This window comes from Flavobacterium sp. W22_SRS_FP1, from assembly GCF_052113685.1.
GTDB lineage: Bacteria > Bacteroidota > Bacteroidia > Flavobacteriales > Flavobacteriaceae > Flavobacterium.
Map to the genome: position 1 here is coordinate 1 of NZ_JBGQOE010000016.1, position 57,671 is coordinate 57,671.

The 57,671-nt window shown below is 34.3% G+C and carries 50 protein-coding genes, 1 tRNA gene and 1 pseudogene (1 of these 52 running past the window's edge); 28 read left to right on the forward strand and 24 right to left on the reverse strand.

Annotated features, from left to right (window positions below; translation table 11 throughout):
- Nucleotides 1-725 precede the first annotated feature (725 nt).
- From ACEN2H_RS10245 to ACEN2H_RS10255, 3 genes are all read right to left on the reverse strand, one after another.
- Entirely contained in the window at nt 726-1,403 is a 678-nt protein-coding gene (locus ACEN2H_RS10245; protein ID WP_441732247.1) for a DUF4294 domain-containing protein, read from the reverse strand.
- 376 nt (nt 1,404-1,779) lie between these two features.
- Nucleotides 1,780-3,087, reverse strand: coding sequence for a RagB/SusD family nutrient uptake outer membrane protein (locus ACEN2H_RS10250; RefSeq protein WP_441732248.1), 1,308 nt, complete (start codon nt 3,085-3,087; stop codon nt 1,780-1,782).
- A gap of 20 nt (nt 3,088-3,107) precedes the next feature.
- A complete protein-coding gene (locus ACEN2H_RS10255; RefSeq protein ID WP_441732249.1) occupies nt 3,108-6,083 on the reverse strand; it encodes a SusC/RagA family TonB-linked outer membrane protein in 2,976 nt (991 codons plus the stop codon).
- A 273-nt stretch (nt 6,084-6,356) separates the two neighbouring features.
- On the opposite strand from ACEN2H_RS10255, the gene ACEN2H_RS10260 reads away from it, so the two are divergent.
- Nucleotides 6,357-7,445 (forward strand): M42 family metallopeptidase, encoded by a 1,089-nt coding sequence (locus ACEN2H_RS10260; RefSeq protein WP_441732250.1) that lies wholly within the window; start codon nt 6,357-6,359, stop codon nt 7,443-7,445.
- Between the two features lie 283 nt (nt 7,446-7,728).
- Here the strand turns inward: ACEN2H_RS10260 and ACEN2H_RS10265 are convergent, their stop codons facing one another.
- The 5 genes from ACEN2H_RS10265 to ACEN2H_RS10285 all read right to left on the reverse strand — a co-directional run bounded on the left by ACEN2H_RS10265 (nt 7,729) and on the right by ACEN2H_RS10285 (nt 14,143).
- On the reverse strand, nt 7,729-8,682 hold the full coding sequence (locus ACEN2H_RS10265; RefSeq protein WP_441732251.1) for a phosphoribosylaminoimidazolesuccinocarboxamide synthase: 954 nt from the start codon (nt 8,680-8,682) through the stop codon (nt 7,729-7,731).
- Between the two features lie 81 nt (nt 8,683-8,763).
- Nucleotides 8,764-11,121, reverse strand: coding sequence for a prolyl oligopeptidase family serine peptidase (locus ACEN2H_RS10270; RefSeq protein ID WP_441732252.1), 2,358 nt, complete (start codon nt 11,119-11,121; stop codon nt 8,764-8,766).
- 70 nt (nt 11,122-11,191) lie between these two features.
- Entirely contained in the window at nt 11,192-12,055 is an 864-nt protein-coding gene (locus ACEN2H_RS10275; RefSeq protein WP_441732253.1) for a Cof-type HAD-IIB family hydrolase, read from the reverse strand.
- A 130-nt stretch (nt 12,056-12,185) separates the two neighbouring features.
- A complete protein-coding gene (locus ACEN2H_RS10280) occupies nt 12,186-13,001 on the reverse strand; it encodes an SDR family oxidoreductase (RefSeq protein ID WP_441732254.1) in 816 nt (271 codons plus the stop codon).
- Nucleotides 13,002-13,192: 191 nt separating this feature from the next.
- Entirely contained in the window at nt 13,193-14,143 is a 951-nt protein-coding gene (locus ACEN2H_RS10285; protein ID WP_441732255.1) for a PhoH family protein, read from the reverse strand.
- Nucleotides 14,144-14,339: 196 nt separating this feature from the next.
- Here ACEN2H_RS10285 and ACEN2H_RS10290 point away from each other — a divergent pair, with 196 nt between their 5' ends.
- From ACEN2H_RS10290 to dnaN, 5 genes are all read left to right on the forward strand, one after another.
- Nucleotides 14,340-15,170: an SAM hydrolase/SAM-dependent halogenase family protein gene (locus ACEN2H_RS10290; RefSeq protein WP_441732256.1), complete on the forward strand. Its 831-nt coding sequence runs from the start codon at nt 14,340-14,342 to the stop codon at nt 15,168-15,170.
- A gap of 83 nt (nt 15,171-15,253) precedes the next feature.
- On the forward strand, nt 15,254-15,550 hold the full coding sequence (locus ACEN2H_RS10295; RefSeq protein WP_441732257.1) for a putative quinol monooxygenase: 297 nt from the start codon (nt 15,254-15,256) through the stop codon (nt 15,548-15,550).
- A 65-nt stretch (nt 15,551-15,615) separates the two neighbouring features.
- The gene (gene gldF, locus ACEN2H_RS10300) at nt 15,616-16,341 is read left to right on the forward strand and encodes a gliding motility-associated ABC transporter permease subunit GldF (RefSeq protein ID WP_441732258.1); all 726 of its coding nucleotides are present in this window, start codon (nt 15,616-15,618) and stop codon (nt 16,339-16,341) included.
- Nucleotides 16,341-18,026 (forward strand): gliding motility-associated ABC transporter substrate-binding protein GldG, encoded by a 1,686-nt coding sequence (gene gldG, locus ACEN2H_RS10305; RefSeq protein WP_441732259.1) that lies wholly within the window; start codon nt 16,341-16,343, stop codon nt 18,024-18,026. The genes gldF and gldG overlap by 1 nt, the downstream gene beginning before the upstream one ends.
- 110 nt (nt 18,027-18,136) lie before the next feature.
- Nucleotides 18,137-19,255: a DNA polymerase III subunit beta gene (gene dnaN / locus ACEN2H_RS10310; RefSeq protein WP_441732260.1), complete on the forward strand. Its 1,119-nt coding sequence runs from the start codon at nt 18,137-18,139 to the stop codon at nt 19,253-19,255.
- A gap of 175 nt (nt 19,256-19,430) precedes the next feature.
- On the opposite strand, the gene ACEN2H_RS10315 is transcribed toward dnaN, so the two are convergent.
- Nucleotides 19,431-21,203: a MutS-related protein gene (locus ACEN2H_RS10315; RefSeq protein WP_441732261.1), complete on the reverse strand. Its 1,773-nt coding sequence runs from the start codon at nt 21,201-21,203 to the stop codon at nt 19,431-19,433.
- Nucleotides 21,204-21,295: 92 nt separating this feature from the next.
- Nucleotides 21,296-22,129, reverse strand: a complete 834-nt coding sequence (locus ACEN2H_RS10320; protein WP_441732262.1) for a universal stress protein — start codon at nt 22,127-22,129, stop codon at nt 21,296-21,298.
- A gap of 376 nt (nt 22,130-22,505) precedes the next feature.
- Between ACEN2H_RS10320 and mnmE the strand changes: the two genes are divergently transcribed.
- The 5 genes from mnmE (at nt 22,506) to ACEN2H_RS10345 (ending at nt 29,226) form a co-directional block, all read left to right on the forward strand.
- Nucleotides 22,506-23,906, forward strand: coding sequence for a tRNA uridine-5-carboxymethylaminomethyl(34) synthesis GTPase MnmE (gene mnmE, locus ACEN2H_RS10325; protein WP_441732263.1), 1,401 nt, complete (start codon nt 22,506-22,508; stop codon nt 23,904-23,906).
- Nucleotides 23,907-24,266: 360 nt separating this feature from the next.
- A complete protein-coding gene (locus tag ACEN2H_RS10330; RefSeq protein WP_441732264.1) occupies nt 24,267-25,304 on the forward strand; it encodes a hypothetical protein in 1,038 nt (345 codons plus the stop codon).
- Nucleotides 25,305-25,306: 2 nt separating this feature from the next.
- Nucleotides 25,307-26,722, forward strand: coding sequence for an MBOAT family O-acyltransferase (locus tag ACEN2H_RS10335; protein WP_441732265.1), 1,416 nt, complete (start codon nt 25,307-25,309; stop codon nt 26,720-26,722).
- A gap of 336 nt (nt 26,723-27,058) precedes the next feature.
- Nucleotides 27,059-28,195, forward strand: a complete 1,137-nt coding sequence (locus tag ACEN2H_RS10340) for a saccharopine dehydrogenase family protein (protein WP_441732266.1) — start codon at nt 27,059-27,061, stop codon at nt 28,193-28,195.
- Between the two features lie 320 nt (nt 28,196-28,515).
- Entirely contained in the window at nt 28,516-29,226 is a 711-nt protein-coding gene (locus ACEN2H_RS10345; protein ID WP_441732267.1) for a GYF domain-containing protein, read from the forward strand.
- A gap of 19 nt (nt 29,227-29,245) precedes the next feature.
- Here ACEN2H_RS10345 and ACEN2H_RS10350 read toward each other — a convergent pair whose 3' ends face one another.
- The 7 genes from ACEN2H_RS10350 to ACEN2H_RS10380 form a co-directional block, all read right to left on the reverse strand.
- Nucleotides 29,246-29,839 (reverse strand): 2OG-Fe(II) oxygenase, encoded by a 594-nt coding sequence (locus ACEN2H_RS10350; protein ID WP_441732268.1) that lies wholly within the window; start codon nt 29,837-29,839, stop codon nt 29,246-29,248.
- Nucleotides 29,840-29,995: 156 nt separating this feature from the next.
- The gene (locus ACEN2H_RS10355; RefSeq protein WP_441732269.1) at nt 29,996-31,459 is read right to left on the reverse strand and encodes a magnesium chelatase; all 1,464 of its coding nucleotides are present in this window, start codon (nt 31,457-31,459) and stop codon (nt 29,996-29,998) included.
- Nucleotides 31,460-31,581: 122 nt separating this feature from the next.
- Entirely contained in the window at nt 31,582-32,700 is a 1,119-nt protein-coding gene (locus tag ACEN2H_RS10360) for a vWA domain-containing protein (RefSeq protein ID WP_441732270.1), read from the reverse strand.
- A gap of 208 nt (nt 32,701-32,908) precedes the next feature.
- Nucleotides 32,909-33,289: a YchJ family protein gene (locus tag ACEN2H_RS10365; RefSeq protein ID WP_441732271.1), complete on the reverse strand. Its 381-nt coding sequence runs from the start codon at nt 33,287-33,289 to the stop codon at nt 32,909-32,911.
- A 12-nt stretch (nt 33,290-33,301) separates the two neighbouring features.
- Nucleotides 33,302-33,532 carry a hypothetical protein gene (locus ACEN2H_RS10370; protein WP_441732272.1) on the reverse strand — a complete coding sequence of 77 codons (231 nt, stop codon included), beginning with the start codon at nt 33,530-33,532 and terminating at the stop codon, nt 33,302-33,304.
- Nucleotides 33,533-33,543: 11 nt separating this feature from the next.
- Nucleotides 33,544-33,696, reverse strand: a complete 153-nt coding sequence (locus ACEN2H_RS10375) for a hypothetical protein (protein ID WP_441732273.1) — start codon at nt 33,694-33,696, stop codon at nt 33,544-33,546.
- 209 nt (nt 33,697-33,905) lie between these two features.
- Entirely contained in the window at nt 33,906-34,451 is a 546-nt protein-coding gene (locus ACEN2H_RS10380; protein WP_441732274.1) for a hypothetical protein, read from the reverse strand.
- 89 nt (nt 34,452-34,540) lie between these two features.
- Here ACEN2H_RS10380 and ACEN2H_RS10385 point away from each other — a divergent pair, with 89 nt between their 5' ends.
- From ACEN2H_RS10385 to ACEN2H_RS10410, 6 genes and pseudogenes are all read left to right on the forward strand, one after another.
- Nucleotides 34,541-34,789, forward strand: coding sequence for a hypothetical protein (locus ACEN2H_RS10385; RefSeq protein WP_441732275.1), 249 nt, complete (start codon nt 34,541-34,543; stop codon nt 34,787-34,789).
- 173 nt (nt 34,790-34,962) lie between these two features.
- Complete coding sequence (locus ACEN2H_RS10390) at nt 34,963-35,403, forward strand: KTSC domain-containing protein (protein ID WP_441732276.1); 441 nt, start codon at nt 34,963-34,965, stop codon at nt 35,401-35,403.
- 175 nt (nt 35,404-35,578) lie between these two features.
- On the forward strand, nt 35,579-35,800 hold the full coding sequence (locus ACEN2H_RS10395; protein WP_441732277.1) for a hypothetical protein: 222 nt from the start codon (nt 35,579-35,581) through the stop codon (nt 35,798-35,800).
- Nucleotides 35,801-36,169: 369 nt separating this feature from the next.
- A complete protein-coding gene (locus ACEN2H_RS10400; RefSeq protein WP_441732278.1) occupies nt 36,170-36,946 on the forward strand; it encodes a DUF4369 domain-containing protein in 777 nt (258 codons plus the stop codon).
- 18 nt (nt 36,947-36,964) lie between these two features.
- A pseudogene (locus ACEN2H_RS10405) lies at nt 36,965-37,351 on the forward strand (TlpA family protein disulfide reductase); the annotation flags it as partial.
- Nucleotides 37,352-37,526: 175 nt separating this feature from the next.
- Nucleotides 37,527-37,608, forward strand: a tRNA-Tyr gene (locus tag ACEN2H_RS10410).
- Nucleotides 37,609-37,776: 168 nt separating this feature from the next.
- Here ACEN2H_RS10410 and ACEN2H_RS10415 read toward each other — a convergent pair.
- Both ACEN2H_RS10415 and ACEN2H_RS10420 read right to left on the reverse strand, forming a co-directional pair.
- A complete protein-coding gene (locus ACEN2H_RS10415; RefSeq protein ID WP_441732279.1) occupies nt 37,777-38,466 on the reverse strand; it encodes an SIMPL domain-containing protein in 690 nt (229 codons plus the stop codon).
- Between the two features lie 52 nt (nt 38,467-38,518).
- Nucleotides 38,519-39,157 carry a rhomboid family intramembrane serine protease gene (locus ACEN2H_RS10420; RefSeq protein WP_441732280.1) on the reverse strand — a complete coding sequence of 213 codons (639 nt, stop codon included), beginning with the start codon at nt 39,155-39,157 and terminating at the stop codon, nt 38,519-38,521.
- 115 nt (nt 39,158-39,272) lie between these two features.
- On the opposite strand from ACEN2H_RS10420, the gene ACEN2H_RS10425 reads away from it, so the two are divergent.
- Both ACEN2H_RS10425 and ACEN2H_RS10430 read left to right on the forward strand, forming a co-directional pair.
- Nucleotides 39,273-40,145 carry a lysophospholipid acyltransferase family protein gene (locus tag ACEN2H_RS10425; RefSeq protein WP_441732281.1) on the forward strand — a complete coding sequence of 291 codons (873 nt, stop codon included), beginning with the start codon at nt 39,273-39,275 and terminating at the stop codon, nt 40,143-40,145.
- 76 nt (nt 40,146-40,221) lie between these two features.
- On the forward strand, nt 40,222-41,787 hold the full coding sequence (locus ACEN2H_RS10430) for a protein adenylyltransferase SelO (RefSeq protein ID WP_441732282.1): 1,566 nt from the start codon (nt 40,222-40,224) through the stop codon (nt 41,785-41,787).
- Nucleotides 41,788-41,828: 41 nt separating this feature from the next.
- Here the strand turns inward: ACEN2H_RS10430 and ACEN2H_RS10435 are convergent, their stop codons facing one another.
- Nucleotides 41,829-43,316, reverse strand: a complete 1,488-nt coding sequence (locus ACEN2H_RS10435) for an aminotransferase class V-fold PLP-dependent enzyme (protein ID WP_441732283.1) — start codon at nt 43,314-43,316, stop codon at nt 41,829-41,831.
- Nucleotides 43,317-43,527: 211 nt separating this feature from the next.
- Between ACEN2H_RS10435 and ACEN2H_RS10440 the strand changes: the two genes are divergently transcribed.
- Nucleotides 43,528-44,559 carry an alkaline phosphatase D family protein gene (locus ACEN2H_RS10440; protein WP_441732284.1) on the forward strand — a complete coding sequence of 344 codons (1,032 nt, stop codon included), beginning with the start codon at nt 43,528-43,530 and terminating at the stop codon, nt 44,557-44,559.
- 71 nt (nt 44,560-44,630) lie between these two features.
- On the opposite strand, the gene ACEN2H_RS10445 is transcribed toward ACEN2H_RS10440, so the two are convergent.
- The 3 genes from ACEN2H_RS10445 to ACEN2H_RS10455 form a co-directional block, all read right to left on the reverse strand.
- Nucleotides 44,631-45,212, reverse strand: a complete 582-nt coding sequence (locus ACEN2H_RS10445; RefSeq protein ID WP_441732285.1) for a porin family protein — start codon at nt 45,210-45,212, stop codon at nt 44,631-44,633.
- A gap of 38 nt (nt 45,213-45,250) precedes the next feature.
- Nucleotides 45,251-46,060, reverse strand: coding sequence for a membrane metalloprotease (locus ACEN2H_RS10450; RefSeq protein ID WP_441732286.1), 810 nt, complete (start codon nt 46,058-46,060; stop codon nt 45,251-45,253).
- A 90-nt stretch (nt 46,061-46,150) separates the two neighbouring features.
- A complete protein-coding gene (locus ACEN2H_RS10455) occupies nt 46,151-47,194 on the reverse strand; it encodes a hypothetical protein (protein ID WP_441732287.1) in 1,044 nt (347 codons plus the stop codon).
- A 332-nt stretch (nt 47,195-47,526) separates the two neighbouring features.
- On the opposite strand from ACEN2H_RS10455, the gene ACEN2H_RS10460 reads away from it, so the two are divergent.
- The 5 genes from ACEN2H_RS10460 to ACEN2H_RS10480 all read left to right on the forward strand — a co-directional run bounded on the left by ACEN2H_RS10460 (nt 47,527) and on the right by ACEN2H_RS10480 (nt 54,512).
- Nucleotides 47,527-48,042: an RNA polymerase sigma factor gene (locus ACEN2H_RS10460; protein ID WP_441732288.1), complete on the forward strand. Its 516-nt coding sequence runs from the start codon at nt 47,527-47,529 to the stop codon at nt 48,040-48,042.
- 62 nt (nt 48,043-48,104) lie between these two features.
- Nucleotides 48,105-49,019, forward strand: a complete 915-nt coding sequence (locus ACEN2H_RS10465) for a FecR family protein (protein ID WP_441732289.1) — start codon at nt 48,105-48,107, stop codon at nt 49,017-49,019.
- Nucleotides 49,006-51,534 (forward strand): TonB-dependent receptor, encoded by a 2,529-nt coding sequence (locus ACEN2H_RS10470; protein ID WP_441732290.1) that lies wholly within the window; start codon nt 49,006-49,008, stop codon nt 51,532-51,534. Before ACEN2H_RS10465 ends, ACEN2H_RS10470 begins: the two co-directional genes overlap by 14 nt.
- Nucleotides 51,535-51,742: 208 nt before the next feature.
- A complete protein-coding gene (locus tag ACEN2H_RS10475; protein WP_441732291.1) occupies nt 51,743-52,540 on the forward strand; it encodes a DUF1853 family protein in 798 nt (265 codons plus the stop codon).
- Between the two features lie 127 nt (nt 52,541-52,667).
- Nucleotides 52,668-54,512: a cystathionine beta-synthase gene (locus ACEN2H_RS10480; RefSeq protein WP_441732292.1), complete on the forward strand. Its 1,845-nt coding sequence runs from the start codon at nt 52,668-52,670 to the stop codon at nt 54,510-54,512.
- Between the two features lie 733 nt (nt 54,513-55,245).
- Here the strand turns inward: ACEN2H_RS10480 and ACEN2H_RS10485 are convergent.
- Nucleotides 55,246-56,169, reverse strand: a complete 924-nt coding sequence (locus ACEN2H_RS10485; protein ID WP_441732293.1) for a LysR family transcriptional regulator — start codon at nt 56,167-56,169, stop codon at nt 55,246-55,248.
- A 97-nt stretch (nt 56,170-56,266) separates the two neighbouring features.
- Between ACEN2H_RS10485 and ACEN2H_RS10490 the strand changes: the two genes are divergently transcribed.
- The 3 genes in view from ACEN2H_RS10490 to ACEN2H_RS10500 are tightly spaced (at most 4 nt apart) and all read left to right on the forward strand, a layout consistent with a single transcriptional unit that may run on beyond the window.
- Nucleotides 56,267-57,043: a prohibitin family protein gene (locus ACEN2H_RS10490; protein ID WP_441732294.1), complete on the forward strand. Its 777-nt coding sequence runs from the start codon at nt 56,267-56,269 to the stop codon at nt 57,041-57,043.
- Between the two features lie 4 nt (nt 57,044-57,047).
- Nucleotides 57,048-57,437: a hypothetical protein gene (locus tag ACEN2H_RS10495; RefSeq protein WP_441732295.1), complete on the forward strand. Its 390-nt coding sequence runs from the start codon at nt 57,048-57,050 to the stop codon at nt 57,435-57,437.
- On the forward strand, nt 57,400-57,671 hold the 5' portion of the coding sequence (locus ACEN2H_RS10500) for a hypothetical protein (protein WP_441732296.1). Its footprint extends 43 nt past the window's final position; the window shows 272 of its 315 coding nt (coding positions 1-272); its start codon is at nt 57,400-57,402; its stop codon lies off the right edge, out of view. The genes ACEN2H_RS10495 and ACEN2H_RS10500 overlap by 38 nt, the downstream gene beginning before the upstream one ends.

Consider the following 57,671-nt stretch of genomic DNA (forward strand, 5'->3'; position numbering starts at 1 on the left):
TCTTTTTAATCTCGCAAGTGTTTTTTAAAATCTTTTTTAGAAAGTTTTGCTTTCTCTTTTCTTTTAATATAAACCCGGTTTCCCGTGCATCACTTACTCAATATCTATATGAACTTGCTTCCTTTCGGGTCGGCAAAGATAATTACTTCTTTTATTTCTCACAAGACTTTTTAAATTAAATTACTCTAATTTTTAAGTTTTGTTTTCCATTAAATAGGTAAGAACGTCTGCGTTGTTGCGGGTGCAAAAGTACCACCTTTATTCACTAATTCAAGCTTTCTCAAAGCTTTTTTTTGGCCTTTTCTTAACTTTAATTTTAAGTTGCTGAAATTCTGTATTTTAAAAGTTGATTTTTTCCTCTCCACGGCCCTCTCCGAAGTAAAGGGAGTCTTAGCGGAAGTGCTTTGACAATATATCCCTATATTAAGATAACGGTTTTTCGAGAATTCACGAAGCCTCTATACCAAATAAAGCTTCGAGCCTTTGAACGGCTGGAAGCTTTATCAATATTGCGCTCCTTTTAAACTTACTCCTATATAATGAGGAGAGCGTTGTGGAAATTTTGAAAATAATTTTTTGAAAAGCGACTCCCTAGCCCTGATAGAAGTGAAAATCCTTATATGCCGAGCTTAGGCATATAAGATTGTAGCGGATAGCAGGTAATAGCTCCTAAAAAAAAATCTAGACAATATATCTAAGCTCGAATGCTTACATAGTATGAAGCATTATTGTTTGCTGTTCTGTGCTTTTGATTCCCAAAAATTGTTGAGCCCATCAATATCAACCGGTTTTGCAGGCATTTGGTTTTGCAATCTTCCGGACTGAAAGGCTCTGGACAATATGGTCTCGATTAAAAAGTCTTCATTTACTTCATAAGGAGCATATTCTGTCTTTAAATTAATATCAAACATACTTGCTGCAGTATTAGACCAAAAGGCTTTCCAACCGCTTTTTAATGTTCTTACCAATTCATAAGTCGTAGTACCAGTTTGTCGATGAATCAATTTTACTAAAATTCTTCCCTGACTACGCGACAATTTCTTGAGTTTAGCCTCGAATTCATTATTAAGGTAGTCCTCAACAATCTTAAAATACTTTTTCTTTTCCTTATTTGTTGAAAGACGTTCCATTCCTTTATTGAGAAGCGTTAGCCTTTCTGAAGCTAGTTTTGCGTAGGGATAAGTTCTATAAACCCTGTTTTGAAGAATCATAAATTGTTTCCTAGCTTCGGGATCTAACTTTTCTTTAGAAACAATAATTTCTTCCAATTGAATCGTGTCATTTAATACTTCGTCTGACTCCCCTAAAACATAACCCATTTTTATAGTGTCTCTAGAAATGACCTGTGCATGCACTGCAGTTGTTAAAAAAACAAACAAAACCAAAAATCTAATAAACTGCATATAAAGATATTTTTTGTAAAATTATACATTAATTTCTGATCAACAATGAAATACTTATTATTGGTCTTAGAGTCGATTTTCAATATTCACCGTAAGCAAATGTAAAATCATTTATTTTTCCTTTCTAAAAATAAACTTCAAGGCGATTAACTCCTAGTTTAAGTCCAACCTTAAAGTACTATTTGAATGTGAAAAAAGTAAGAACTACGATATGTTGAATATTTAATGTCGTATTTCACTTATTAGATTGCTACAAAAAAAATACTTTAATTAAATAATACATTTACTTACAAAAAAAAACCAGAGCAGTACATTGCTCTGGTTTACTATATTTAATAATCGTTAACTCATTATAAGAAGACTAAATAAAGGAATTCTATTTATTTTCATTTGCCGGAACAGGAACCGCGTCTGGTACAGCATCTCCTGCTCTATCATTAGGCAACTCACTAATTCTTTCAAATCTTCTCATATCAATCCATCGATGACCTTCACCAAATAAAGAATATCTTCGTTGAAAAAGAATTTCGTTTTCTAAAGCTGTCTCTGTTAGCGCTCCAAGATATCCCCCTAAACCCGCAGCATTTCTTACTACATCAATAGCAGATTTGGCTTGAAGTGGATTAGATAACATATTCGCTTCGGCATATAATAAAATTAATTCTTCATTTCTTATCATTGGTATTTTATCAACTAGAGACTTATAGATCCAAACATCGTAACTTCCAACTAATCCGCTAGCTTCTCTTGGAGTATCTCGTAGTACTACTTTATTAACTCTTGCGTCATTAGCTAAGGCGTCATTGATAAAACTAGAATGAGCAACTCTAACATTTGCTTCTTGATTTAGAGCAATATAAAGCGGGTTAGACAGATCTGCTCCCGATAAAGAGAAGGTATGATAAACACCCGTAGTCATCTCTCCAGAAAAATTCATAAAAGATTCTCCTAAAAGTGCAAGTACGTTTGAATAGTTCCCTCTATACGCTTCAACTCTGGCATTTAATCCTTTATTAAATTGTAAAAATGTTGAAGGCTTGTCAAAACCCGTAAAACCAGAAGTTAATTTAAATGGAAAACTAGTGCCGCCTAAAGCTAAATCTGAAGCAGCAGAAACCAAGAGATCATTTATTGCAGTTAACGCCTCATTATAAGTTACAAATAGTCCTAAATTTTCAGGATTTGCAACATCTAATCGAATACCATTGGTATATTGAGCATTCGCTACAGCTAATAATTCGTGAGCCTTAAGTGTATTTAAAACTCCTCTAACTGAAGCTATTTCTTCAGCAGAAAAATCTGCTGTTGTATTTGCAAGACCTTCTAAAGCTAAATTAATATCTTTAATAGTACTGTATCTTGAACTCCATGGGGTTGTTACATAGAATGTATTATTATCTAAATTTCCTGTTACCACGTCACCTTCAAAACGAGGATCAGAAGCTGTGAAATAATAGTATTCTCGTCCAAAAACACTTTGTACATCAATTTGAGTATTCAAACCGGTTCTCATGTCCGAAAGCACTCCCGATACCGCTTGTGGCAACTCTCCTCTAGATAAATCATCAGATATTGATGACGTACTTGCTCCATTTAAACTTTCACCACCTTCTAGTGTACAAGACGTAAGCGATAGAAAACCAATGATTAAAACTACTAGGTACAATTTAATTTTTATTTTCATATTTTTTGTTTTTTGTTTTTTTAAAATTGAGCTGATAAATGGAACATAAATCTTTTAGATGAAGGAAAAGGTGTTACTTCCACTCCAGTTGATAAACCTGTACCGCCAAAATTTGATACTTCTGGATCATAGCTGTTATAGTCAAAAATATTAACTAAATTGTTACCAGATAAACCAACTTTTAGGTTAGACACATTCCCATTAAACCATTTTTCTAAATTTTCTTGAGGTAATGAATAATATAATCCTATTTCTCTAAGTCTTAAATATGATGCATCCTCAACAAAAGGTCTTGCATTACCTGCAAAAAGTCCATTATTAATTCTATACTCACCATTTCTAATTAAGCCTTCCGGGTCTACATTAAGTCCATCAAAATCAGCACTTGTTCCACCAAAATCAGATAATAATTTTGTTAAATTTATATTGTCTCCACCTTTTTTCCAATGCCATAAGAAAGACAAAGTAAAATCCTTGTAGACAAATTGATTATTAAAATTCATTTGAAAATCTGGTTCCGCATTTCCTAAAACCGATACAGGAGTTCCAGGTCCTGTTGTACCAACGATTTGAGTTACGCTTTTACCTTCTTCAATTTGAAATTGTCCTAAACTATTACCAAAACCTCCTAAATTAAATGTAGGAACATTTAGCTCAGTCATTTCTGATTGATTTTTAAACCAACTAACACCAGAATTCCATTGGAAATCATCATTTTCAAAAGCTATTACATTAATTCCGATCTCAATTCCATTATTTTCTAATGTACCTGCATTTGTCCATTTATTAAAAAATCCAGTAGAAGGCTCTATTGCGGCATTTAATAATAAATCTTCCACTTGTTTTTTATAGTAAGTAAATTCTAATGATACACGATCTTTAAAAAAGCCTGCATCGAAACCAAACTCTAACTCACTTTGTCTTTCAGGAGTAATTTCAGCATTTCCTCTTATACCAGGAACACCAATACCCACATTACCATCGATACTTGTATTTCCATAAATAGTGAATAATGATCCAAATGCAGCGAAAGTACCAGCTTCACCATACGCTACTCTTGGTTTAAATTTATTTACAATCTTATCTTCTCCCCAAAAATCAAAACTATGTAAATTAAGAGCTAAAGACGCTTTTGGATAATAGAAAAATTGATTAACATCTCCATTATTAGTCGATTTATCTCCTCTCATTCCTACAGTAGCTATTACTTTATCTTGATAATTAAAAGATTCTTGTACATAAAATCCAAAATCTTCTTGTTTCAATCTAAACATACTTACTGCTTGGTTAGCAGCTTGATCAACATTTGTCTCAGAAGCAATTAAATCTGATGCGGAAACTCGCAGTACTTGTTGAGAAAACTGTTCATTAGTAATACCAGCTTGAGTTGAAAAGTCAATATTATTATTAGTTTTGTAGGTGTGTACTAAAAAGGCAGAGTAATTAGCATTTGTATTGGTTGCAGTAGATACCGCCGAAACTCCATTTACACCCCCTTGATCTGGTCGCATGAATTGCAATTCTTTCGGAAAAATTACAGTTGACGATAGTGTATAATGATCAGCCCCTGCTTTTGCAACAAATTGCAAATCAGAATGTTCTCCTCTATATAAGTTGATATCTAGAGTTCCACCTGTGATAAACCTTTTTACTGTTTCGTTATTAGTCATCAAATCTCTCGTTTGTAAAGGATTTGATGAATTGTTAGGATGGTCAGGATAGTTACCATTAGCATCAGGCATCAAATTATCCCAAGGACGTGTAGCCGTTAAGGCAACACCTATAGTAGTTCCTGTGTTATCGTTATTAAAAAATCCTCGATCAGCTGATGAATTTATATAGTTACTTACCAAAGAGATCTTTATATCTTCAGAAAACTTGTGATCAACATTTAATCTAAAAGAAGTCTTATCGTATCCTGTACGTTTAACAATACCTTTTTCTTGGTTTCTCGTTAAACCTGCATAAAATGTAGTTTTATCAGAACCTCCGGATATACTAACATTTGTATTAGATATAAATCCTTTTTCTCCATAAATTTCTTTTTCATAATCTCTTAACGCACCTGCTACTTCTGCAGCACGGTATAGTGCTCCTTCACTAAATTCACTTTCTGCTAAGGCTTCAGTCCAATTTCTTTGTCCTTGTAAATTAATGATTTCATTAAAACCAACTGATTGTGAAAAGTTTACTTTAGTTTTTCCAGATTTACCTTTTTTAGTTGTAATAATTATTACACCCGCCGCACCTCTTGAACCATATATCGACGAAGCTGAAGCGCCTTTTAAAATTTCGATATTTGCAATATCATCTGGGTTAATGTCGGCTATTCTATTTGTTGCATTGTCTTGAGACGAGGCACTACCTCCGCCGGCTGCTCCTGAAACAGCATTTAAACCTCCAGATGCAATACTACTATTATCAATATAAATTCCATCAATAATATACAATGGCTGAGAGTTACCATTAATAGAAGTAATCCCTCTTAATTTAACAGACATTCCTCCTCCCGGCGCGCCAGAATTTGAAGATACCAAGGCTCCAGTAAACTTTCCAGCTAAAGCACCGTCTAAAGTTTGAGGAGGTGTTACACCAGCTAAATCTTCCGCAGACAAAGACGCTACAGAGTTTGCTGCGTTTGTTCTTTTAACGCTAGAGGCAAAACCAGAAACGATAACTTGGTCTAATGCAGTTGCAGATTCCGACATTTTTACATTTAAAGTAGATGTAGCTCGATCAACTGACATTTCTCGAGATTCATAACCTAAGTATGAAAAAATGATTACTGCAGGAAAATTGTTAACCTCGATTGAATAATTTCCTTCAAAATCCGATGTCATTCCAGTGCTTGTACCTTTTATCAAAACACTTACGCCAGGAATAGCTAAGTTTGTCGTTTTATCTGTAATTTTTCCACTGATATTTTGTGCAAAAATGACACAAGGAAAAAAAAGCGCTAAAACTACAAGATGTTTAAAAATAGTTTTTTTATTCATAATTTGGTTTTTAGTTAATGAACGCAATCTAACCAAATAAAATGTTAAATTTCTTACTATTCATAATTTTTTATAAAAAAAACATTACAAACTTATTTTTATAATAATAAAAAATGAATTATTACAATCAATTTAACGAAAAAACAACTAAATAATTTATGAAATTCTTATTGGACATTCTAGGTTTATTATCATATTTAATTAAAACAAATGTGAACACGAAAGAAATACAACTGTGACAGCAATTTCGTAAATTAGCAAAAAAAATATTTTATGAGCACAAAATCGATACTAAAAAAATCCTCCATCACATTTTTAGAGCAATATTTAAATAATTCATCACCAACAGGTTTTGAAGCCGAAGGACAAAAATTATGGATGGATTATTTAAAACCATATGTTGACACATTCATTACCGACACTTACGGAACGGCAGTGGGTGTTATCAATCCAGACGCACCTTACAAGGTAGTGATCGAAGGTCATGCGGATGAAATTTCCTGGTACGTGAATTATATCACTGATGATGGATTAATATATGTAATTAGAAACGGAGGTTCTGATCATCAAATCGCCCCTTCGAAACGTGTTAATATTCATACTAAAAAAGGAATTGTAAAAGGTGTGTTTGGTTGGCCAGCTATACATACCCGAAAAGGGGAAAAAGAAGAAACCCCTAAAATCAGTAATATATTCATTGATCTTGGTTGCGAAACTAAAGAAGAGGTTGATAAAATGGGGGTTCATGTGGGTTGTGTTGTTACTTACCCTGATGAATTCATGATTCTAAATGAAAACAAATTTGTTTGTCGTGCTATCGATAACCGTATGGGTGGTTTTATGATTGCCGAAGTAGCGCGTTTGCTGCATGAGAACAAAGTGAAACTTCCATTTGGGTTATACATCACTAATTCCGTTCAGGAAGAAGTGGGATTGCGTGGTGCCGAGATGATCACGAAAACTATCAAGCCGAACGTGGCAATTGTTACAGACGTATGTCATGACTCCACTACTCCAATGATTGATAAGAAAGTTGAAGGAGAAACAAGAATTGGGAAAGGTCCTGTTGTTACTTATGCTCCCGCTGTTCAAAATAACCTTAGAGAATTAATTTTGGATACTGCCGAGGAAAAGAAAATTCCTTTCCAACGCTTAGCTTCTTCCCGTGTTACTGGAACTGACACTGACGCTTTTGCTTACAGTAATGGTGGCGTGGCTTCAGCTTTGATTTCACTTCCTTTACGTTACATGCATACGACGGTTGAAATGGTACATCGTGATGATGTAGAAAATGTTATTAAACTAATATATGAGACACTATTGAAATTGGAAAACAACGAAACTTTTTCTTATTTTAAATAATATCGGGAGCAAATGCTCCAACATATATGGTCTAACAAACCGCAATTCATGTTTTGGATTGCGGTTTGTTTTATTAAATCTATGATATAAATTCATAGCATTGCAATCAAAAGAACAAACGACAGAAGACTTCAAAAAGAAATGTTCTGACAAATACAAGATGACTAATAAGTAGGTATACCTACCTTTAATATTAGAAAAATAACTTGCAACATTTCGATAAATGAAAAAACCGCAATTCCATTAAGGATTGCGGTTCTTTTTATGTGGTATAATAACAATTTTATCTGTTTTCCAAATATGCTAGAACATTTTTCTCAATTCGTTCATTGATATTTGAGATATCCGCTTTTACAAATTTTTCACCAAGGATTTTTTCGTACAATTCAATGTACCTTTCCGAAACGGTTTCAATATATTCATCACTCATATCAGGGATTTGTTGCCCTTCTAATCCTTGAAAACCATTTTGAATTAACCAACGACGCACAAACTCTTTTGATAATTGTTTTTGCTCTTCTCCTTTATCTTGTCTTTCTTGATATCCTTCTGAATAGAAATACCGAGAAGAATCTGGAGTGTGTATTTCATCAATTAAAACAATCAATCCCTCTTTGGTTTTGCCAAATTCATATTTAGTATCCACCAATATCAATCCACGACTCGCCGCAATTTCTGTTCCTCTTTGGAACAAAGCACGTGTGTATTTCTCTAAAACCAAATAATCTTCCTCGGACACTATCTCTTTTGAAAGAATGTCATCTTTTGATATATCAGCATCGTGTTGCCCGTTATCCGCTTTTGTGGTAGGAGTTATAATTGGCATTGGGAACTTGTCGTTTTCTTTCAATCCTTCTGGCATGGGAACTCCGCAAATAGCTCTTTTACCAAGTGCATATTCACGAGCAGCATGCCCCGAAAGATACCCACGGATTACCATTTCCACTTTAAAAGGAGCACACAAATGACCTACCGCAACACTCGGGTCCGGAGTTGCTATTAACCAATTTGGAACTATATCTTGAGTCAATTCCATGAATTTAGTGGCAATTTGATTCAAAATTTGGCCCTTGTACGGGATCCCTTTTGGCAGAACCACATCAAAAGCTGAAAGTCTGTCCGTAGCTACCATTACCAATAGTTCATCATCGATATTGTAAACTTCTCTTACCTTACCGCGATAAACAGATTTTTGATTTGGAAAATTAAAATCGGTAGTTGTAATTGTATTACTCATTATTGCTCTTGTATTGTGTTGTTTTTTTCTAAATGCAAATTTAGAATTATTTCATACAGCTTCACTAAAAAAAAAATATTTTTACTTACTCTTTTTTTCAAGAAGGGTACTGTTAAATAAATTAAGAATACGGCTGTATTCATCAACCCACGAATACGTTTCTTTAAAACCGTGTGCTTCCACTGGAAATGAGGATAAATTCCAATTTCTCTTTCCCAGTTCGATAAAACGCTGTGACAATCGTACAATATCTTTATATTCTACATTATCGTCGACCATACCGTGTAGCATCAATAAATTGCCTTGCAAATTATTGGCAAAATAGATTGGAGAGCTTTTTTTGTAAGCCTCAGGATCGGTTTCCGGAAAATTGAGAATATTTCCTGTATATCCGTGATTGTAATGTGCCCAATCCGTTACCGAACGCAAAGCGGCTCCTGAAGCAAATTCATTTGGCGTAGTAAGCATTGCCATCAAGGTAATAAAACCACCATAAGAACCCCCATAAAGCCCAACTTTACTAGGATCTATGCCCATATTCTGAACCAGGTAATTTTTACCGTCTATCTGATCTGATAAATCTTTACCACCCATAAAACGGTAAATACCCGTTCTAAAATCACGTCCATAGCCGTCGCTACCCCTATAATCAATATCCAAAACGGTGTACCCTAAATCAGTCAATAAATTATGGAACATATATTCTCTGTGATAACTACTCCAGTAATTGTGCGCGTTTTGCAAGTATCCAGCCCCATGGACAAATACAATTGCTGCATTATTCATTTTACCTGATGTGGGTTTGTATAACCTTGCATTTAAACTTGTTCCGTCCTGAGATTTAAAAGTAATAACTTCAGGAGTTCGCCAAGAATACTCTTGGAACTCTTTTGTTGTAGAATGGGTTATCGGCGTTAATGTAGCGTCTTTTTTATTTGCTGCGATATATAATTCCCATGGCTTATTTTTATAGGAGTAGCGCACTAACAAAGTACTTTCGTCTGGAGAAATGCTAACTTCATGAGCTCCATCTTTAGTTAAAATTGGTAGCATTTCACCTCCCGAAACATCTAACTTATAGAAATCCCTGTTTCCTGGGTGCGAAGTGTTAGTAGTTAAATAAAAATTGTTTTTATCTTCCGAGAGCTTCACTTCTCTCACTTCCCAATTTCCTTTTGTAAGTTGAGTTTTCTTATTGGTCTTAAGGTTGTAAGTATATAAATGAGAATAACCTGTTTCTTCTGATTGAAAATAAATGGTTTCGTTATCACTCAAAAACCCCAAAGTTCCTGAACTATAAGCATAAGAAGGAATTCCAGGCCCTCCTATCCAAGCTTCATCATGCTGATGTTCTATTTCTTGAAAAGTAGCTGTTTCCAAATTCATTTTGACAATCCACCGGTCTTTATTATCCAGACTTCTAATCTCGGTAACAGCATAAGACCCGCTTTCATTATAAGTAGGTTCCTGAACAAAAATTAACTTATCTTCCTTTTCCTTATTTTTTAAATTCTCATAGGAATTATAATATTCTGGCTTGTCTTGAATATGACTCAGTGAGGAAAAATCCACAAAGTAAACCGAATCTTGGGCAATTGAATAAATTCCGAATTTTGATTTGGTCAAATTTGAAGCTGAAACTTTCTCTTTTGTATTTACGGATTTATTATATCCGTCTTTTGTAATGAAATTTTCCATTATTTCACTTTTACTTTCATTAACTTCAACAAGTCTAAAAGTAGCATAAGTTCCTTTTGGATTTGCTTTCAAACTTTCAAAACCTTCTTTTCCATAAAAATAAGGTTTAGGAAAGTCTGATTTGTTTTCATCAGCTTTATCCTTGTTCCAATTCTTTTTTGCTTCCTGATCACGCACAAATTGAAACAATTCTTTTTGTTGATTATTTAAAAAAGTCTCTTTTTCAACTTCTTTATCCTTCTCTTTCCCTGCTTTAAAATTGGTAAGCTGAACAATTGTTCCCTGCTTGGTATCAAACTGCTGCAAGTTCTCGTTTTGGGTAAAGAATAAAACTCCTGAATCTCTCCCTAATTGTAAAGTAGAAATAGAATTGGATTGTTGCAGTAATTTTTTTGCGGTTTTATTTTGGATCGAATAAGAATATAAAGCCCCTTTTTCAATATAAAAGGCTAGGTCAGCATTTGGTTTTACTTTAAAATCTAATTTGGAAAAAGAAGCTTCTTTAGAGGATGCCAATTCAGGTTTCAGCATTGCCCTTTCCCAAAAGTATGTACTTGTTCCCAATTCATTATTAGGATTCCATTCAAAATATATTTTTTTTCCGTCCAAGGACCAACGTTCGTTACTAGGTTGAACTCCAATAAAAGAGTCGCCTTTCATGATTTCATCTAAGCTCAGTTCTTGACTTATTCCTGATACCGTAAAGAATATAAAAGCAAGTATAAAAATATTTTTAATCATGTTTTGTGTGATTTAATTTACACAAACATACAATTTGAAAGCGATAAAAAAAACATTTCTTCTTTTTGAATTAATAAACATTAGAAACATTTTCATACAAAACTTTCTCCGATAAATATTTTGCTACCCCATCATCATAATTCATTGCTATCACTTCAAGATGAAAAAGTTTGTTTTTTAAACTCTCAGGAGCATTTCCCATTAACAGACCCTTGGCAGTGGCATTCAACATTTTTTCATCGTTATACCCATCCCCAAAAGAAATAGACTGATCAAAATTAAATTTTTCAATTTCTAATATCTTGGCGATGGCAACACTTTTATCTACTGATTTATCCATAAATTCCAAGCAAAGGGGCAAACTGAATGCATGGCTAAAAAGATCCGGATGTATTTTTAGAATTTGATCTCTCAATTCCATCAATTTTGAATGTCTATTATGTGTAAAAAACATTTTAATGGCAGTGAGATCCTTCAGAGTATTAAAATCTACCACTTCTGGCAAGTAATTTAATTCTGTTTGAAAACTATTTAGCTGCTCGCTATGTTTGTTTGTTTGCCATACATTTTCCTTAAATAACACAGTAGTTATATCTGCATCTATTCCCAAATCCAATACTGATTTTATGGACTCGCCATCAATGTCAAAAGAAAAAAGAAGTTCTTTCTGCGGTGAGTGAATTCGGGCTCCATTAGATGTAACTAAATAAAGTGGAAAGCCCAAACCTTCAATAATAGGCATAGCATCAAGATGGTGACGTCCCGTTGCAATTATTATCAAATAGTTTTGAGCGTGAAGTTCTTGAAAAACTGTTTTCGTATATTCTGATATTTTATGTTCCTTGTTTAGTAATGTGCCATCTAAATCGCTAATTACTACTTTAATTTTATCTCTCACTTCTTTCGTTTTCTTATCAATTTTTAATAAATACAAAAATATTCTATTTTAAACAGAATCCCAAAAATTGAGGAATAGTTTAATAAATGCAAAAACTGTTCTAAAAAGAAACTGTTACTAATAATCTCATTATTATATGCAATATGAAATTTATCTTAAACAACTTTTATTTCAAAACTGATTGTCTGATTAACCTTCCAAATAAGCGATACCCCATTTTTGACCTAAGTAAACTAAGACTGTTCGCATCAAAACCGATAGTAACCCTTTTAAAATTTTTAGCAGGACTCTGTGCGATTTTAAGTAACTCACTAACAATAAGAGGTTTTAAATCTTTGTTTTTAGCAGTCTTTTGTTTCAATATCAAATTAATTCTATCCATTAAAACATTGTACGAGAGTAGTGAAGAACGCTCCGATTTAACCACGTTTTTTTGAAAATTGGAAGGAGTATTCCCAAATTGCACTGTTGAAACACTGATATTGAAGTCAATCAATTCATAGGCCATACACTCCGAAAAGCTTTCAACGGCATGTTTTGTCGCGTGATAAAAGCTACCTAACGGTAGATTCACCAGACCCGCAATGGAGGAGATGTTTATAAAGTGCCCCTTTTGCTGACTCCGGAATAACGGAATGAACGCTCTGCAAACTTTCACCACACCAAGCCAATTGACATCCACTATCTTATTGATTTCTTCATCTTCCGCTAATTCGACAAAACTTCTGTACCCGACTCCCGCATTGTTAATAACAACATCTATCGTTCTATAATCTTCCAATATTTTCTTCTTAGCCGCAGTAATACTAGCTGTTGAAGTTACATCCATCAAGTAACAAGAAATATTTGTTCTCCCTTGCAGTTCTTTACCGTGTTCCAGACAAAGCATAGTCGCAATAACATTCCATCCGTTTTCGGCAAAATGTAAGGCCATATCTTTCCCAATTCCACCCGAAGCTCCGGTTATGATTACATTTTTCAATATTTATATTTTTTTGCTAATTTTAATTTTTAACTATAGAAATTCTACTTCGATTGTAAACAATCTTAAAAAAACATTTATTCATTAATAAAGAACGACCCCTGTTGGGGTCGTTCTTTATTATACTACTATAAATCAATGCTTTAAAAAAAATTAGTCTAATTTTATTGATCATAGTCAGATTATGTTGTTTAATCTGGGTTCTCTGTGTATTTATATGCATCGATAACCTTTTTGACTAATCTATGACGTACTATATCTTTATCATCAAGATATATAATTCCAATGCCCTCAATATCTTTCAAAATCAACAAAGCTTCTTTAAGTCCAGATATGGTTCTTCTTGGCAAATCAACCTGTCCCGGATCACCTGTCACCATAAATTTTGCGCTTTTCCCCATGCGGGTTAAAAACATTTTCATTTGCGAGTGCGTGGTGTTTTGAGCTTCATCGAGAATCACGAATGCATTATCCAAGGTTCTTCCGCGCATAAAAGCTAGTGGGGCAATTTGAATAATCCCTTTTAAAATATAATCTTCTATTTTCTCATTGGGCAACATATCCCTCAAAGCATCATAAAGCGGTTGCATATATGGATCCAGTTTTTCTTTCATGTCCCCAGGTAGAAACCCTAGATTTTCTCCAGCTTCAACTGCGGGCCGTGTCAGTATAATACGTTTTACCTGTTTTTCTTTTAAAGCCTTGATAGCCATAGCGACCCCTGTATAGGTTTTTCCTGTTCCTGCAGGACCAACTGCAAAGACCATATCGTTTTTGTTTATGGCGTCAACCAACAATTGTTGGTTAGGAGTCATTGCTTTAATTATTTTACCGCCTACGCCATGAACAAGAATTTTATCGTTTACGAGCGTTCTTCTATCGTCTTGATTATCACCTAAAATAACACGTTCTATCACATTATTATCTATTGTGTTATAACGTGTAAAGTGAAGCATTAAGCGTTGAAAACGTTTTTCGAACTCGTCAAGAATTTCTTTTTCACCAAAAGCTTTTAAAGTAGTTCCCCTAGCAATAATCTTAAGTTTTGGATAATATTTTTTAATTGTTTCAAGATGAGTGTCTTGAGCGCCCCAAAACTCTTTTGGACCGATGTCTATGAGCTCGATTATTCTTTCGTTCAAATGTTGTAGTTTTATATAAAATTAATTAATAAATACATCTAAGGTATTTGGGCTTTAAACCACAATATTATTCCCCTAACTTATTTTGAATTTGTTTTTTGTTTTTTGCTTTTTTGAATTTACTATTATTAGATTTGCATCTCTCAAATTTAATGAAAATTAGTTTTAAAATACACCACTATTTACAAAAAAATTTATGTCAATAATTACCCTTACGACCGATTACGGCTTGAAAGACCACTTTGTAGGTGCGTTAAAAGGGAAAATTTTATCTGAGTATCCTGCAGCTTCTATTATAGATATTTCGCATCATATTGACCCATTTAACACTGTAGAAGCAAGTTACATAATCGGAGCGGCTGTTTCTAGTTTCCCAAAAGGAACAGTTCACCTAATTGGAGTCGATATGGAATTGAACAAAGAGAACCAACATATTGTCATGCAATGGAATGATTCTTATTTTATTGCTGCAGATAACGGTATTTTAAGCATGCTCTCGCAAAAAATCGTTCCCCAAAAGTTAGTTGCTATAAACATTCATGATCGTCTGCAAAGTGATGCTACTGGCATGGATGTTTTTGTAAAAGTAGCTTGTCATATCGCTAAGGGCGGCTTATTAAACGTGATTGGTAGAGAAATAAATAGTATTAAGCAGGTATTTGAATTGAAAGCAGGAACTTCAGTTGACAATAATATGCTCAAAGGCCATGTCATTTATATAGACCATTTTGGTAATGTAGTAACTAATATTACAAAAAAACAATTCGTGGAGGTGGCCAAAGGGCGCCCATACGAGATTTTGATGAAAACCAAAAATATCAAAACCATTTTACCCAGTTATTCAGCAATAGCAAGCTCTGATAAATATCCAATTAAGAATTATGAAGGGGAAAAATTGGCGATTTTTAATGAAGCTGGTTTTCTAGAAATCGCGATTTTCAGAAGCAACCCTTCAAAGGTAGGTTCAGCAAATAGCTTGTTGGGGTTAAATTATCAAGATGTGGTTTCAATTCAATTTAAGAATTAAAATTTTAGAAATAAAATAAACAATAAATCAGCTTAGAGGCTTTGTGAAAAAACTTGTGACCTCGGTACTTAAAAAAATAGAAAATGTTTGTACGAATAGTAAAAATGAGTTTTCACGAAGAAAACATTCCTGCTTTCATGGAAAATTTTGAATCAGTAAAAGAAAAAATAAGAAACGCTCCAGGGAATCGTTTTTTAGAATTATACCAAGACAAAAAAAATAAAAGTGTGTTTTTTACTTACAGTTATTGGGAAACTGAAGAAGATTTGGAAAATTATAGAAAATCGGAACTCTTTACTGCAGTCTGGTCATTCACAAAAAAATTATTTAACGATAAGCCCGAAGCTTGGAGTGTGGACAAATTAGCAAGTTTAAAATAAACTATTAATTTGAAATTTAAAGCTCAAAAGTTAAACCTTAAACATTTCAAACAGTAAACAAAAATATGAAAACCATTTTATTACGCGAAATCAAATCGTTTTTTGGTTCTACCATAGGTTATTTGGTTATTGCACTGTTTCTTATTCTCAATGGATTATTTCTCTGGATTTTTAAAGGAGAATATAACATCCTGGATAGCGGATTTGCTGATATGACCCCATTTTTTAGCTTGTCGCCATGGATCCTGATTTTCCTAATTCCTGCAGTCACCATGCGCAGTTTTTCTGACGAGAAAAAACAAGGCACCCTCGAACTACTATTAACAAAACCTTTGAGTATTTGGGAAATTGTAAACGGAAAATTCCTTGGAGCCCTCTTGTTAATTGTAATGGCAATCATACCCACATTTATCTATGTTGTGGCAATTTCAAGACTAGGTATGCCCGAAGGAAATATTGATATGGGGAGCACGATTGGTTCCTATTTTGGATTATTATTCCTTATTGGCGCCTATTCAGCAATTGGGATTTTCACTTCTGCCCTATCTGATAATCAAATTGTCGCATTTATCATTTCCGTATTCATGTGCTTCTTTTTCTATTTTGGGTTCGATGGTCTTGCGTCAATCTCACCCGTTTACTCCACTATGATTACAGCATTAGGAATGCAAGATCATTTTAAAAGCATGGGGCGTGGGGTGATCGACACCAGAGATATTCTTTATTTTGTAAGCCTAACAGTTTTGTTCCTTTCGCTTACCGTTTACAAACTTAAATCTTTGAAATTATAATGGTAGCCATCAAGAAAAGTAACTTAAAAAACTTAATCCTGACCATTGGTGTTTTATTGATTGCCAATGGAATTGGAAATACGTTTTTTCATCGTTTCGATTTAACTTCGGATAAAAGATATACACTTTCAGACACTTCTTTAAAAATCATTGAGCAAGTAAAAGAGCCTTTGGCCATAAAAATATACATGCAGGGGGAATTGCCCCCTGAATTTAAGAGATTGCAGCAGGAAACAAAGCAATTGCTCGAAGAATTCCAGTCCTACAATAGAAACATCGTTTTTACATTTGTTGATCCATTGGAAAACGAAAACTCAAGCATGGACAACATCAAAGATTTATATAGAAAAGGGCTAACACCCGTAAATATAACTGTGGATGACAAGGGAAAGCAATCTCAAGCCATGGTTTTTCCGTGGGCCATTGCTACCTATCATGACAAAGAAGTGAATATCCCTTTGCTAAAAAACAAAATGGGCGCTTCGACAACCGAGAAAGTGATTGGTTCCGTTCAAAATCTTGAATATTCGATCGCCGATGCTCTGAACAAAATCACTACAAACAAGCAAAAAAAGATTGCGGTGATCAAAGGAAATGGGGAGCTACAAGATGTTTTCATGGCTAAATTCCTTTTGCAAATAAGAGAAAGTTATCATATTGGACCTTTTACCTTGGATTCGGTAGCCAAAAACCCAACCGCCAGTTTAGAAGCTTTAGAAAAGTATGATCTAGCCGTCATAGCGAAACCAACGGAAACATTCTCGGATTCCGAAAAACAAGTTTTGGACCAATTTATTATTAATGGCGGAAAAACACTTTGGCTCGTAGATCAAGTGTCCGCAGAAATGGATAGTCTGTACAATTCTTCTGGATCAACTTTGGCCTACCCACGAGATTTGAACCTAAACGATATGTTCTTTAAGTACGGCTTCCGCATTAATCCTGATATCGTTAAAGATGAGCAAGGAAGCCTGATAAAATTGGCTACTGGAGAACAAGGCAGTGCAACACAATACCAGGAATTCAACTGGAAATTCGCCCCTCTGGTTTATCCAGTAAGTACACATCCAATAGTAAAGAATCTTGGCGGCATCAAATTCGATTTTGCAAACCCTATCGACACTTTAAAAAACGGAATCAAGAAAACCGTTCTTTTAAAAACTTCCAAATATTCAAAAAAGATAGGTACGCCTGTCGAAGTTAATTTGGATATTGTGGCTGAAGAAACGAGTCCAAATCATTACATTAATACTGGAAATATCCCTCTTGCTATTTTACTTGAAGGTCCGTTCAATTCCGTTTTTGAAAACCGAGTATTGTCGTTTGACCAAAAGAGTTTTGAAGCTACAGGTGTAAAAAATAAAATGATCGTAATTTCTGATGGAGATGTGATCAAAAATCAATTAGATAAAAACTATCAGCCAGTAGAATTAGGCTATGATCAAAGATCCGGTAATTTATATGACAACAAGGATTTCCTATTAAATTGCGTAAATTATTTACTGGACGATACCGGACTTATTAACATTCGAAGCAAGGATCTGGATTTGGCTTTATTAGATAAGGAAAAAGTATATGAAAACTATAGCCTGACGCAGGTCATAACTATCGGACTTCCAATTCTAATTTTGGCTCTTTTTGGCTTTCTTTTTAGCTACCTCCGAAAAAGAAAATACGCTAAGTAGATGTTAATAAAAAAGTTTCAATACTCGAATAGTTTACAATATATTTGTAAAATGTATTATGTTTTACAAATAAACTAAAATAGATACCTCAAAAAAATAAAATTAGACAGATGAAATTTATAGTATCGAGTTCGTACTTATTAAAGCAGTTACAAGTTTTAGGTAATGTTATCAACAGCAGCAATACTTTGCCCATTTTGGACAACTTCCTTTTTGAATTAAACAATAATGAATTAACAGTTTCTGCTTCTGACTTAGAGACAACGATGTCGGCAAGCTTGGCTATAGATTCCACAAGTCAAGGAAGTGTTGCGGTACCTGCAAAACTGCTTTTAGAGATACTTAAAACTTTCCCTGAGCAACCGCTAACCTTTACAGTTGAAGAGAATAGTACAATTGAAATTAGTTCCAATTCAGGAAAATATGCTTTAGCTTATGCTCCTGGTGATGAGTTTCCAAAAGCAGTAAACTTAGAAGAACCGTCTGTCACTTTAGTACCTGCTGATGTTTTAGCAACGGCCATAAGCAAAACAATTTTTGCTGCAGGTAATGATGATTTACGTCCCGTAATGTCAGGTGTGTTTTTCCAGTTCTCTCCAGAAGGATTAACTTTTGTAGCAACTGATGCACATAAATTAGTAAAATATGCCCGTACAGATGTTACAGCATCTCAGGTCGCTGATTTTATAATGCCAAAGAAACCTTTGACTATTTTAAAAAATATCCTTTCTGCTTCAGATGCAGAGGTAAAAATAGAATACAACGATTCGAACGCTACGTTCTCATTTGACAATTATATATTGATGTGTCGTTTGATTGATGGGAAATACCCAAATTATGAGGCGGTTATTCCAAAAGAGAACCCAAATAAACTAATGATAGACCGTTCTCAATTCTTAAGTTCTGTACGTCGTGTGGCTATTTTTTCTAATAAAACTACACACCAAATTCGTTTAAAAATTGCCGGTGCTGAATTGAACGTTTCTGCAGAGGATATCGATTACTCCAATAAAGCGGAAGAAAGATTGACTTGTGACTATCAAGGGGATGATATGCAAATAGGTTATAACTCGCGTTTCCTTACAGAAATGTTAACCAACCTGCAGTCTGATATGATTATGCTTGAAATGTCGCTACCTAACAGAGCCGGAATTCTTACTCCCGTTGACGGACTAGAAGATGGTGAAACAGTTACTATGTTAGTAATGCCAGTAATGCTTAATAGCTAACATCAAATTGTGTTATTTGATTTTTGATAATCGAATATAAAGCTTGGCCTTTTATGTAAATACGCTATTAACCAAACCATTTATATATTTAAAAGAACCGCAATTTCTAATTGAAATTGCGGTTCTTTTGCTTTTACACCAAATTAAGTTTTTCTTGTAAAAAGAAACTCACTTGCTAAATCACCCCCATCTTTTTCATCAGGAAAGTGGCGCTTCTATTTTTACAAATGCCGTCGCGAAGTTTATAGTCAAAATTCAATTCGTCATTATGAATTTCGACCTCAAAACATTTATTAGTGAGAACATCTGGATATTCATCTGTTGTTAAGCATACTTCTATATCATGAGTAGCTATTGCTCCTATCGCTTTTTTTCCAATCACCTTTTTGATCACTTCGATCGTACCGTTTCTTTTGTCATCTGAATTTGTTCCTCTCAAAATTTCATCCAGTAAAACAAAAGCCGGGTTCAATTCCAGTTCATCCATAATTTGTTTTAGTCGTTTTACCTCTGCGAAAAAATACGATTCACTGTCCGATAAGGAATCAGATAATCGCATCGAAACTAAAATAGGTAAAGGATGCACGGTAGCCGCACTAGCACAAACAACCGACCCCATTCCTGACAAAACCATATTGACCCCTAAACTCCGAAGAAAAGTGCTTTTGCCAGACATATTAGAACCCGTCAGTATCATAAATGACTCTGGATGAAAACTGACATTGTTATCAACTCTAGTATTTGCATTTAATAATGGGTGCCCTAGGTTTGAAAAATCAATCTTAGAATCAGAATTTAATGTTGGAAAAGCAAACGCTGGATTATTATAAGAAAAATTAGCTAAGCTATTTAACATCTCGAATTCTCCTATAACTTCTAACCATTCTTCTAATGCTGATGCATGCTCTTTCTTCCATTCGATTAAACCTTTCAAGACATGTAGGTTAAAAAGAAAAGTTCCGTTAAATAATACAGCCGTTACGAAATTTGCAATCGTATCGTTTTTAGAAAACAAGGCTGACAATTGTTTCAGATGAATACTCGCGTTGGCTGTTTTGAATTTCAGTTTTTGCTGCAAAAATATTAATTTTGAAGATTCAAAATTTTCTTCTTCAATTTTACTAAGCAGCAAGCCGTAATTACCAATAACTTTATCAATGTTAGTAGAGTTTGCTATTTCTATTTTGATTCGCTTTAGAAGCGTCCCCAAAACTATTAGATTAAAAACAAATAAATAAGACAAACAGTTAAGTAAAATAAGACTTGAACTAAAGAGATAGCTTAGAAAAAGCAATACAAATAAACAAGGACTAGCGTAAGAGATAAAAATACTCCATTTAGGCAACGACGCACTATTGTATCGGCTCCATTTTAATAATGCTTCGTAACTCGATTTAGTATCATTAGTGATTTTTGCCAAAGCCAAAAATTCGTGACGCCATTCCAACTTTGCCGAAAGCTCTTTTACGGCAACTTGATTGTCTAAAATATCTTCGGAAGCGGACAAAACAAGTAGTTGCTTTGCCATCGTTTTCTTTCCAATAAAAGTGGCCGTCCGGTTTAGACTTTGAAATAATGAATAATCTCCAAAAATATCTAGGTCATAAGCGTAAGGATGATGGAAATCATTAAATTCGATTCCGTTTTCAAAGGGTATTGAATTTTTATCTAAAAACGAAATCTCATCTTCATTGATTTTTACTAATGCCTCTTTTATTTTCCTTTTAAACAATAATTTGGAATGGAATTGCATTAAAAATATAAATCCCATAAAAAGGAAAGCGGCGAGTATCAAGAATATTGTTTCGTTTCCCTTCATATAAAAGTAAAGGGAGCCCAGAAAAAGCAAAATACTTATCAGTCTTAAGAAACTGACACTATTGTATTTTTTATTGATTTTATTCAACTGTCCCGAATAACTTTTGGCCCTAGTGCTGTATATTTCCATATCCTAATTTAATGAAATACAAATATAGCGTTAGACAAATAAATAAGCTATTAGAATAAGCAGTATAATTTTCTGATAAAACTCAAAATCAATTAATCGATGGGAATGGCCAAAATCGGCACATCAAAATTATTGGCAAATTTCTTGGTCAAACTGGGATGGAATATTCCCTCAAAAAAGCTTCTTTTATAAGTAAGCATTGTTAAAACATCGATTTCTTGATATAAGATAAAATCTAAAATGGTTTCTTTAACCTCGTTACTAGTAATCACAAAAAACTCAATTGGTTCATCTTCAAAATCTTTCTCCCATTTTTTAACAATATCTTTGGTAACGTCAGATGTATCCGTTTTCACATAGAGACATTTGATGTCAGCACCAGCTAATTTTGCTATTTCCAATACTTTTTTCAAGGCTTTTTTATCTTTAGCTCGAAATCTAGTGGTAAAACCAATTCTTTTTGTTTTTTTGAACTTTGCTTCAAGCGGAATACATAAAAGTGGTACTTCGACATCTGTAAGAACTGCTCCCGTATTAGTGCCGGAAAAAAAAGCAGACCATCCCGAAGCTCCTTCTGTTCCCATAACAACATAATCTATCTTGTCCTCTTTGATTGCCTTGTTAATATTATAAATCAAATTACCATCCATAAGTCGATGTGTCATTTTGATTTTCTGTAAATTATGTTTCTCAGCAATAGCTCTAAGTTTAGGAATTTCATCTTTAAACATATCAAATTGCGACAACTCGACAGATTCATAAATGACCAAATAATTTTCCGGAAAAAACTGATTGTCGAATACAGGAAGTTCAAATGTATGCAACAAAACAAGCTCTCCTTGAACTATTTTTGCAAATTCTAGGGCGTGTAAAAATGCATTTGTGGCCACTTCGGAAAAATCGGTTGGGAATAATATTCTTTTCATCTTACAAAAGTTTTAGGTGATACATTATCAAACAGATTACTAAAGTTACGCTATTAAAACGATAATTATCAACTTAATACACATTATTTGTTGCGTTTAAATAGTAGTTTTTTAAAAAAATAAGTCTTTTATTCTATATTAACCTCAATCGCTGTGAATTGCTAAAATTGCAATATCTCTATCATATTGAGATTTCGCACCATAACCCGATACAAACAAGCCTTCAAGAATATCCCATTTGTGCTTAAGTATAATTACAATATAAAAACCAAAATGATCCGAGCTTTAAATTTGTTTTTTTGATACTAAAAAAGGGCCTCTATTAAAAAATAGATACTTCTTGAGATTCACTACCTTTGCAGCTTAGAATAAAAATATGTTATATAACGATTCAATAGTAGCATTGGCTACACCTTCAGGAGCAGGAGCCATAGCGGTAATCAGAATTTCCGGAAACGAAGCAATTACCATCGGCAACAGTGTTTTTAAGTCCATTAAAAACAAAGATTTACTAAAGCAAAAAACCCATACTTTACATCTAGGCCATATTATGGATGATACCAAAACCTTAGATGAAGTACTGGTTTCCATTTTCAAAGGACCTAATTCCTATACGGGCGAAAACACAATCGAAATATCCTGTCACGGCTCAACCTATATTCAGCAACAAATAATTCAGTTATTACTTCGCAAAGGATGCCGTATGGCCGATCCCGGTGAATTCACGCTAAGGGCTTTCCTTAACGGAAAACTCGACCTGTCACAGGCGGAAGCAGTAGCCGATTTGATTTCCTCCGACAATGAAGCCTCGCACCAAATTGCCATGCAACAAATGCGTGGTGGTTTCTCGAATGAGATAGCCAAATTGCGTGAAGAGTTATTGAATTTCGCCTCACTTATCGAATTGGAACTGGACTTTGCGGAAGAAGATGTCGAATTTGCCGACCGTACACAATTTCATGAATTATTAAACAGAATCGAGTTTGTCCTCAAACGACTTATCGATTCCTTCGCTGTAGGAAACGTAATCAAAAACGGTATTCCTGTGGCTATTGTAGGTGAACCCAATGTGGGGAAATCTACCTTATTGAATGCGCTATTAAATGAAGAACGAGCCATCGTTTCAGAAGTTGCGGGAACTACGCGCGATACGATTGAAGATGAATTGGTTATAGGAGGTATTGGCTTTAGATTCATTGATACCGCGGGAATCCGCGAAACGAAAGATATAGTGGAAAGTATTGGTATCAAAAAAACTTTTGAGAAAATAGAACAAGCACAACTAGTTATCTACCTCATGGATAGCTTAAAGTTTCAGGTTTCAGGATCAGAATCCATAATTGAAATTGAAAAAATTAAAAACAAATATCCGCTAAAACAAATTTTGATAGTTGCCAATAAAATCGACCAGTTACAAACAGATGAACTAGAATTACTGCAACAAGGGCTAGAAATATTAAACTTGAAACAACTATTTTTAAGTGCCAAAGAAAATATTGGTATCGAAGAACTGAAGGACCAATTGCTTTCTTTTGTAAATACCGGAGCCTTGCGCAACAACGAGACAATAGTCACAAATACGAGACATTACGACTCGCTGTTGAAAGCGTTAGACGAAATCCAAAAAGTGAAATACGGACTGGAAACAGAGCTCTCGAGTGACCTGATGGCTATTGATATCAAGGAAGCCTTGTATCACTTCGGAACGATTACGGGACAAGTTACAAATGACGAATTGCTAGGAAATATATTTGCAAACTTCTGTATCGGAAAGTAACCCGTCGTAAATAACTAAACACAAAGCCCATTAAAATAGGGCTTTTTTATGCCTATATATTAAAGCTTGTTTTGATAGCATTTTATTAATAGAAGCGACTAGCCATATTTTGCCTCGTTCGGATAAGAATTTCAGTAAGTTGTATTGGCTTTACCCCGCATTTAATTGTTATTAAAAATATATTAATTAAAATATCAAAAAAAAATCTATATTAGCATAATAATTCCTACTAAAATTATGTTTTTCAATACAGTGAACACAAAACAAGTTGTGTTACGTTACCTAGGCCTCCCCTGCTAGTTATTAAGTATTTGCACGAAAGAGAAATAATAACACATTTTTACTGAACATTACCTAATCATGAAACTAAAAGAAACCTTAATCATTGCTATTATACTAAGTATCATAAGCATTGGTGCCTGGGAGCTCTACTGGCGTTCTCAAGGCTTCTACCCAACATTAAATGACAACGAAGCTTTATGGGCGGCACAAAGAAGTAGGGTAGAAAAAGCTAGTAACAAAAAGACTCTTCTTATGGGTTCCTCTAGAGTGCTTTTTGACATACAGTTAAATGAATGGGAAGCCGAAACGGGCATTCGCCCTATTCAATTAGCATCTGTTGGTAGTTCTCCATTGCCAATATTTCATGATGTTGTGAATAATACTAAGTTTAACGGGACAATTGTAGTAGGCGTTACGCCGGGTTTGTTTTTTTCAACTACTTTTCCTAAAGCACAGCCTTGGGAATGGCCTCAATCAAAAGTCGACTACTATCAAAAAAGAACCTATGCTCAGATTTCAAACCATATGTTATCCCTGCCTCTTCAAAAAACCTTCGCTTTTTTAAGTGATGACCAAGGGGTTGACGGCATAAAGTTAAAAGAGTTACTGGGTAAAATAAATATAGGAAATCGTGTCCTCGACCCGATGCCACCATTTCATGAATTTGGCGAAATTGCAGAAGACAGAAATAACGTCATGAAGCAGATTACAGTTACAGATACGGCATATGCAAATTCTGTGGTTAAGGTATGGCAGTTTTTAATGAAAACCGCAGCAGCTGGACCACCTCCGGATAAAGCCGCGACAATGGCTTTCTTTTTAAATGATTTAAAAACATTTAAAGCTCGCGGTGGTCAAGTAATTTTGGTGAGATGTCCTTCAAGTGGTGGTGTAAGAATAGGAGAAAGCATGGGAGTCCCTAGGGCTTATTTCTGGGATGATTTAGTAAAAAAAGCTCAGGTGAGAAGTTACCATTTTGAAGATTATGACCAAATTAAAGATCTCAAATGTCCGGAAGAATCGCATCTTTCAGCTAAGGATGCTAAGTATTTCACAATAGAACTTATAAGAATAATGAAAGCTGATGGCGCATTAACTAATCTAAAAACCAACTAATAATGCTATTCAACTCACTAAGTTTTGTCTTATTTTTAATTATAGTTATAGCTCTATATTATTCAAAAGTATTTAATTGGACCAACAAAAAACGCATGCTGCTCTTTGCTAGTTATATTTTTTATGGTTTATGGAACCCTCCTTTAGTTCTTTTACTATGGATTTCGACAGTTGTTGATTGGGTTACAGGAAAAAAATTGGCTACCGAGGAGAATCAACATAAAAGAAAATTGTGGTTATTACTAAGTCTGGTAGTTAACTTAGGCTTTTTAACCTTTTTTAAATATCGTAATTTCCTTCTGGAAAATTTCAATACTGTAGTAAATTCATTTGGTTATGATTTTCATTCTCAACCAATGAATATCATATTACCAATGGGTATTTCCTTTTACACGTTTCAAACCATGTCTTATACAATCGATATGTATTTAAAACGAAGTGAACGCGCAAAAACGTTTTTAGATTTTGCTTTATATGTTACATTTTTTCCGCAATTAGTGGCTGGTCCTATCGTAAGAGCACAAGATTTAATTTCGCAATTTTATGAAGAAAAAAGAGCAACTGTAAATCAATTCATCTGGGGTTTGTTTTTACTGACTTTAGGTCTTTTTCAAAAAGTGGTGATGGCTGACACCTTACTGTCAGATGCGGTTGAAAAAGTATATGATGCAGATAAAACTTTAAATTTTTGGGATGCTTGGATGGGAACTTTAGCCTTTTCTGGTCAAATATTTTTTGATTTTGCTGGTTATTCAACCTGCGCCATCGGGATATCGTTAATGTTAGGTATTATTTTACCCGACAACTTTAAATACCCATATGGCTCTTTAGGTTTTGCTGATTTATGGAAACGATGGCACATTACCTTATCATCATGGTTACGCGATTATTTATATATTCCATTGGGTGGAAATCGTAATGGAATAGTAAGAATGTATAGTGCCCTTATGATCACCATGCTCGTGGGCGGACTCTGGCATGGTGCAGCTTGGACCTATATTGTTTGGGGAGGCTTACACGGAACTTATCTTATATTAGAAAGAATGCAGCGACACTATTTACCTTTTAAAATAACTGCACGGAACGGTATTTTTGTTGCATTTACGACATTCACATGTGTAAATATCACTTGGGTGTTTTTTAGAGCTAACAATTTTAAAACTGCCCTGAATATTATAGGCTCTATGTTTTATTTAAATCCCGAAGGAGAAAAAGTTCTAGGTTCTTTTGATATTTTACAAGTAGGCGTCATTATAGCAATACTTTTTTTATCCCACTGGTTTATGAGAAACACATCGGTTGAAGCCGTTTCAAAAAAAATATCTCCAATATCATTGGCAGTTATCTGGGCTATCATGTTTTTCTTAGTTGCTATTGCACAAGGTAGCGGTGAACAATTTATTTATTTTCAGTTTTAAGTTAAAAAAAGTATAATGCCATTACAGCAGCAAAAATCTTAAAAAGACTTATTTAACTTCATTAGCAAACCAAAATTATATTCGATACTGAGAAAATTAGAAGTCCCTTTAACGACAAGCTCCTAGACTTTATATAACGAAAGCCAAAATTAAAGAACTCGTAGATTTAGATATTTTCATGCGTATTAATATTGCTAACTGAATACTAATTCGTCTTTATCAAATACTAAAGATAACTTTTGCGATTTCTTAAATAATATTCCGATGCTATAGAATCGTTTAATACATTAACAGTAAGCCAGATAGCTATCGTTTTTTTTTACTATCTTTAAGCATATGAAAAAACACTTCAATATTATTATCGCTGGAGCGGGCGGCATTGCCGAAGCCGTTGGCTTATTGTTCATGGAATGGAGCGAGGTTACCCCAAGCCTTTTCATCGGTAACCGAACACTTTCAAAAGCACAGAAAGTATCACGATGGATTGAAGAAGGCAGCACTAAAAAAGGGGAAATAAAAGCCTTTCTTCTTCCAGAAAATGGACTTACTGACGAAATGCAAAAGCTATTCCTTAAAGGAGATATCATTCTTGACTGTCTTCCTGGTAGTCAGGCTCCTAAAATAGCACAGTTCGCCAAAGATTATGGAATGCATTACGCCAATCTAACTGAATATGTAGACGAAACTGAAAAAATAATGAAATTAGCGTCTGATGCCAAAACAGGTTTCGTACTTCAAACAGGTTTAGCCCCAGGTTATATTGACTTGTTAGCCCATGGCTTGTTCCAGCAATTTTGTAGTGATTATAGAGTCAACTCAGTTCATACACTAGAGTTTAAAGTTGGTGCGCTAACCAAGCATGCTGTTGCGCCTCATTACTATGGTTTTACTTGGAGCCCCATAGGAGTAGCAACTGAATATTTGAAAGATACCATCGTACTGCGCGATTACAACAAAACAACACTTCCTTCCCTTTCTGAAAGGGCGACTATTATAATTGATGGTATTACTTACGAAGAAGATCTGACTTCAGGAGGAGCTGCCGATTTGCCTGATGCATTAAAAGGTAAAGTTGGCATACTTGATTATAAAACTTTACGCTTTCCAGGACATTATGCTTGGATAGAAGAACAAATTAATACTACAGACGATAAATCAACTGCCATTCAAAAACTTCAGCACAAAATGGAAATTGCAATTCCACACGTTGAGGATGACCAAATTATATTGTACGCTGCCGTTGAAGGCAAAGATATTGAGGGTGTTTTGCGTCGTAGAGAGATAGCAAAAACTATACTTCCGCAAAAAGTCGGAAATCACAAACTGAGAGCCATACAAACAACTACAGCGGCACCTTTAGCGCAAGTAGCTCAATTACTACTTGAAACGAACCCTCATGGCGTTATCTTACAAAGTCAGATTGATCCTATTGCATTTCTCAAAGGTAATTTTATAACAAGAGTATATGGCTAAATTTATAAAAGCAGCGCGGCAAACAAACTGAAAGACAATATATACAAGACCCATAAACGGCGCTCTATTTCTTTTCATATTGTCAAGCTATATTTAGGAACTATAACCGATTCTAGTTAATCAACCACTTTCAAGCTTATAGCATCGTCTTTTACTGAACTAGAATACCAATTACAGAGATAAATAAGTTGTTTGAACCTGTTATAATCTATAGAAAAAAACGAATTAGGGTTTCAAAGAACCATACCTAAATAAATCAAACTCAGACAGCTTTTTATAAAATTTCATCCTACTTTTGCATAGAAAATAGTAGCCTAAAAATGAGAACCTATTACATCAATAACGGCAATGAAAATGCTGGACCTTTTACGCTTGAGGAATTAAAAACCCAACAAATAAAAGAAAACACACTAGTCTGGTCTCAAGGTATGGACGAATGGAAACATGCAATTGACTTTGCGGAGTTTAAACCTTTTTTCACAGAAATTGTAGTTCCTGTGAAAAAAGCGACTTTCCCTCCACAAGTAAAACCAACAAAAAAAGGAATAACTGTTTTTGGGCTCACGAAAGCTTATTTCTTTTATGCGCTAGGTTTTTCAGCTATAATGATAACCGTTTTTATTCTTACTATTATTCAGAATAATAAAAGAAATGAATTAGACCTGAAAAATAAGCAAACAGAGTTTGGTAACGTACAAGTTGAGCTACAACAAAAAGAATCTAATGAGCAACGCATTCAACAAGAAATACAAAAAAGAATAGAAACTGAAAATAATAACAAAAGAAGAAAAGATTCCATTACTATTTGTCTTTCTGAAATCAAGATCTTGCTTATCGATGATAAAGAGAAGCTAGCTGAAGCTAAAAACAATTTATCTGATGCCGAAAATTTTAAATTGTTACGTCCCGCAACGACCAAAGAAGAGCAGATTCTCCTAATCCAAAATGAGATAGAAAAGTGGGGACGAGAAGTTGATCAACTAGAAAATGAAGCCAATAGATTGTCTCTAATGCTAGAAAGGATAAATTAAAGCTTGTTTCAAAAAAATACTAATCACATTTTAACCAGCCTGTAATGCTCATTCGGGTATTTTGAGTCACTAAGACTTCATGAAGTAACTCATCACTTTTAAAGAAAACTGTTTTGCCTTGTATAGGTGTGATTTTCTGATTGAATTTTTCTTGCTGAATTAACAATTCTCCTCCATCACTGGGCTGCCAATTACTGTTCAAATAGCTAATCATCGAATATTTTCGACTTGGACTATTTTGAAACTGATCCAAATGAGGCAAATAAAAATCGCCTTTCTCATACAATGAATAATGAAATTCATAACCAGTAATACCTGTGAAACAACTCTCATTTAAATAACTTATAAAGGCCTCAATTTGTTCAAAAAAAGCATTTTCAGATGCATTGTTGTTTTTTTTATCAAGCCAAAAAATAGAATCACTACGAACGGCATTATCATAAACTATAGCTTGTGAGTTTCCTGTTCCCGCAGCAATCAATAAGTCTTGTTGGTTTAGTGCTATTAAATTTTGCTTTAAGCTGTTTGCCAAATCATCACTTAAAAAATTTTCAGATATACCTACTTTATTATCAATATAAGTAGTAATCAAAGCTTCAAAGCTATTTTCCATTAGGTTTTCAGTAACCGCAAGTACGGTCAACCGTCCCAAGGTAGTATATATTCTACCACATCTGACATACTGGTACTATTATAGCTTTAATTAAAAAAAAATAGCGCTTAGAAATTATTTTCTAAGCGCTATTAAATAATAACAGTAGACTGTGTTTTAAAGTTTACTGATATAACTTCCGTAGGTATCCTTGAACTGATATCCGTCTTCCATTCTATCTTTACTCAGTTTTTTGTGTTCGACCATTGCCCAAAGAATAAACTCCTTCATAAATAATCGATCTTCTTTTTCTAAACCCGGTTGGTATTTCTTTAGTAAAATTTCCAGAGGCACAATAGCTCCCAGAATTCTACTGTATTCCTCATCAGAACAATCATCTAATAATTCAAAACCACTTTCGGCAAAGAACCATTCAATCAAATCTGTATAAGCTGTTTTCTCGTCTGGTTTTTCCAGTTTTTCAATTTTGGGGAAATAACCCGGGAAAAAAGTTTTAATCGCAGCTCCCAAAAGATTTTGGGCTACGGCAGCAGCTCCCTCCTGCTCTCCTTCGTATACTAATTCTACTTTACCAGTAATCGCAGGAATAATACCCATAAAATCAGACAATCGCACTGTTGTTTTATCGTCTCCAGATTTCAATGCTCTTCGTTCAGCAGTGCTCAATAAATTCTCAAAAGCAGTGATGCTCAATCTGGCACTTACGCCACTTTTATTATCGATGTATTCGCTTTCACGAGCTTCAAAACTAATTTGTTCTAACAAGTCTCTTGCCAATGAAGGCACATGCACCATCTCGTTTTGAAATGCGTTCAGTTTAGCTTCTTGTTCTGTAATCGTTCTTGCAATTTTTATCGTTTCAGGATAATGCGTCAATATTTGAGAGCCTATTCGATCTTTAAGAGGTGTTACAATACTTCCTCTATTTGTATAATCCTCTGGGTTTGCGGTAAAAACAAACTGCATATCCAGCGGCATACGCAATTTAAATCCACGAATTTGAATATCTCCTTCCTGTAGAATATTAAACAATGCTACTTGAATCCTAGCCTGTAAATCAGGTAGTTCATTAATTACAAAAATGCAACGGTTCGCTCTTGGGATCATCCCGAAATGAATCACACGATCATCCGCATAGGACAGCTTTAAATTAGCGGCTTTTATTGGGTCAACATCCCCTATCAAATCGGCTACAGTAACATCAGGGGTAGCTAGTTTCTCAGAGAAACGGTCACTTCTGTGCAACCATGAAATTGGAGTGGCATCTCCCTTGCTTTCAATTATATCCTTCGCATAACGAGAAATTGGACTAAATGGATCATCATTAATTTCAGAACCCGCAACAAAAGGTACATATTCATCTAATAATTCGACCATTTTACGCGCCAATCTAGTTTTCGCCTGACCACGAAGGCCTAACAAATTAATGTTATGACGGGACAAAATGGCTCGCTCCATTTCTGGAATTACGGTGTTTTCAAAACCATGAACACCTTCAAAAGCCGGTTTTCCTGATTTTATTCTTTCTCTCAGATTGTTCCTTAATTCATCCTTGATACTTTTGCTTTCGTATCTTAATGCTTTTAGTTCGCCTAAAGTATTTATATTTTCTATTTTCATGTTTTTCAATTGTCTTTGTATTTTTTATTCTATTCTCTTTAATCTATCCTCTTTAATCTATCCTCTTTATTCTATCCTCTTTATTCTATCCTCTTTATTCTGCTCTCTTCTCCCTTTAAAACTTATTTAATCCTCTTCTTCCTGTTTGTTTCATAATCTTCAAAAATCATTTCGCCTAAGCCTTTAAGTCCTGTATAAAAAGCTTTCCCTTGATTGGCTTCGGTAAATCGATTAACAAATTTCTGTAAATAAGGATCATTAGCGATCATAAAGGTAGTAATAGGAATATGCAGTTTTCGGGCTTGTTGCGCCTGACTGTAACACTTATCTACAATATACTCATCTAGACCATTACTGTTCATATAATAAGAACCATCACGTTCGCGCACGCAGCTTGGTTTTCCATCTGTAATCATAAAAATTTGCTTATTGGTATTCCGCTTTCTGCGCAATAAATCCATCGCTAGTTGTAAACCTGCTACTGTGTTGGTATGGAATGGTCCGACTTTCAAATAAGGTAAATCTTTGATTTCAATGGTCCACGCATCATTCCCGAACACCAAAATATCTAAAGTATCTTTTGGATAACGGGTCGTGATTAATTCTGCAAGAGCCATTGCTACTTTTTTGGCAGGAGTGATTCGGTCTTCACCATACAGAATCATACTGTGACTGATGTCAATCATGAGAATGGTACTCATTTGCGATTTATACTGAGTTTCTTCAACAACCAAGTCGTTTTCGGTTAGCATGAAGTCTTCCACGCCATTATTGATTTGAGCATTTCGCAAACTTTCGGTCAATGAAATCCGCTCCAAACCATCCCCAAAATGAAATTCCCGAAATTCTCCGGTATGCTCATCGCCACCTCCAGATTGCTTGGTTTTATGATTCCCGCTACCAGACCGTTTTAAATTTCCGAAAATTTGATCTAAAGCTTGTTGTCTAATAGCCCTTTCGGTTTTCGCTGTAATTACAAGCCCTGAAGTTCCATCGTCTTTAAGCTCATCTCGGATGTAGCCTTTTTTCTTTAAATCCTCGATAAAATCATCAATTGTATAATGTTCATCTGTGAGTTTATATTCCTTGTCTAATTCGCGCAACCAGTCAATGGCTTCGTCAAAATCACCCGAAGTATGAGTGATTAATTCTTTGAAAATACCAAAGAGTTTCTCAAACGGAGACTGATTAGGCGCTTCATATTGCTTAAAATAAAACCCTTTTTTATTGTCTTTTTCCATAGCCCATAAAATTACGTCATTTTAAAATGTACTTCAACCAAACGGTTACTAATTTTAAGTTAAAACAGAAAGTTCGCTATCTTAAAATAATTTGGGCGTGACCACGAGGGTCGTGCTGTCCGTTCTCAATCCACGCAAAATAGCGTGGGATTTCCACTTCCATCACTCACGCGATACCTAGGATTAAAAAAGTACTATTTCTAAAGATTTAGTAAAACTCACCGTCAACATAAAACCATTTCCCATCTTCCACCTTAAATGTTGAGTGTTCATGATGCATTTGCATCTGCATCTGGGAATCGAGATAAAAAGCCTTAAACTCAACTTTATTGTCTCTCGAGTGTATTATTTCTAATTTTATCCATTGATTGCTTTGGGACCACTCAAGAATGTCTTTCTTATTATGGTTTATACGGGTTGAAGGATGGGTCGTTGCTACCAAATAGCCCGCGTTATGCGTGGCATATGCCGAATATCTAGACCGCATTAAAGACTCTGCAGTAGGTGCCATTTCGCTAGCATTTATATACAGATTGCAACAATCATTAAATTTCATTTGGGAACCGCAATAGCATTCTGTCTCTTTCATTTTATCCCCTTATTATGCTTGCCCATTAAGTGCCAGTATAGATTGCTGCAACTGATTCAACAACACCTGATATTTACTGATTTCGATTAAGTCTTCATCATCGTCTGAGTAGTCTAACAATTCATCTAAGACCTCGCTTACATCAACCAATTTATTATTGGCTTCTTTAGCATTTCTAGCACCAATTAAATCAATTATTTCCTGAACGCCCTTTTTTAAATCTGTGAATTTATTATCATCCATGTTATTTTCTCTTATTTAGTTTCTGACGCATTCGTGTCATTATATTTCTTTAGAATCTGTTTTAATTTTTCCTTACGACTAATTTCGGCCTGCTTTAACCTATCTTGGGCTTTATGCAACTTATCGTTGTGTTTTTTAATATTTTTTTCGTTATTTCTGCTCATAATAGTATTTATTTAATTGGAATTCAGACCCAGTTTTAGCGCGGGAATATCGAATTAATACTTTTTCTGAATCTCTTAAAATCCCGCTCGCAACTAATTATTTTCAAAGTTCGGCATATTTAATACAATAAAAAAATATTGAAAAACTAGAACAAATAAGTACCAGCCACTTAAAACTAGAGCGAGATTTTAAAGATGTGCTCAACCACTTAAGTCAATTCCCTCTTTATTTCTTCTAGCACTTTTTTGGTAAAAATCAATTCGGTTATGATTTCGTTTCGCAGATCATCAAGATCTTCATATTCAAAATACTTGGCCCAAGACGTCAGATTGAGGAGGTTCCGTATTTGCTTTATTCTTTTAGTGGTTTCAAAACTATTACGAAGAATAGCTTTGCCATCGTAATCTGGATTATTTTTATGCTGGTAATTGACTGTTTTTTTGATATGATTCATTTCTATATAGTACAGTTCATCCAAAGCATTATCGGGGTAAAAGCTAGTCCAAGAGGCAAAACCTAATTTAAATTTTGATTCCGACTCTGGTTCTAGGGCTACCAAGCGCCACTTACTATTGGCCAATCGCCCCCAATGATTTGACAATCGATACATCCCTATTTCACTGTAAAAGTAACTGCTACCGGATTTACTTTCATATTGAGCCGCTACTCCCTCAATTTCATTTATTAGCACTTCTTGGAACACACAGAAAGTGTTTTTAAAGGACTTAGAACTAGGGCGAAATGTTTTTTGCATGCGCAAATATAATCAGAATACGGAGAACCTAGCCAGACAACTAATATTTGATTAACTTTGCAGTTCGAATTTTTTAAAACAAACAGATAATGACCAAAGCTTCAGAAGAAAGAATGTTACAAAAGGGAGTATATACCGGAATAATTGAAAAAGATGAAAACAACAATTTCTTTTGCGGTGAGTTCCTTTTAGATTATAAAATGGTTATGGCCAAACATGTTGTTGGTGACATGATTACAATTAAATCAATTATAGAAAACCCCAGCGACATAAGCTACAATAAGTACCCGAAAAAGTCGAAAAATTTCGATAAAGCCAATAACAAACCACAGCAATAGTATCTCTTTTGATTAGATATTTCACAGAAAAAGAAGTAAACAGTCCTTTTTTAGAATATTTTTTAGTCTCTAACTAAAGAGTTAAAAAAAAGTGTACCTTTGCAAAAAATTTGTCGGAACGGAAATCACATTATATTAATTTCTTATTAAAAGACAAGTAGTTACCTTATTATATGAAAAAAATAGTTGAATACCGCAAATTGCTAAATGTAGATAAAACTGCAGAGCTAAAAGATTTGAAAACGATTTACCGTAACTCTATGAAGGAATGTCATCCTGATAAATTTCAAGGTGATGAAGCTGGATTAAAAGTAGCGGAAGAAAAAAGTAAACAAGTTATTGAAGCTTATCATTTTTTGGTAAGTATCAATCCTGAAACTACTAAACTAAACTTACCAGAATATACAGAAACAATTAACACAGCTACGATCAAAGATTACAAATTTGTTGAAGGTAGATTGATTATAGATTTTTCTAACGGTAGCGTTTACGAATATATCAGTGTTCCCAAGGCTACATATGTGAAGATGGTGAATGCTTCTTCTCCTGGAAGGTTTGCAAAACGACATATTCTAAACTCTTTTACTTGGAGAAAAACATTGAATCAAGATTAATTTTTTTATAGAAAATGTAAAAAGCACCCTTAAGGGTGCTTTTTTTTTTGATTCTTAATTACCGTCCTTTTCTGATACTATTTTAAAATAGTCCTGCCTTTCATTTTAAATCGCATCCACTATTGTGCAGTAAACTTGTTTTTAGTATATTAGCTATCCGAAAAAATAAATTTACATGACTACTTCATACAACCTTTACAAATCACAATATAAAAAAGCTAAAGAAACACTAGATGTTTTAATCATTAATAGAACTAAGATCGAATTAAAACTCGAGTCGGACCCTATTAATCCCAATTTACATAAAGAACTAAGAAATGTGATTCTTGACATTAAAATTACACGAAACGAATTAGAGCAAGCTGAATCTGACGTCAAACAATGTGAATTGAAATAATATCTACTAAAAACTGAGCTTTCCACATATTCATTTTTGAAAAGTAGTTCTCAATTACTTTATCTATAATAATACTGTATCAGTAGCCCTTCATTTTCTGACATTACCCTATAATTCAGATCTTCCCTTTATTTATTTTAGTTGTTTTTATTAAGAGTAAATAGTCAATCCTATCCTAACTGCTCACGTAAAAGATACATCTGTGAAATAAACGCTAACACGCTATTAATTCTACAATAAAGAACGCAAATACTTTAGCACTTCATAAAAAATTTAATAAAAAAATAACAAAAATTTAGGTTATAAAATTTATTGTACTTTAATAAAATTAAATACTTTTGCACTCTTAACTTAATTAACTAATTAACAATGAAAAAAATAATTTTATTACTTTCTGTTGCTATTGTTTTATTTTCTTGCAACAAAGTTGGAAAAGACGAATTCCTTATCACTGGTACTGCAACTGGTATTGAAAATGGTAAAACTATAATTCTAGAAACTCAAGACCCTACGACAGGCGCAATAACTGCTTTAGATACTGTAAAGGTAGAAAATGGAAAATTTGAAATTAAGGGTAAAATTACGGAACCTGCTTTCCACACTATCCTTTTAGAATCAGTACCAGGAAAAGCACCTTACGGAAAAATTCCTTTTATCTTAGAGAATGGAGAAATTACTATTGCTATAGATAAAGACAGTATTCAAAAATCTAAAGTTTCGGGTACCTACAGTAATGATGAGTATGTGAAATTTAATGAGGATATTAAAGTAGTTCAGAAGAAACTAATGGATTTTCAAACTCAAAACATGCAAGCAATGAATACAGCACAGCAAACTAAAGACACTGCTGTAATCAATAAATTAATGCAAGGGTTTTCAAAATTACAACAAGAAGTAGGTGAAGCATCTAAAGCAAAATATACTAGCTACGCAGAGACTCATCCTAAATCTTACATTAGTGTATTAATTGTACAAGGTATGGTTAACGACCCAAGTGCCGACACTAAAAAAACAGAAACAATTTATAACAGCTTAGACGAATCTTTAAAAAAGACTAAAGCTGGTGTAGCTGTAAAAGCAAAACTTACTGAAACAAATTCTCCTGCTGTTGGCGCTAGTACGGCACCAGTTGGAGGTGCTAACTGAACTTCAAATTTTTCTGCACCTAATCCAGAGGGAAAAGTTGTTTCTCTAAAAGAAAGCTTAGGTAAAGTTACAATTGTTGATTTTTGGGCATCATGGTGCGCTCCATGTAGACAAGAAAACCCAAATGTGGTTGCCATCTATAAAGAGTTACATCCAAAAGGCTTAAACATCATTGGAGTTTCATTAGATAAAGATGCCGCTAAATGGAAAGAAGCTATTGCAAAAGATAAGTTAACTTGGAATCAAGTTTCTAATTTAAAATTTTGGGATGAGCCAATTGCCGCTCAATATGAAGTCGAAGCTATCCCTGCTACCTTCATTCTCGATGCTTCAGGTAAAATAGTAGCAAGGGACTTAAGAGGCGATGAACTTAGAGCAAAAATCATCGAACTTTTGGCAAAATAATACGTTTATTTGAGCAAAATAAAAAAATCTCCCTAGTGGAGATTTTTTTATTTTATTCAATACCAATACATTAAAAACAATACAGAAATTAAGTTCGAAATTAATTTGGAAACACGAAAACAGTTTCTATATTTGCACCCGCATACAACAACTAAGTGTTGTACTCAAAGGCTTCGGGGAGATACTCAAGCGGCCAACGAGGGCAGACTGTAAATCTGCTGACTACGTCTTCGTAGGTTCGAATCCTACTCTCCCCACTAAAACGCTGCAAGAAATTGTAGCGTTTTTTTTGCACTTTTAAAGGACCAGCGATCTGCTTTTTTGGATTTAATTCAGCTACCCTTACATAAAGGATTCTTCTAAATCAAAAGTCCCCTCTTCTTTTGAAAAGAGAGGGGACTTTTGATTTTTAACTACTGTAATTTTTATTCTAAAATAAAACTCACACTTACATTTGCAGTTATTGTAATTTCTCCTTCAGCAAGTGTTTCACGAGTGGTTGCACTTTCATCCATTGCCATTGTTTTCATTCTTGCATAAACAGGCTGCGGCTGATAGTTTTGTGAATTATCTGTGATAGTAATCGCTCGACCTACTTTTTGTCCTAAGACGGACACATAGTCTTCGGCTTTAAGCTTTGCATCCTTCATCGCCAATTTTCTAGCATCTGACTGATATTGGGATGCTTTTGACGATTGAAAGGTAACATTGTCAATTCGGTTAATTCCTTGATCCACTAGACCTTCCATCAATTCATCATATTTCGACAAATCTTTTAATAGAATTTCGACGCTTTGGGTAGCATTGTACGATGTTTTCTTTTTCTCGTAATCAAAAATCGGATTTAAGGAAACACGTTGCGTTCTAAAATCAGCTGGCGCTAAATGCATCTTTTTTATTGTTTTTAACACCGCTTCCATTTGCTTGTCGTTTTCGTTTTTAACGTCTTTGGCGTTATTCCCTTTTGTTTCGACGGTAGCTGTTATGGCGACTTGATCTGGAACAACCTTAATTATACCTTCTCCTGATACACTGATTTGAGGAAGCTGTTTCACTTCCTGTGCGTAAGACATTCCCATAAATAATAGGGATAGAATTAATACTGCTTTTTTCATCTTGTAAAATTTAAATTATTTATTGATGTATTGTCTTCCAATATTTATGCTACTATAGTTTGCCCATTTTGGCCATTGCAAAAAGGATAATAATAGGAATGGTTAACAATACAACCATGAACGTCTGTTCAACAAGCAAACTTGGATTAGTTATAATGGTGATTAAATAACCACCTATTGCACCTCCAAAATGCGCCGTGTGACCTATATTATCATTCTTGGCTTTCATACCGTAAATTGAATATAACAAATAAAGAATTCCAAAAAGATATGCAGGCATTGGAATTATAAAAAAGATACCTAACATCATATCCGGTTGCAATAGTATTGCAGAATATAAAACACCAGTAACCGCACCCGAAGCACCTACAGCCCTATAATTATAATCATCTTTGTGGAATAAAATAGTTAATAAGCTCCCAAAAATTAAACTACCAAAATAGACAACAACAAATAAAAATGCACCCATATAAGCAATAACAACTGGAGCGAAAAAGTAAAGCGTAATCATGTTAAAAGCCAAATGCGCAATGTCAGCATGAAGGAAACCGGAAGATAAAATTCTAATTTGTTCACCTGAGCGAACGCTTCCCATATGAAATTCATATTTTCTAAAAAAGGAATTATCATTAAATCCTTTGTAACTAAAAAGTGCATTTGCAACAATTATTGCAATTAATATAAAATTCATAAAGTGTATTTATTGTGAATTACAAATGTAGTGATTCTCCAATACTCCATTAGTCTCTTCTTATAAATTATATGAATCTCCATTTTTGGCTTATATTTGCAATAAAAATTACTGCATGCAATTTCTTATATTCATAATAGCGTACCCATTTATCTGGGTAATTTCTATACTTCCATTCCGAGTTTTTTACTTATTGTCGGATGTATTATACCTTTTAGTTTATTATGTTATTGGCTATCGCAAAAAGACAGTTCGTGCAAATATAGCTTTAGCGTTACCTCATCTTAGTCTGGAAGAGCGATTCTCAATAGAAAAAAAATCATACCGCCACCTTTGCGACATGTTTATGGAAATGACAAAAACTATGACCATTTCATCGCGAGAAATGAACAAAAGATTTATAATTACGAATCTCGAAGTCATCAATGAATATGAAAAAAAAGAAAAAAGTATTATGCTCTTGGCATCCCATTATGCAAGTTGGGAATGGTTAATTACCCTCAATCAAAAAATTAGTTACCAAGGCATAGGCGTTTACAAGAAAATCAGTAACAAATATTTTGACAAACTTATTAAAGATATTCGCTCCAAATACAATACTCAATTAGTAAACACTCGTGATACCATACCTTTAATTTCCAATAATCAGAAAAAAGGCATTCTTTCCATATATGCTTTAGCCAGCGATCAATCCCCAAAAGCGGATCGCATATTTCATTGGGACAGTTTTATGGGCGTGGAAGTCCCTGTTCATACAGGTGCTGAAATGCTAGCCAAAAAATATGACCTTAACGTGATTTTCGCGAAAGTAAAAAAGGTTAAAAGAGGATATTATGAAGCGACTTTAATACCGTTGAACGACGACCCCACGGCGGTGCCAGATTTTGAGATAACGCATGCCTTCATCAAGGAAGTCGAGAAACAAATTTATGAGGCACCTGAATATTATTTCTGGACTCATAAAAGATGGAAACACCGCCGTCAATAAATCAAAGCCCGTTGGGTTTTATCAACTATGGCTACCAAAATATTTTATTGATTTTGGTGCTAATACACTATAAAAAATGAATTTAAAAGTCAACAATAGATTTATCGCAGAACTTCCTGCAGATAGTAATGAAACTAATGTTCCACGTCAGGTAAAAAATGCTTGTTTTTCCTATGTAATTCCTAGAATACCATCCAATCCTAAATTAATACATTATACCGAAGAAGTATTAAAATTACTAGGCCTCAGCAAAGAAGAAGCTCAATCAGCTGAATTTAAGAATGTGTTTTCTGGAAAAGAAGTACTTACCAATACCCGCCCCTATTCCATGAGCTATGCTGGACATCAGTTTGGTAACTGGGCCGGACAATTGGGTGATGGAAGAGCCATCATTCTGACAGAAATTGAAAACGACCAACAAACATATACCTTACAGTTAAAAGGAGCAGGACTTACACCCTATTCTCGTGGAGCAGATGGACTGGCCGTATTGCGCTCTTCTATTCGCGAGCATTTATGCAGTGAAGCCATGTTTCATTTAGGAGTTCCGACTACCCGCTCATTATCATTAATACTCACTGGCGACCAAGTGTTGCGTGACGTTATGTACGATGGTCATCCCGATTATGAAAAAGGGGCTGTGGTCTGCAGAGTAGCGCCATCCTTTATCCGTTTTGGGAATTTCGAGCTTTTTGCTTCTCAAAATGATCTAAAAACATTAAAAACACTCACTGATTTTACCGTTAAATATCATTTCCCCGAAATAAAGGAGACTAACAAAGAAAGCTACATTCAGTTTTTCCAAGAAGTGGCTAACAAAACCCGTGAAATGATTGTCCACTGGCAGCGTGTGGGTTTTGTACACGGAGTGATGAATACTGATAACATGTCTATTCTGGGACTTACTATAGATTACGGCCCATACGGTTGGCTGGAGGATTACAATCCAAATTGGACTCCCAATACAACGGATCGTGAAAACCGCAGGTATCGTTTTGGGAACCAACCGGAAATTGCACTTTGGAATCTGTATCAATTGGCCAACGCATTGTACCCGCTAATTGAAGAAGCGGCTCCCTTAGAATCCATTTTAAATAGTTTCCAAAATAATTATGAAGTTGATTATGACAATATGATGCGAAATAAATTGGGGCTTTTTACCAAAGAAGAAAATGACAATCAATTGATTCATTTGTTAACAGATAATTTACAACAGACGGAAACAGATATGACCATTTTCTTTAGAAAATTAAGTCAAATAAAAAAAACAGAATCCGAGCAAGATGCTTTTTACCATATAACCGATTCCTTTTATAAAATCAATGAAGTTAAGGATCAGCTAAAAGAAACTTGGTTGTATTGGTTTACCCAATATTTAAATCGACTAAGACAGGAAGAAGCAACTGATGCAGATAGAAAGAAAGCGATGGATGCTGTAAACCCAAAATATGTTTTAAGAAATTACATGTCTCAACTAGCTATTGAAGCAGCTGAAAAAGAAGATTACTCACTAATAGAAGAATTACATCTTTTATTAAAAAACCCTTATCAGGAACAACCGCAATCTGAAAAATGGTTCGCCAAACGACCGGATTGGGCCAGAGAAAAAATTGGAAGTTCTATGTTGTCTTGCAGTTCGTAGCAGGCAACATAGAATTTATGTTTTACCAGAATCTCTTTCGATTATAATGAAAACCAGGTGTTGACCAATTCATCCTCAACTGGTCGCGATTGCTTATGTACAAACTCATTAGTGTCCCTGTTGTAATCATAATCCAAAGCCCAGCTCTTGTGGTTTTCTGCCAATAATTTAATACTATTACAAACGAATTCAATTTCGGCTGTAGTAGTTGTAGGATGAACGGACATTCTAATCCAACCTGGCTTTCTAATCAAATCACCCAAGGTAATTTCATCTATTAACTTATGTGAAGTTTCCTGGTCCACATGAAGTAGAAAATGCCCATAGGTACCTGCGCAACTACAACCTCCACGAGTCTGGATTCCGAATTTGTCGTTCAGTAATTTCACGCCCAAATTAAAATGTAAATCATCAACATAAAAAGAAATGACTCCTAGTCTATCCTGGTGTTGCCCCGCAAGAATTTTAATATTCGAAACTTCTCCTAATTGTGCAAAAACATAATCAACGATTTCATGTTCTCGTTTCAAGATGTTATCAATTCCCATTTTTTCTTTCAACTGAATAACAAGAGCCGTTTTAATGACTTGTAGAAAACCTGGTGTTCCGCCGTCTTCTCTATCTTCAATATTATCGATATATTTATGTTCGCCCCACGGATTTGTCCATGCAACGGTACCTCCTCCTGGATTATCAGGTACTAAATTTTGATATAATTTTTTATTAAAAACCAATACTCCAGAAGTACCTGGCCCGCCAAGGAATTTATGGGGAGAAAAGAAAATAGCATCCAAAAAACTTTCTGGATCTTCGGGATGCATGTCTATTTCCACATAAGGACCAGAACAAGCAAAATCGACAAAACAGAGTCCGTTGTGTTGATGCATTACTTTTGCAGCTTCGTGGTATGGCGTTCTTAATCCAGTTACATTAGAACAAGAGGTTATCGAAGCAATTTTAAAGCTTCTTTCTTTATATTTTTCCAACAATACCTCAAGATTTTCGATACTGAATAAGCCGTCTTCAGTAGAAGGTATCACCTCAACATCAGCGATGGTTTCTAACCAAGACGTTTGATTCGAATGGTGTTCCATATGCGAAATAAAAACAACTGGTCTTTTATCGGCAGGAATAGTTATAAAATCTTTGAGATTTTCTGGTACTTTCAACCCTAAAATACGCTGAAACTTATTGACCACACCGGTCATTCCTGTTCCATCGGTAATTAGAATATCATTTGCGTCAGCGTTTACATGATGTTTAATAATGTGTCTCGCTTTGTGATATGCCTTGGTCATAGCAGTACCGGAAATTGTCGTCTCCGTATGGGTATTGGCTACAAAAGGTCCAAACTCATTCATCAATTTTTCCTCTATCTGACGATACAGTCGACCGCTGGCAGTCCAGTCCGTATAAATTATTTTCTGTTCTCCGTAAGGGGAAACAAAATTCTGATCTATACCGATGATGTTATTTCGAAACTGTTCGAAATACAGTTCTAACTGAGTTGGGGCTTCTTTAACGGTCATGACATTCATTTATTAAAGTTCAAAGGTATTGATTTTTGGGGACTTAAAAATTGGAACTTTTATAATAAGACGTTTTTGAAAATCATCATTTTTAACGAGCTTGAATATATCCATCTAAATATTTAAAAATAAATTGACATTAAATTAAATTCTCTCAAAAAAGGATTCACTAATTTGCATCCAAAACAAAATCATACTTATCTAACAACACATGAAAAAAATCCTTTTATCTTTTAGTATTCTACTGTTTATCAATTGCAAAAGCATCTCAAATGCCGACCTGAATCCGAAGGAAAAGAACTCTAATCAATATACTATTGCTTTTGGCTCCTGCGACAATCAAAGAATAAAGAATGAACTTTGGGAATCTATCGATGCAAATCATCCTTCCGTTTGGATTTGGGGTGGTGACAATGTCTACTCTGACACTGACGACATGCAAGTTCTAAAAGCTAATTTTGCTCTTCAAAAACAAGATTCAGCTTACCTGCATTTTATAAAAAACAAAGTAATCCTAGGAACTTGGGATGATCATGATTTTGGTCTTAACGATGGTGGTCAAGAATACCGCTTTAAAAAAGAAAGCCAAAACTACTTATTTGATTTCTTAGATACTTCTAAAAATGCGCCTGAAAGGAAACGAGATGGTGTTTATAATTCAAAAACAATAACTGTTAACAAACATCAAATAAAGATTATTATTCTAGACAACCGTTATTTTAGAACGGAGCTAACTAAATCAAAAGACCCAAACAAAAGGTTTCAGCCCAATGTTTATGGTGAAGGAACTATATTAGGAAAAGAACAATGGCGATGGCTGGAAAAAGAACTTCAGTCCTCAAAGGCCGATTTTAATGTAATTGTAAGTAGTGTACAATTTGTATCTGACAAGCATGGCTTTGAATGTTGGGGGAATTTTCCTCATGAAGTGAATAAATTAGAAAAACTGATTGTTTCTTCTAAAGCCAAAGGGACTTTTATTGTTTCAGGAGATCGCCATATTGCTTTATTCTCTAGTAAGAAAGTACCTCAGCTTCCCTACCCTTTAATTGATTTTACGTCAAGCGGACTTACGCATACCTACACCGCTTTTTCAGGCGAAGAAAATCCATATTTACAGGGAGAAGTAGTCAAAGAATTGAATTTCGGAATTTTAAAATTCGATTTCGATGCTCACAGTGTCCAAATGGAAATTCGAGGAAAAGAAAATAAGCTTCTACAACAACACATTCAAAACTACTAAAAAAACTAGATTTCAAAACCCTCTCAAAGTTCAACTCTGAGAGGGTTTTTTAAATATTAAAACTAGCAAGATTACAAATCGAATCCTACTGAAAATTGCCAAACACGATTATGCGCTCTGTTAGTATCATACAAATCACCTAAGCCTAAATGATATCGTACTCCTAGACTTATTCCAGAATCAGTTTTAAAACCACCTCCAAAATTCATTCCCCAATCAAAATTGTTTGGATCATATTGTTGCGAACTATTAAACAAACCTTCATACTCTTCTTTATTAGAAATTGCTAATCCTATCTGTGGACCTGCTTCTAAAAAGAAGTTTCTAGAAGGGTATGCTTTAAGCATCAAGGGTAAATTGATATAATCTAGTTTTTGGGTAAACGTTCCATTCCCATCCTTTATCTCATATCCTTGCTGCGAATACAATAATTCAGGTTGAATAGAAAAGCTTTCACTGATAAAAGACTCTCCATAAACTCCTATGTGAAATCCATGACGTTGTCCTGTTTCCCCACTGCCATCGTAATTTACTGCGGCCAGACTATATCCTCCTTTTATCCCAGCATTTGATTTAGATGTTGTATTGTCCTGTGCATTCATCATTGGCATTACGCCAAGAAATAATGCTATTATTAAATATTTGATTTTCATAATTTCCTTTTTTTTCTGTCGATTTATTTTAATCTTTCTTATTTCCCTCCGTTTGCACGAAGGTCTGCTATGCATTGTGCATCTAATTCTGGTGACGATCCTCCAGAAACCATATCAGAAATTCCGCTTCCTGACTCTACCATCCAATACATTAAACAGGTCTTCACATTGCAGTGTTTTTCATTTTCTGTATCTTCATGATCGCTTTGCAGAGCCGAACCTAAGTTGGTAAGGCCCAAAATATGTCCAAACTCATGTTTGATTACAGTTGTTTCCACAAGACTCCTGCTTGGTTCAAAAGGACTATCACTAAGACCTTGAATTGTCTCTTCATAAATAACAAAAGAAGTGTTTCTATAAGCTGTACCTAAAACAACTCCAGTATCGGTATTACTAGCTGATTCTCCATCTACAAAAAACGCCCAGACAGCAATCTTGTCGACTGAATTGTATTTGGTTCTATTGGCATCTTCAATTGCAACAATATCTTGGTTCGTATACCTAGCTTTTCCAGGTGAAGCAATTGCTCTTTTGACAACAGTAATTCCTCCAGGTTTGTATGTTCTAGCATTCAGAAAAGAAACAAAATTATTGACAGAGGCAGCTGATGGCTCAAGTCCATCTACATATACCAATTCTACAACCATACTTGTAAAAGCGTCATCAGATAACAAGTCATTCGCAGAGCTTCCTGTTGCTTTTTGATTATTACTTTTTAGATTTCCTTCAGAACTCTGATCATTACCAATTGGATCTCCATCCGCGGAAAGGTTGTTTGTGCTATCCTCTTTCGAACAAGAAACTAGTAGTATAGTAGCCAGCGTTAATAGTGCAATTCCTTTTTTCATTTTAATTTTTTTTCTGAATTAAATTTAAAGTACAGCAACTCTTTCTAGTTGCTGTACTTTAAACATATTATTTAAACCAAACCATTCAATTTAAATTTGTTTCAACACTACGGTTACTGCAGCGTTCGTTTTGCTTTGCAATGAGATTGATGAAGTGTTAAAGCTTGTTACTTTCCAAGTATTATTTAATAAATTGAAAGACGCATTACCCGAGAAGTTTAACTTTAAGAAAACATCCAGTTCTGAACTTACTTCATATGCTCCAGTTGCTGCTGTGCTTAAAGTATTTACAACTTTAATAGACATGTCGTTAGCAAAATCGATTGTGAAACCTTGGTAATCGTTTGCTTTTTCAACTCCCGCAGTTACAAATGATTCTACTTTGAACTTTCCGTCAACCAATATCGTTTCTAATTTTTTTCCATTCTCAGCTGCTTCTGACATTGTCGCTTCAGTTTTAAGAGAAGCATTAATCGCTGCCTGAAATTCAGCATCACTCGAAACTGTACTTTCCGTACCATCAATAAATGTTACCGTCATTGGGTAGTTTATGGAAAACAACTCCGTACTGCTTACATTAGACATATACGTATATAATTGTTGTTCGGATGTGATAACTATACTTCCCGTTTGTTCTGAACTTAAATTATAAGTTAAAATGGTAATAGGAAAGTTAACATTGATAGAAGAAATGGCGCCTTCTCCTGATGCCTCTGCAGACGAACAAGCAGTAAGAATAGCATTGTATTCTGTTTGATTGTTGACGACAACTTCAGTATAGTTGCTCAATTTAACTTTTAAAGGAAATTGAAGCGTTACTGAATCTTGATCATTGTTATATTCACCCAAAATAGAGATAACTTGCGTGTAACTGAATTGAGTAAACAGATTTACTTTAACTCCGTTCACTGTTGCTACTGCAGGCAACACAATCGAAGAACAAGAAGCACCATCAATAAAATCATCAAATGAACCATCATACATTGAAGTACGTTTCATATTATTGGTCGTTGTTGAGTTTGCAGCATTCGTATTTGGATTTTGACCTTGTACATCATCTACTTCGCTTTGACAAGATGTAAAACCTAATATTGACATCAATGCGATTCCGGTAATAATTCTTAACTTTTTCATATTTAATATTTTTATATTTTCTAAGCGATGCTATAAACGCCTTTCTGATAGTAAGACAACCAATCTTCTTTCTACCCCAGCCTTATTTTAAAATAAAAAAGATTTTTTTTTAAAAGTCGAAAGTAAATCTTCTCTCAAAAAAACATCCCCGCTTTTAAATAGTGCTTGAATCAATAACTCTATATTATTACAAAAATAACATTTGAAAACCAATAAACGACTAAAATGCTTGATACTACTACCAAATCATAAATAGGACTATTTAAATAATTGTCCTTGTTCTAGTAAAAAACATTTACTTTTACCAACTACTTAAAATGAATTGGTATTAAATGATCGACAATAAAACTAATCTTTGTGAGGAAACTCACTTTAATGACTTTTACATCAAAAATGTAAAGTCGGCTACGAATTTTGCATATTACAAATGTGGGGATAGTGATGCCGCTTTAGATTTAGTTCAAGATGCCTTTACTAAAATATGGGAGAATTGTTACAAAATTGATTTTACAAAAGTGAAAACTTATTTACTCACAACTGTAAATAATTTATTTCTAAATACTATAAAGCATAATAAAGTAGTTCTCGCTTACGCCAAAGAGACTCCTAATCTTGACACAAATAATCAAAGTCCAGAATACTTATTGGAGGAAGAAGAATTTAAACTAAAACTGCAACATGCAATTTCTTCATTGACCGAAGCGCAGCGCGAAGTGTTTTTGATGAATCGCATTGATGGAAAAAAATACAGAGAAATTGCCGATATTTTAGGTATATCACAAAAAGCAGTAGAAAAAAGAATGTCGGGCGCCTTGAAAACATTAAAAGGGCAAATCGAAAACATATAAATAATTGATTCGAAGTAGGGCAAACTGTCAATGAGTTGTCTTACTAGTATAGAGTTCCAAAAATGAAAAACGAAAAAGAAATATTAAAATGGCTAAATGGCGATCTTTCCAGTGAGGAAATTGAGGATTTAAAGAAATCCGAAGGTTTTGAAACACTTGAAAAAATCGCACATTACGCATCCAACATGGAAACTCCAAAAGTGGATGCAGAAGCGGCCTTAGATCAATTTAAAGCTCGAAATAAAACTAAAAAAGAAACTAAAGTTAGAAGTTTAAACTTCAAAACACTTTATGGAGTAGCTGCGGCATTCGTAGTACTATTAACTAGTGCTTATTTCTTGTTTTACGCTACTTCAACTTCATTTGAAACTCAGATAGCGCAAACAAAAACATTCCAACTTCCAGATGATTCTGAAGTAGTGTTAAATGCATCTTCAAAAATAACGTACAATGAAAGAAAGTGGGCTAAAAAACGCGCATTGACTTTGGAAGGAGAAGCCTATTTCCAAGTTAAAAAAGGACAAACATTTAGTGTAAATACTACCGATGGTGTCATAAAAGTACTGGGAACCCATTTTAATGTAAAACAACGGAAAAATTATTTTGAAGTGAGTTGTTTTGAAGGTTTAGTTAGCGTAACCCATAAAAACGAAACGATAAAATTACCCGCAGGAAAAACATTCCGATTGATTAATGACACTATGGAAACCGTCGCCGATTCAAACGCAGAAAATCCTTCTTGGATGCAGCAGGAATCAAGTTTTGACCGTATTCCGTTAGATCAGGTGATTGCAGAACTACAGCGCCAATACGATATTAAAATAAAAACGGAAGGCGTTGACACTTCAAAATTGTTTACAGGAAGTTTTACCCATAAAGATAAAAAAATAGCGCTCGATGCGATTACCATTCCGCTTAAACTAAGTTATAAACTAGAAGGCAAAACCGTTATATTTTACAACTATGGAGTTAAATAAATACTTACTTTATTTACTGCTATTTATAACAAGTATAACCCATCCCCAAAAAGCAACTGATAAAATACCGCTAACAGCTATTATAAGTTCCATAGAGCAACAGTTTGATGTAAAATTCTCTTATGCCGTCGAAGATGTAGCCGGAATTTCAATCGAAAAACCCTTAGCTACTCTAACGCTAAAAGAAACAATAGATTACCTCAACTCTAAAGTGCTTTTAAACTTTAAAGCCTTAGATAATCGCTATGTAACCGTTTCTGTACTTAATAAAACAATTCCAGTTTGTGGTACTGTCATTTCAGAAGAATTAAAAACGCCTCTTGCTGGCGCTACAGTACGCGCGAGAAACACAATTACAACAACCAATAAAAATGGTTTTTTTACGATTCCTACTGTTCCAATAACCGAAACAATTTCTATTTCTTATCTTGGTTATGAAACAAAACAGTATACAGCCAATCAGTTATTCTCAACTAGCGAGAACTGTAAAAAACTGTTTTTAAAAACTAGTAATGAAGAACTCAATCAGGTATTGATTAATGTGTACTTGACACCAGGTTTACAAAAATACTTAGATGGAAGCACGGTTTTGAACACAAAGAAATTCGGAATCTTACCCGGATTAATTGAGCCAGACGTGTTGCAATCAATACAAGCATTACCTGGAGTGGAAAGCACCAATGAAAGTATTGCTAATATCAATGTGCGCGGAGGCACAAACGACCAGAATTTAATGATTTGGGACAATATAAAAATGTACCATTCGGGTCATTTCTTCGGACTCATATCTGCCTACAATCCCAATACAACCAATAAGGTAATTGTCACTAAAAACGGAACTAGCGCGGAATATAGTGACGGCGTTTCCAGCACTATCAATATGTTTACCAATGATAAAGTAAATCCTATTTTTTCAGGAGGTGCAGGAATTAATGGTATCAACGCCGATGCTTTTTTGACTATTCCCTTAGCTAAAAACTTAGAAATTGATATCTCTGGCAGGCGTTCCGTAACAGATCTTTTTAACACGCCTACTTTCACCAACTATTACAAACGAAGTTTTCAGGATAGCGAAATAAATGCTGACAACAATCAAAACAACACCACATCCGACTTCTATTTTTATGATTATACTGCCAAAATTCTTTTTGATCTGAATGAAAAACACCAGTTTAGAGCCAATCTAATTGCTATTAATAATGAATTAGATTACACAGAATATAATTCGAATGGCAGTAATTCAGAAAACAAAGCCAGCACACTTTCGCAAAAGAATCTCGGGTATGGTGGCAACTGGAAAGCCCAATGGAATCCTAAATTCAGTACAAACCTCATCAGCTACTTTTCTAAATACAATATCGATGCTACCGACCTTAGAATAGAAACGGACCAACGGCAAACTGAAGCCAATGAAGTTCTGGAAACCGGCCTAAAGCTGAATGCAAATTACAATGCTACCCAATACTTCAACCTATTAGTAGGATATGAGTTTAATGAAACGGGAATGCTCAATCAGACTACCGTTAGTGCTCCATCCTACTCTAGCACTAAGAAAGACGTTTTGGACAAACATGGTCTTTTTGCCGAAGGAGAATACCATAAAAACAACACCTATTTTAGAGTTGGTGTTCGCTTAAATTATTTTCAAAAGTTTGAAGAGATATTGGTTGAACCAAGGATAAACATCAGACAACAGCTATCTAGCGAATTTGCATTAAAACTGGAAGGGGAATTTAAAAACCAAACTGCAACACAAATTATCGATTTTGAAGATGATTTTTTGGGTGTCGAAAAAAGACGTTGGGTATTAGTTAATAACGAAAATATCCCTATCGCCACCAGCAAACAAGGGTCGTTTGGAATGGAATTCAACAACAACAAACTCAATGTCGATCTAACTGGCTTTTACAAAATAGTGGATGGCATAACCGCATCCAATCAGGGTTTTTACAATAATTTTCAATATAAAAAAGCACATGGAAGTTACATGGCAAAAGGAGTTGAATTTTTGGCGAATAAGACTTCGGGGCAATTTAGTACTTGGGTAAGTTACAGCTTTAGCATAAACGATTATCAGTTTGACAGCTTCACCCCTTCTGAATTCCCCAATAACACTGATATTAGACATTCTGCCTCTTTTGGAATCAACTATGACATCAACAGTAATTTCAAAGTCTCTCTTGGTGGAATTTGGAGAAATGGACAGCCTTATACCATACCTCTTGAAGGAAATGAAACAGTACAAAACGGCAATACGACAATGGTGAATTACGATTCCCCAAACAGCCAAAACCTCGATGCCTTTATGCGACTGGACGCTTCGCTGAGTTATAACTTCAATTTCACTACTGCTATAAAAGGAGTTTTACGTGCGGGTGTCATTAATATCACCGACCAAGACAACGTAATAAATCGCTATTACAAGGTAGATCCCAGCGATTCTAAAAACACAATCCAAGTAAACAACAAATCCCTTGGCATGACCCCTAACGTCAGTTTTAGACTGAATTTTTAAGCAAAAATAGCTAGGTTCCTTGTTCCTGAAATTGACAGGAATAGTATTGACTAAAAAGGCAGTTTCTTATAAAAATGTTGTGTGCGAATGATAAAAATGGGCTATCCAATAGCTACAATACATATGGCGCTACTTCTCTGATAAAATATTATTTCTGATATTAACTTTCAACAGAATTGTTAACTTTCAACGATAAAAAAAATGAAAAATGAAAACTAAATCTAGGATAACGTCAATAGTAAAAGCTGATAGTTTAGACGCTACGATTACTGGTTTTCAAAGCTTTGATTTATCGAAACTAAACCTTCAAAGTGATCTTGATTTTATATTACCTACTAATATAAGATTAGGACATTTGGAAGAAAAAATTGTTTCTGAATTAATAAAATCATCTACAAATTACAATGTTCTATTTGAACATTTTCAGATAATTGAAGATAGAAAAACACTAGGAGAAATTGATTTTATAATTAAAAATAGAATAGATAAAAAATTAATTCACTTGGAACTAGCCTATAAATTCTATCTATTTGACCCCGGTATTTCATCTGAACCGATAAATAACTGGATTGGCCCAAACAGGAACGATTCTTTAATCGAGAAGTTAAATAAATTAAAAAACAAACAATTTCCCTTACTGTACCACAAATGTACAGCATCAAAACTTGAGACAATTGATATTGATTCCGTTTCTCAAGCTTTATGCTTATTAGTTTCATTGTTTATTCCTTATGAATTCAAAACAAAATTATCTCCCTCTTACGAGAAAGCCATTAAAGGGTATTATTTAAATTTAGAAACATTTATTAGCCTTCAGGATTCTGAAAAATCCTATTGTTTACCTTCAAAAAAAGAATGGGGAATGGATGCTTCAGAAAATAAAATTTGGACCAATTATCAAGATGTAGAAAACCAAATTATGAAAAGCATAGAAGAGAAACAAGCACCATTATGCTGGCAAAAATATAAGGGAACTTATTTGTCTTTTTTTATTGTTTGGTGGTAAAGTGTTTTAAAGCCTAAAACGAATATCAATCCATTCCTAAGGTAGTCACAAGATGACAAAACCTCCTCTAAGACTTTTAAAATAAATGTAATTAATGTACCTTGCTAATCTATATAAAAGTGAAATTATGAAAGAGAATAAAATGCTGAATTACATCAAAAATGTATTAGAAAATATGCCAGCCGGTTGGTTAAATCTAACAACGCATCGTCTAGACATTTATGATGAAAAATTAGCCAAAACACAATTTTTAGAAGAGTTTGAGCTATTGTTTAAAGACAACAATTCTGAATCATCAGCACTCAATGAATTACACACTGCTTACGACTATATCCGGTTAGGTCATCCGCTATCTTGTATACTAGAATGGGGAATTGCTGACTTAAATAATCTACAGCCAAAAAATGTAATCAGTTTTTCTTCAAAGACAGTTCCTGTTTTAGCAATTCTAAGAAAAAATTTATTAGATAATAAAAACACTCAGATTTTTTATACTGGAGAGTTACCCGAATTTTTTAATGCGGAAATACTGCTCCATGTTTATGGTTATAAACTTGACTTAAAGCATATTAATAAAGTAGATGAGATTCCCGCATTTGATGGGAGTACAATTTTTATTTCACAACAAGATGAAATTAGTACTATTGCTACCAACCCAAACATTGACTTTTTTATCAATATTCATCCTCATTTTGGAAGTGTTTTATTAGTACAAGGCAAACAAAATGAAAGTTACATTTCAGAAATTCAACATGTACGTAGAAGAGAGACTATCGCAATGACGCCGACCAACTGTCTTTCTGCCTTAAATACTCTATTAGACCAACCTACTTTTGACACTGGTAAAAGTAACCTCGAGGCAAACAAAACCTTGGTCTTAGATTCAATTGTCGGCATTACTGGCACAACTACAAAGCCATTAGTTGCTTCTAGTGGACTATCTATTCAATATGCTATTATGATGGGGCTAGTTCACGATGCTTTAGAAAACCATAAAGGAAAATCAATAAAATTTATTGTACCTCCCAATTGTTATGGTGGTACAAATGACCAAGCAAGACGCGTCGCTGCTTGTATTGAAAATGTAGAAGTAGTTGATTTACCAGTCGATGGTGATAACGAAATGGTTCAAAGTATTGATGTAATTTTAGATAAAATGGCACATGAAGATGCTATCCCGTATATTATTGCTGAAATTCCAACAAACCCTCGAGTTGAAGTACCAAATCTTATAAACTTAAAAAATGCTTTAAGTAAAGTGCGTAAAACTGCAACTGGTGAAATCGCGATAGATCCCGTTTTTATTTTGGACCAAACATTTTGTCCTAACGTACATTTTTTAGGTGAAAATGAAATACTATCAAGCGTTAGTACCATTTCATATGTAAGTGGTTCTAAATTTCCAAGTGGTGGGCAATGTACTGCTGGCTACTGTGTAGGAAATAATAAAACGGAAGCTTTGATGGAGAAAATAAAATTGCATCTCGAACTTTGCGATAACGAGGCTACCAATCTTCAATATGAAATATTAGCAAAACAATTGCCTTCAATGAATCAAAGAATTAATGAGGCGTATACAAATACACGTGAATTTGTAAACTTTATCCACAAGGCTTTGCCAGCGGCAAAAATCAACTTTGTTTCAGAAGAACTAGCAAATCTAGGATTCACCCCATCTGTATTTTCATTAGACCTTCCTACTAAAGGAAATACGGATGAAGAAAAAGAATCTTATAAAAGAGATTTAAATCTTAAGCTAATTAATTTAATGATTACTGAAATCCCTGAAGAAAGTAAGTTCTGTGTGAGCTATGGACAGTTAAAGGGATGTTACTGGACGATACCTGCAACATCTACTCAAGGGACTACTAAAGAAGGTGACAAAGATTATATTGTTCGTGCTTCACTTTCTCCTAACATAGATTTGGAGCGCCATAAACAGGTATTTTTAGATTTTGTTAAACAAATATAACTAAGAGGGAGGCGTTACAGCCTCCCAATTTTTTCATATTATTAAGTGTTTTATTTTAGCATGTTCTGCTAAGGCTTTTGGTTCTTATTCAATAGCCGTTTATTCAGACGCAAAAATATAAACGAGCAATTCCCGCTTGTTATAATTTCTCACGGCAATTGGCTCTCCTTTTTTGCACCGGACGGTTATCACATTTTTAGCAAAAAACGGTTATATGCTAGCAATGTTAAAACATTACGAAAACAACTGAAACAATAATAAATTAGAAAAAAGTGTTAAAATCTTCAATACTGATTGCGACATCTTAGTTTGACAAATGTAATAACAACAGCTCCAGCCTACTACTTTCATGAAAATTCGTTGGACCAAGTCAATATTCCCACTTTATTATTCATCGCAGAACGAGACCATTACACACCAAAAAAATGAACATCAGATGTTATTTTAAATAGTGTTCGAAATAAATCAAAAGTGATACTCAAAGTTACAAGGAACGCAAGACATTTTTCATTTATTAGTCCATTCACAGCAACAATGAAATCCCCAAATTTCTCCCACAAACAGACCTACATGACTTTGACGAAGAAGCATTTCATGAAGAGTTGCCATTAGAAATATTTAACTCTTTAGAGCAAAAACTAAATACAAAATAGTAGATGTGCAATAGCATTAGAAATCTAAATTTTTAGGTTTTAAAGGGCTTTTTCCCTAAGCGAAACCTTTCCCAAAATAGCTAATACTGCTCATGCCAACTAAAATTATCCTGAATAATTTGTGCTTTTTCTTTCTTTAAATAATCTAAAAAAGCGAGGGAAACAGGCGAGTGCTTTTTACCTTTCAGCCATATTAAACTCCAAGTTGTTTTAATAGGAAGCCCTTTAATAGGGATTATTTGTAGTTCATTATTTTGCAGTTCACTTCTTATTCCTATCAACGGCATGATGGAACAGCCCAAACCAGCCAATAATGCTTGCTTAACTGCTTCGTTAGATGTTAGCTCCATTTTCTTTAGCACCGATATGTTATTGCGTTCAATAAAGCTCACCATAGTTTGTCTTGTGCCTGAACCTTTTTCTCTGAAAATTAAAGGCGAATCAGTGAATATTTCAGAAATGCTAACCCCTTTTTTAAATTTTGTTTTCATGTCGTTTACTAAGAACAACTTGTTTTGAAGCAAATCCAATTTTTCGATTTTCAGAGTATCAGGCAAAATTGATACCAGCGCAAAGTCGACTTCGTTATTTACTAAACTCTCCACCACCTTATTCTTATTAGTAACATCCATTAATAATTCTATCTCTGAATGTTGTTTCATAAAATCAGCGAGGAAATAGGGCATTATATACTTACCAGTCGACACCACTGAAATCTTCAGACGTCCTGATAATTGTCCTTTATAAGCCGATGTTTTATAGTTGATGGCATACACTTGATTGATTATGTTTTCGGCAGCTTCGGCAATTTCCCTACCAAAATCGGTGATGTATATTTTCCTGCCAAGAACCTCTGTTAAGGGTATTTCAAACTGATCTTGGAAATTTTTTAGCTGAATAGAAACTGCTGGTTGGGTTAGGTGCAACTCTTCTGCAGCCCTAGTTACACTTTCTGTTTGAACGATTTTCAAAAATATCTGTAGTTGATGCAGTGTATAATTCATAAATAATTTTAATGGTTAGCATTACAAATATAAATAAAAATTAATGAAAAAAGTTTCTGAATTTTGTAAGATAAAATCTATCGTTTAAATCTTACATATGAAAACAAACAAAATAATAAGTGCTTCATTAATTGGATTAATGTTCACTAGTTGCGCAATTATTAGACCGGGAGAGGTTGGTGTTAAACAAAATTTAGGGGTTCTTTCCAGTGAAGTTAAATCTCAAGGAACTGCTTTTTATAACCCTTTTACTGGAAAAGTAATAAAAACCTCCATTCAAACAAATAACTTGGAACTATCTCTGAGTCTTCCCAGTAAAGAGGGGTTGAGCATTACATCCCAAATTTCGATTCTATACAAGTTAGACAAAGGTAGAGTCCCTGATATTATCAGAAATATTGGATTGAACTATGAGTCCATAATTGCTAATGTCTTTAGATCCGCTTCTGCAGATGTCTGTTCTCAATTTTTCGCAAAAGATATGCATTCAGGAATGCGCGCAACAATTGAAAACGAAATCAAGAACAGAATGGATGAGATATTAGTTCCGCAAGGAATAATAGTTGAGTCAGTTTTAATGAAAAGTATTCAATTGCCAATTGGTTTGTCAGCATCTATCGAAAGAAAACTTCAAGCAGAACAAGATGCCATGCGAATGGAGTTTGTATTACAACAAGAAAAATTAGAAGCAGAAAGAATCATAATCGAAGCCAAAGGAACTAGGGATGCCCAAAACATTATTTCTGAAGGCTTAACTGATCAAATTATTAAAATTAGAAGTATTGAAGCATTTAAAGAGTTGTCAAAATCACCTAATAGCAAAATCATAATAACAGATGGTAAAACGCCATTTTTAATTGACGGTAATATTTAAGAGGATGACAAAGATAGCCGTTGCAAAAGGAGATGGAATAGGTCCTGCTATAATGGATACCACTTTAGAAATAATTTTAACTGCAGGCGCTGCAATTGAATTTGAAGAAATAGAAGTGGCTGAAAAAGTCAAAAATGCTTGGCTCAAAACCTTAGAAGATGGAGTTAATACTTATCATATTTTTAAAGAAGGCATCAGCAAAGAAAAAGTAGGGACAGAAGAATTTACTAAAGCAGTAATTGCTAATCTTGGCCAAAAGCCATCCATTTTAAACCCAGTTTCGTACTCTACTAATTCTGCTTTAATTCTTCCAAAATACAAACGAAAACCTGCTGCGAAAAAAGACTTGGTTGTAATTGACATTTGTACACTGGAATGGAACGAACCAAAATAAATTAGCAGAAAAAATAAAAAAAATAGAGAGTGGGTCTATCAATCTTACGATGATTACCAACAAAGGAATCAAAGTTTGGCCTGATGGTTTTGAGGAAAACTTTTGTACTGAGCATTGGAGATGTCATTTTAAGCCGAACGGAGATTCTGAAATAGACAAAACAAATATTATTGAACTACTACTAAGCAATCTTAATCAAAATATAGATGCCATAAACACTAAAAACCTATACTC

Coding starts and splice junctions, on each gene's coding strand:
- ACEN2H_RS10245 (WP_441732247.1), bottom strand. CDS start 1,403: ATGCAGTTTATTAGATTTTTGGTTTTGTTTGTTTTTTTAACAACTGCA.
- ACEN2H_RS10250 (WP_441732248.1), bottom strand. CDS start 3,087: ATGAAAATAAAAATTAAATTGTACCTAGTAGTTTTAATCATTGGTTTT.
- ACEN2H_RS10255 (WP_441732249.1), bottom strand. CDS start 6,083: ATGAATAAAAAAACTATTTTTAAACATCTTGTAGTTTTAGCGCTTTTT.
- ACEN2H_RS10260 (WP_441732250.1), top strand. CDS start 6,357: ATGAGCACAAAATCGATACTAAAAAAATCCTCCATCACATTTTTAGAG.
- ACEN2H_RS10265 (WP_441732251.1), bottom strand. CDS start 8,682: ATGAGTAATACAATTACAACTACCGATTTTAATTTTCCAAATCAAAAA.
- ACEN2H_RS10270 (WP_441732252.1), bottom strand. CDS start 11,121: ATGATTAAAAATATTTTTATACTTGCTTTTATATTCTTTACGGTATCA.
- ACEN2H_RS10290 (WP_441732256.1), top strand. CDS start 14,340: ATGTCAATAATTACCCTTACGACCGATTACGGCTTGAAAGACCACTTT.
- ACEN2H_RS10295 (WP_441732257.1), top strand. CDS start 15,254: ATGTTTGTACGAATAGTAAAAATGAGTTTTCACGAAGAAAACATTCCT.
- gldF (WP_441732258.1), top strand. CDS start 15,616: ATGAAAACCATTTTATTACGCGAAATCAAATCGTTTTTTGGTTCTACC.
- gldG (WP_441732259.1), top strand. CDS start 16,341: ATGGTAGCCATCAAGAAAAGTAACTTAAAAAACTTAATCCTGACCATT.
- dnaN (WP_441732260.1), top strand. CDS start 18,137: ATGAAATTTATAGTATCGAGTTCGTACTTATTAAAGCAGTTACAAGTT.
- ACEN2H_RS10315 (WP_441732261.1), bottom strand. CDS start 21,203: ATGGAAATATACAGCACTAGGGCCAAAAGTTATTCGGGACAGTTGAAT.
- ACEN2H_RS10320 (WP_441732262.1), bottom strand. CDS start 22,129: ATGAAAAGAATATTATTCCCAACCGATTTTTCCGAAGTGGCCACAAAT.
- mnmE (WP_441732263.1), top strand. CDS start 22,506: ATGTTATATAACGATTCAATAGTAGCATTGGCTACACCTTCAGGAGCA.
- ACEN2H_RS10330 (WP_441732264.1), top strand. CDS start 24,267: ATGAAACTAAAAGAAACCTTAATCATTGCTATTATACTAAGTATCATA.
- ACEN2H_RS10335 (WP_441732265.1), top strand. CDS start 25,307: ATGCTATTCAACTCACTAAGTTTTGTCTTATTTTTAATTATAGTTATA.
- ACEN2H_RS10340 (WP_441732266.1), top strand. CDS start 27,059: ATGAAAAAACACTTCAATATTATTATCGCTGGAGCGGGCGGCATTGCC.
- ACEN2H_RS10345 (WP_441732267.1), top strand. CDS start 28,516: ATGAGAACCTATTACATCAATAACGGCAATGAAAATGCTGGACCTTTT.
- ACEN2H_RS10350 (WP_441732268.1), bottom strand. CDS start 29,839: ATGGAAAATAGCTTTGAAGCTTTGATTACTACTTATATTGATAATAAA.
- ACEN2H_RS10355 (WP_441732269.1), bottom strand. CDS start 31,459: ATGAAAATAGAAAATATAAATACTTTAGGCGAACTAAAAGCATTAAGA.
- ACEN2H_RS10360 (WP_441732270.1), bottom strand. CDS start 32,700: ATGGAAAAAGACAATAAAAAAGGGTTTTATTTTAAGCAATATGAAGCG.
- ACEN2H_RS10365 (WP_441732271.1), bottom strand. CDS start 33,289: ATGAAAGAGACAGAATGCTATTGCGGTTCCCAAATGAAATTTAATGAT.
- ACEN2H_RS10370 (WP_441732272.1), bottom strand. CDS start 33,532: ATGGATGATAATAAATTCACAGATTTAAAAAAGGGCGTTCAGGAAATA.
- ACEN2H_RS10375 (WP_441732273.1), bottom strand. CDS start 33,696: ATGAGCAGAAATAACGAAAAAAATATTAAAAAACACAACGATAAGTTG.
- ACEN2H_RS10380 (WP_441732274.1), bottom strand. CDS start 34,451: ATGCAAAAAACATTTCGCCCTAGTTCTAAGTCCTTTAAAAACACTTTC.
- ACEN2H_RS10385 (WP_441732275.1), top strand. CDS start 34,541: ATGACCAAAGCTTCAGAAGAAAGAATGTTACAAAAGGGAGTATATACC.
- ACEN2H_RS10390 (WP_441732276.1), top strand. CDS start 34,963: ATGAAAAAAATAGTTGAATACCGCAAATTGCTAAATGTAGATAAAACT.
- ACEN2H_RS10395 (WP_441732277.1), top strand. CDS start 35,579: ATGACTACTTCATACAACCTTTACAAATCACAATATAAAAAAGCTAAA.
- ACEN2H_RS10400 (WP_441732278.1), top strand. CDS start 36,170: ATGAAAAAAATAATTTTATTACTTTCTGTTGCTATTGTTTTATTTTCT.
- ACEN2H_RS10415 (WP_441732279.1), bottom strand. CDS start 38,466: ATGAAAAAAGCAGTATTAATTCTATCCCTATTATTTATGGGAATGTCT.
- ACEN2H_RS10420 (WP_441732280.1), bottom strand. CDS start 39,157: ATGAATTTTATATTAATTGCAATAATTGTTGCAAATGCACTTTTTAGT.
- ACEN2H_RS10425 (WP_441732281.1), top strand. CDS start 39,273: ATGCAATTTCTTATATTCATAATAGCGTACCCATTTATCTGGGTAATT.
- ACEN2H_RS10430 (WP_441732282.1), top strand. CDS start 40,222: ATGAATTTAAAAGTCAACAATAGATTTATCGCAGAACTTCCTGCAGAT.
- ACEN2H_RS10435 (WP_441732283.1), bottom strand. CDS start 43,316: ATGACCGTTAAAGAAGCCCCAACTCAGTTAGAACTGTATTTCGAACAG.
- ACEN2H_RS10440 (WP_441732284.1), top strand. CDS start 43,528: ATGAAAAAAATCCTTTTATCTTTTAGTATTCTACTGTTTATCAATTGC.
- ACEN2H_RS10445 (WP_441732285.1), bottom strand. CDS start 45,212: ATGAAAATCAAATATTTAATAATAGCATTATTTCTTGGCGTAATGCCA.
- ACEN2H_RS10450 (WP_441732286.1), bottom strand. CDS start 46,060: ATGAAAAAAGGAATTGCACTATTAACGCTGGCTACTATACTACTAGTT.
- ACEN2H_RS10455 (WP_441732287.1), bottom strand. CDS start 47,194: ATGAAAAAGTTAAGAATTATTACCGGAATCGCATTGATGTCAATATTA.
- ACEN2H_RS10460 (WP_441732288.1), top strand. CDS start 47,527: ATGATCGACAATAAAACTAATCTTTGTGAGGAAACTCACTTTAATGAC.
- ACEN2H_RS10465 (WP_441732289.1), top strand. CDS start 48,105: ATGAAAAACGAAAAAGAAATATTAAAATGGCTAAATGGCGATCTTTCC.
- ACEN2H_RS10470 (WP_441732290.1), top strand. CDS start 49,006: ATGGAGTTAAATAAATACTTACTTTATTTACTGCTATTTATAACAAGT.
- ACEN2H_RS10475 (WP_441732291.1), top strand. CDS start 51,743: ATGAAAACTAAATCTAGGATAACGTCAATAGTAAAAGCTGATAGTTTA.
- ACEN2H_RS10480 (WP_441732292.1), top strand. CDS start 52,668: ATGAAAGAGAATAAAATGCTGAATTACATCAAAAATGTATTAGAAAAT.
- ACEN2H_RS10485 (WP_441732293.1), bottom strand. CDS start 56,169: ATGAATTATACACTGCATCAACTACAGATATTTTTGAAAATCGTTCAA.
- ACEN2H_RS10490 (WP_441732294.1), top strand. CDS start 56,267: ATGAAAACAAACAAAATAATAAGTGCTTCATTAATTGGATTAATGTTC.
- ACEN2H_RS10495 (WP_441732295.1), top strand. CDS start 57,048: ATGACAAAGATAGCCGTTGCAAAAGGAGATGGAATAGGTCCTGCTATA.